A 42,186-nucleotide genomic window follows, 5' to 3' on the forward strand; every position below is an offset into this window, starting at 1 on the left:
CCCCCGGAGCGTCCACACCCCCCGAAGCGCCGCCTCCTCAGGCCCCCGGCCCCCCAGCGGACGCCGCCGCGTCCGAGCCCGCAGATCCGTCCAGGCCCACGCCGGCCACGATTCCACCGTCTGCCGCCCGGGTGCGCCGTAGGCTCGCCAGGTTGGGCGCCCAGCGCGGCCCCGCTATGAACCCGGTACTCGAACCACTGATCAAGACGGTCCGCAACACCCACCCGAAGGCGGACCTGCGGCTCATCGAGCGCGCCTACGACGTGGCCGCGCACTACCATCGCAACCAGAAGCGCAAGAGCGGCGACCCGTACATCACGCATCCGCTCGCCGTCGCGACCATCCTCGCCGAGCTCGGCATGAACACCGAGACGCTCTGCGCGGCGCTGCTGCACGACACCGTCGAGGACACCCCGTACACCCTGGAGCAGCTCACCGCCGACTTCGGCGACGAGATCGGCGCGCTGGTCGACGGCGTCACCAAGCTCGACAAGGTCAAGTACGGGGAGGCCGCCGAGGCCGAGACCGTCCGCAAGATGGTCGTGGCGATGTCCCGCGACATCCGCGTCCTGGTGATCAAGCTCGGCGACCGGCTGCACAACATGCGGACGCTGCGCTACATGCCGCGGCACAAGCAGGAGAAGAAGGCCCGCGAGACCCTCGAGGTGTTCGCGCCGCTCGCGCACCGCCTCGGCATGAACACGCTGAAGTGGGAGCTGGAGGACCTCGCGTTCGCCACGATGTACCCGAAGCGGTTCGACGAGATCGCCCGGCTGGTGTCCGAGCGCGCCCCGCGCCGCGACGTCTACCTGCAGGAAGTGATCGAGAACGTCTCCACCGACCTGCGCGAGGCCCGGATCAAGGCCACCGTGACCGGACGGCCCAAGCACTACTACTCGATCTACCAGAAGATGATCGCGCGGGACGTCTCCTTCGATGACATCTACGACCTGGTCGGCATCCGGGTCCTCGTCGACAGCGTCCGCGACTGCTACGCCGCGCTCGGCTCGATCCACGCGCGATGGAACCCGGTCCCCGGCCGGTTCAAGGACTACATCGCGATGCCGAAGTTCAACATGTACCAGTCGCTGCACACGACGGTGATCGGCCCGGAGGGCAAGCCCGTCGAGCTGCAGATCCGGACGTGGGGCATGCACCGCCGCGCCGAGTACGGCGTCGCCGCGCACTGGAAGTACAAGGAGGAGACGGTCGGCGGCCGCAAGGCCGGTGACATGCAGTGGCTCCGCCAGCTCCTCGACTGGCAGAAGGAGACCGCCGACCCGGCCGAGTTCCTGGAGTCGCTGCGATTCGACCTGTCGGTCTCCGAGGTGTTCGTGTTCACCCCGAAGGGCGACGTGATCGCGCTGCCGCAGGGCGCGACGCCGGTCGACTTCGCGTACGCGATCCACACCGAGGTCGGGCACCGATGTATCGGCGCCCGCGTCAACGGCCGTCTCGTGCCCCTCGAGTCGACCCTCGACAACGGCGACACCGTCGAGGTGTTCACCTCCAAGTCGCAGGACGCCGGCCCGAGCCGCGACTGGCTCGGCTTCGTCAAGAGCGCCCGCGCCCGCAACAAGATCAAGCACTGGTTCTCCAAGGAGCGCCGCGACACCGCGATCGAGTCCGGCAAGGACGCCATCGCCCGCGCGATGCGCAAGCAGAACATGCCGCTGCAGCGGATGATGTCCGGGGAGGCGCTGCTCGCCCTCGCCCGCGACATGCGCTACCCGGACGTGTCGTCCCTGTACGCGGCCGTCGGCGAGAGCCAGGTGTCGGCGCAGAACGTCGTCCAGAAGCTCGTGGACGCCCTCGGCGGCGTGGAGAGCGCCGACGAGGACCTCGCCGAGATCGCGCTGCCGACCCGCCGCAAGCGGGGCCGTCCCGTCGGCGACCCGGGCGTCGTCGTCGCCGACGACCCGGATGTGTGGGTCCGGCTGTCGCGCTGCTGTACCCCCGTGCCCGGCGACGACATCGTCGGGTTCGTGACGCGGGGGCACGGCGTGTCCGTGCACCGCGCCGACTGCTCCAACGTCGCGAGCCTGAAGTCGCAGCCCGACCGGCTGATCGACGTCAAATGGTCCCCGGGCGAAGACTCGGTCTTCCTCGTCGCGATCCAGGTGGAGGCGCTCGACCGGCCGCGGCTGCTGTCGGACGTGACGCGCGTCCTGTCGGACCAGCACGTCAACATCCTGTCGGCGTCGGTCACCACGACCCGCGACCGGGTCGCCGTGTCACGGTTCACGTTCGAGATGGGCGACCCGAAGCACCTCGGGCACGTGCTGAAGGCCGTCCGGTCCATCGACGGGGTCTACGACGTCTACCGGACCACCAGCGGCGCCACCCGGTAGGGGCGGCGCCGCTTCTGTCTTCGGTCGGCCCGTTTCCGCTCAGCTCTCGGCCGGTTCGTCCTCGGGGTTCACGTCGACGCCCGCCTCGGCGCGCTGCTGCGGGGTGATCGGCGTCGGCGCGGCCGTCAGCGGGTCGTAGCCGGACGCCGCCTTCGGGAACGCGATCACGTCGCGGATCGACTCCTGGCGGGCGAGGAGCATGACGACGCGGTCCCAGCCGAACGCGATCCCGCCGTGCGGCGGGGGCCCGAACTTGAACGCCTCCAGCAGGAACCCGAACTTCGACTCGGCCTCCTCCTTCGACAGGCCCAGCACGTCGAACACCCGCTGCTGCATCTCCGCGCGGTGGATACGGATCGAGCCGCCGCCGATCTCCGTGCCGTTCAGGACGAGGTCGTACGCGTCCGCGAGCGCGCTGCCGGGGTCGTCCTGGAACGTCGCGGCGTACTCGGGCTTCGGCGCGGTGAACGGGTGGTGCACGGACGTCCAGCCGATCTGCTCGCCCTTGTCGTCCTCCACCGGCTCGAAGATCGGCGCGTCGACGATCCACACGAACTTCCAGGCCGACTCGTCGATCAGGTCGCGGCGGCGGCCGATCTCCAGCCGGGCCGCGCCGAGCAGCTCCTGCGTCGCGTGCCGCTTGCCCGCGCCGAAGAAGACCGCGTCGCCGGCGTCGGCGCCGACCTTCGCGGCCAGGCCCGACTTCTCGGCGTCGGACAGGTTCTTGGCGACGGGCCCGCCGAGCGTCCCGTCCTCCTGGACGAGCACGTACGCGAGGCCGCGGGCGCCGCGGGCCTTGGCCCAGTCCTGCCAGGCGTCCAGCTCCTTGCGGGTCTGGGCCGCGCCGCCCGGCATGACGACCGCGCCGATGTAGGGGGCCTGGAACACGCGGAACGACGTCCCGGCGAAGTACTCGGTCATGTCGGTCAGCTCAAGGCCGAACCGCAGGTCGGGCTTGTCGGACCCGAACCGGGACATCGCGTCTGCATAGGTGATGTGGGGGATCGGGCGGGGGATCTCGTGCCCGGCGATCTCCTTCCACAGCCGCGCGACGAGGTCCTCGCCGACGGTGAGGACGTCGTCCTGGTCGCAGAACGACATCTCGATGTCGATCTGGGTGAACTCCGGCTGCCGGTCGGCGCGGAAGTCCTCGTCGCGGTAGCAGCGCGCGATCTGGTAGTAGCGCTCCAGCCCGCCGACCATGAGCAGCTGCTTGAACAGCTGCGGCGACTGCGGCAGCGCGTACCAGTGGCCGGGCTGCAGCCGGACGGGGACGAGGAAGTCGCGGGCGCCCTCCGGCGTCGACCGGGTCAGCGTCGGGGTCTCGACGTTGACGAAGCCGTGCTCGCGCATCACCTCGTGCGTCAGGAACGACGCCTCGGACCGGATCTTCATGGCCCGCGCGACGGCGTCGCGGCGCAGGTCGAGGTACCGGTACTTGAGGCGGATCTCCTCGTTGACGTTGACGTCGCCCTCGATGGGGAACGGCAGCGGCGCCGCGTCCGACAGCACCTCGATGTCGGCGGCGGCGACCTCCACGTCCCCGGTCGGCAGCTCGGGGTTCTCGTTGCCCTCCGGGCGGACGCGGACCACGCCGACGACCTTGACGCAGAACTCCGAGCGCAGGTCGTGCACTCCATGCATTACACCGCCCGAACCCACCTCCTCCTCCCGGAAGACGACCTGCGCGGTGCCGGACGCGTCGCGCAGGTCGATGAACGTGACGCCGCCGTGGTCGCGGCGGCGGCCGACCCAGCCGGCCAGCGTGACCTGCTGTCCGGCGTGCTCCTTGCGGAGCGTCCCCGCCTCGTGCGAGCGGATCATGGTGCGAGCCTTTCCTTCAACGTCGTGATGATGTCGGCGAGCGGGACGGCGGTCTGCTCGCCCTCGGCCAGATCCTTGACCTGGGCGACGCCGTCCGCGATATCTCGCTCCCCGAGGATCACGGCGTACCGGGCGCCGGAGCGGTCGGCGTCCTTCATGGCGCCCTTCAGCCGCTTCCCGCCGAACGCCATGTCGGCGGCGATCCCGGCCCGGCGCAGTTCGTCGACCAGCGTGAACAGCCGGCGTTCCGCGGCCTCGCCGAGCGGCACCCCGAACGCCTCGCAGCGCGGCGCGACGGCGAGCGCGGCGGCCCCGTCCTCCTGCCGTTCGGCGTCGACCGCGAGGAGGGTGCGATCCAGGCCGACGGCGAACCCGATGCCGGGCAGTGGCGGGCCGCCGATGTCCTCCGACAGGCCGTCGTAGCGCCCGCCGCCGCCGATGCCGGACTGCGCGCCCAGCAGCGGGTGGTCGAACTCGTACGTCGTGCGGGTGTAGTAGTCGAGGCCGCGGACGAGGGCCGGGGTGTCCTCCCACGCGATGCCGAGGTCGGCGAGCAGCTCCCGGACCCGGTCGTGGTGCGCCTTGCAGGCCGGGCACAGGTGGTCGGCCATCAGCGGGGCGTCCGCGAGCTGGGCCCGCACCTGGGGGCGCTTGTCGTCCAGCACCCGCAGCGGGTTGATCTCGACGCGGGCGCGGGTGTCCTCGTCAAGGTCGAGGCCGCGGAGGAAGTCCTGCAGCAGCGCCCGGTAGGCCGGACGGCACTCGCGGCAGCCGAGCGAGTTCAGCAGCAGCCGCACCCGCGTCAGGCCGAGGGAGCGGTACCAGTTCCACGCGATCGCGATCGTCTCGGCGTCGACCCGCGGGTCCTCGCTGCCGATCGCCTCCAGGTCGAGCTGGTAGAACTGCCGGTAGCGGCCCTGCTGCGGCCTCTCCGCCCGGAACGCGGGGCCGGACGTCCACACCTTCACCGGCAGCGCGCCCTTGTGCAGGTTGTTCTCCAGGACGGCCCGCAGCACCGTCGCGGTGAACTCCGGACGCAGCGTCAGCGACCGGCCGCCCCTGTCCTCGAACGTGTACATCTCCTTGGACACCACGTCCGTCGACTCTCCGACGCCGCGCTTGAACAGATTGGTGTCCTCGAAAACGGCCAGTTCCATATAGCCGTAACCGGCCAGCCGCGCCTGCTCGGCGAACGCCTCGCGGACGGCGTAGAAGAGGTCCGCGCGCGGCGGAACGTATTCACTGACCCCCTTGGGGGCCCGGAAGCTCGAACTCATGGTCTCTCTGGCTCAGAATCCCTTGTTGGGCCCGTCCGCCGGAATCAGTTCCGACAAGAACGGATTGGTCGCGCGTTCGCGGCCGATTGTGGTCTGCTCGCCGTGGCCGGGAAGGACGGCCGTCTCGTCGGGCATGGTGAGGCACACCCGCGACAGGCTCGCGAGGATCTCCTCGTACGATCCGCCCGGCAGGTCGGTGCGCCCGATGGACCCGGCGAACAGCAGGTCGCCGGTGAACATCACGTCCGGGATCTCCTGCGTCTTCGGGGTCCGGAACGTCACCGACCCGGGCGTATGGCCCGGCGCGTGGTCGACGGTGAAGCGCAGCCCGGCCAGCTCCAGCGCCGACCCGTCGCCCAGTTCCCGCACGTCGTCCGGCTCCGCCAGCTCCAGGCCGCCGAACAGCTGCTGGCCCGCGCCGAGCGAGAGGCCCTTCGCCGGATCGGTGAGCAGGTCGCGGTCGTCGGGATGGATGTAGGCGGGGACGTCCTTCGCGCCGCAGACCGGGGCCACCGACCAGACGTGGTCGATGTGGCCGTGCGTCAGCAGCACCGCGACCGGCTTCAGCCGGTGCTCGCGCAGAATGGCGTCGATCCCCGCCTCGGCGTCCTGGCCGGGATCGATGATGACGCACTCCTCACCCGCTGCGGGCGCCACGACATAGCAGTTCGCGGCGAATGATCCGGCGGGGAACCCGGCGACGAGCACGGTCGTCCTTCCTTGGAACCATCTCGGGTGGGCGTGTCCGAGGGTACCGGCGCGGCCATTGCCTCCGCGAACGAGATAGCACCGTCGCCGTGTCGCGAGTGCGCCCGGGAGACGCCCGTCCCGCGCGAAAGGCCGGGCCGCAAACCGCTCCCTGAAAGCGGAGGCGCTTTTACTCGCGGGTGCCGCTACTATGCGCTGCACGTTCAACTGATCACACCGGAGGGGCAGCACGTGGCGGGGAAGGACCGCAAGAAGGAGCTCGCGCGGCAACGCTACGAGCGCCAGCAGCAGCGACGGGCGCAGGAGGCGGCGAAGGCCCGCCGCCTCAAGATCATCAGCTCCGCCGCGGCGGTGGCGGTCATCGCCGTCGGCGGCGCGGTGTTCGTGGTCGTCAGCCGGGACGACGAGTCCACGGCCGCCGGGCCGAAGTGCGACTACAAGTCTTCGCAGGAGGCCGCGTCCAAGGACGTCGGCAAGCCGCCAGCCAAGCCCGCGAGCACGGGCACGGTGCAGGCGACGGTCAAGACCAACCAGGGCGACGTGGAGATGCAGCTGTACGGCGCGAAGGCGCCCTGCGCGGTCAACTCCTTCACCCACCTGGCGCAGAAGAATTTCTATGACAAGAGCCCGTGCCACCGGCTCACGAGCGGCGGCCTGAACGTTCTCCAATGCGGCGACCCCACCGGCAAGGGAACGGGCGGGCCGGGTTACCAGTTCGCCAACGAGAACACCGACGGCGCCATGTACACCGAAGGCACGCTCGCCATGGCGCACAGCAAGCTGCCCGACTCCAACGGCAGCCAGTTCTTCATGGTGTACAAGGACTCGCAGCTTCCGCCCGACTACACCGTGTTCGGGAAGATAACCAAGGGGCTGGACGTGCTGAAGAAGGTCGCCGCCGAGGGCTCTGACCCGAAAGGCGATGGCAAGCCCAAAAAGCAGGTAGAGATCCAGGACGTCGCGATCGCCGGGAAATAGGCGAACGGGATACTAAGGTGTGGAGGGTCCGGAGGGCGTGCGCCCGTCCGGACCCGCGATTCAGGAGGCAAGGGTGTCCAGCGCGACCGATCCCTGGGGCCGGGTGGACGAGGACGGCACCGTCTATGTCAAGACGTCCGACGGCGAGCGGGTCGTCGGCTCCTGGCAGGCCGGTGCGCCCGAAGAGGCCCTGGCCTACTTCAAGCGCAAGTACGACTCGCTCGTCACCGAGATCGGCCTGCTCGAACAGCGCGTCCGCACCACCGATCTGCAGCCCTCGCAGGCGCAGCAGAGCATCGACCGGCTCCGCGAGGCGGTGTCCGAGGCGCACGCCGTCGGCGACCTGGACGCGCTCGGCCGCCGCCTGGACGGCCTGAGCGAGCAGGTCGGGCGCCGCCGCGAGGAGGTCAAGGCCCAGCGCGAGCAGCACCGCCACGAGGCCCGCGAGGTCAAGGAGCGGATCGTCGCCGAGGCCGAGCGGATCGCGGTCGAGGAGACCCACTGGAAGAACGGCGGGGAGCGGCTGCGCCAGCTCGTCGAGGAGTGGAAGGCCGCCGACCGCATCGACCGGCCCACCGAGACCGCCCTGTGGAAGCGGCTGTCGTCGGCCCGCAACGCCTTCACCAAGCGCCGCAAGGCCTACTTCGCCACCCTGGACGACCAGCGCGAGGAGTCTCGCAGGGAGAAGGAGCGCCTGGTCGCCGAGGCCGAGGCGATGTCGGGCTCCACCGACTGGGGCGAGACGGCCGCCGCCTACCGCGACCTGATGCGCCGCTGGAAGACGGCGGGCCGCGCCTCCCGCGACGCCGAGGAAGACCTGTGGGCCCGCTTCAAGGGCGCCCAGGACACCTTCTTCCAAGCCCGCAGCGCCGCGTTCGCCGAGCGCGACGCCGAGTTCCGCGAGCACGCCGAGGAGAAGGAGAAGATCCTGGCCGAGGCCGAGCGGCTGTTGCCCGTCAGGGACGTCCGGGCGGCCCGGCAGGCGCTGCGCGCGATCCAGGAGCGCTGGGAGGCCGCCGGGATGGTGCCCCGCGACCAGCGCGACCGCCTGGAGGGCCGGCTCCGCAAGATCGAGGAGACCGTCCGGGCCGCTGAGGAGAACGAGTGGCGCCGCACCAACCCCGAGGCCCGCGCCCGCGCCGAGGCCACGGTCACCCAGCTGCGCAGCTCCATCGAGCAGCTCGAACGCCGCCTGGGCAAGGCCCGCGACGCCGGCCGCGAAAAGGACGTCAAGGAAGCCGAAGAGGCCCTCAACGCCCGCCGCGCCTGGCTCGAAGAGGCCGAACGCACCCTCGCAGAATTCTCGTAGCTAGGCCACTGCACGGCCTAGGAAGGCAAGTAGGCGGGTTTGTTCTGTGGCGCCCCTCGGGGGTGTGAGGGGCGGGGCCAGGTGGCCCTTGGCCCTGAGGGGGGCCGAGACGACCTGGGCGGTGGCGAAGGCGTGGTGGACGAGGTCAGGGTCGAGGCGTGACGGCTGGCCCGTCGCCTGTGCCAGGTCCCAGGCGTGGACGAGCGGCTCCAGGATGTAGGCCTCCAGGTAGTCGGCCAGCGGCAGGAGGCCCAGGGCGCCGAAGGGGATGAGGCCGTCCAGGGCGTCCTGGGTCAGCGCCTCGGCGCATTCCTTGCGGGCCGTCCGCCAGCTCATCAGGACGTCCTCCTGGACGAACCGGGACGGGTCGCGGCTCACGTCCGGCACAGGCTCACCGGAGGCCAGGGCCCGGACCAGGTGCTGCCCGCCGGTGACGTGGCCCGCGACGTCCCGGGCGGTCCACCCCGCGCAGGGCGACGACGCGTCCCAGCCGTCCCGGGAGACGCCGGCGACCAGGCCCTCGAACAGGTCGAGGGCCCGGTGGTAGCCGCTGAGGTTCTGAGCCATGCTGGTCAGTGACGCGCGATCCGACCGGCCTGTCAAGCGCTATCGCGAAGGTCGCCTCACTCGTCCGGCGGGGCGGGTCATGCCGTGGCGGCGTCCCGCCTCCGGAGCATGTCGTTCATCAGGGTGATCTCCGAGCGCTGGCCGTCCACCATCGTGCGGGCGAGGCGGCGGACCCGGTCGTGGTCCGTGCGGGCGAGCACGGCCTCGGCCATGGCGACGCCGCCGCGGTGGTGGGCGGTCATCAGGCGCAGGTACTGGACCTCGGCGGCGCGGCCGGACGCCTTCTCCAGATCGGCGAGCTGCTCCCGCGTCGCCATGCCCGGCATCGCCGCCGCGCCCGTTCCCCCGTGGCCGCCGTGCCCCGACATCCACCGCATGGGGCCCGCCGGGTCGGTCTTGGGGAGGCCCCACTCGTCCAGCCAGGCGGTCATCATGCCGATCTGCGCGGACTGGGTGTTGATGATGTCGTAGGCGAGCAGCCGGACGTCGCGGTCGTCCGTCCGGTCCCGGACGATGAACGACATCCGCACCGCCTGCGCGTGGTGGGCGCTCATGTCGCGGGCGAAGCCCGCCTCGGGGCCGTCCCGGCCCGGCTCGTCCGAGCGGGAGACGGTGAGCGCCACCAGCGCCGCGCCGGTGAGCAGGACGAGGGCGGCGAGGACGGCGGTGACCCGCCGTCCCCGCCCCGCGTCTGGGGTCACGGCGTGTCCTTCGCGCCGTCGCACGCCGCGCCGGGCTCGGGCGTCTGCGGGCCCTTCACGAAGGCGCGCAGGAACTCGTCGACGCGCTTGTCGGAGGCGTCCTGGAGCTTGACCTGGTTGCCCCAGGCGCTGAGCGCGATCGGGGCGTCCAGCGACGGGTACGGGCTCAGGAACGTGTAGTCCGTGCCGGTGACCTTGGCCTTGAGGGCGTCGAGCTGGGCGGCGGCCAGGCCGGGACGGTAGGTGATCCAGACGGCGCCGTGCTCCAGAGAGTGGACGGCGTTCTCGTTGCGCAGCGGCGCGTCGTACACGCGGCCGTTGCAGTTCTGCCAGGCGGCGTCGTGGTCGCCTCCCATCGGCGGGTCGGTGGCGTAGTCGACCGGGCTCGTGGTGTGGTCGCGGCCCAGATCGTCCTTGGTCACCAGTCCGGCGATGGACGCGGAGTCCGCGGACGACGGCCTGGACTGAATGAACGCGTAGCCGACGGCGACGACCGCGACCAGGCCGATCAGGGTGAAGAAGGCGATCGCGCCCCAGGGCGTCTGGCGCTGCGTGAGCACGTTCTTGGTCTTGCGGGCGTTCTTGTTGCGGGCGCTCTTGGACATGGCGAGCGGTCCTCTCGGTGCTTTGGGGTGGCTGTCGGACAGAAGGGCAGCGCCGCGTCGCGGTAGGCGTCGACACGGCGGATGCGGTGGCCTTACGGCCGGTCTGTCACAGCCGGAGCACCTGGAGAGCGGGCCGGAACGCGGGCCTGGACGTGCCCGCGGCGAGCGGGACGACCGTCCAGCCGATGCGGGCGGGCAGGCGTGCGGCGGGACGGCGCAGGGCGAGCGCCAAGCCCAGCAGGACGAGGGTGAACAGCGCCGCCAGGCACAGGCACGCGTCCATCGGCGTCTGCGCCGGCTGGTCCTTGAGCGGCGCTGTCAATGCGGTGTCAGCGAGCCTGTGAAGGCCGTGGAGCGCCGAACCCCCGGGGCCGGGGGAGTGGTGGCCGGTCGCGGCGGACGCGGCGGCCACGGGCACGCTCACGGCGTGCTCGGTGCACAGGCGGTCCACCGGGCCGTGCCGCAGCCCGTAGCTGAAGATCAGCCCGCCCACGACGAAGAGCGCCACGAGCAGCCCTGCCGGCCCGTGGCGCCGACGCCGGGTCGTACCGGACACCGTCACGCTCCTGAATGCGACTTTCGCGCCGTTCCAACGCGGGAGCCCGGCCCCAGGTTCCCGCGTCCCCGGACTTCGGGACGGGATCCGGCGCGTCCGGTGATGTCGGCGCCGCGAGATAGTGTCGGAGCGTGACCAGCAGGGCGGAATCGGGCGAGCCGGAGGGCCTTTTCGACGCACCGGTCCAGGAGCGCGGGCCGGCCGGAGCGGCGGCGTCCGCACCCGGCCCGGCGGCCGGACCGGCGGCCGGGGGAGACGTGCGGCAGCCGCTCGCCGTCCGGATGCGTCCCCGCGCCCTGAACGAGGTCGTCGGCCAGGCCCATCTGCTCGGCCCCGGCACCCCGATCCGCCAGCTCGTCGACCGGGACGTGCCGATGTCGCTCGTCCTGTGGGGCCCGCCCGGCACCGGCAAGACGACCCTCGCCACGGTCGTCAGCCACGTCACGTCCCGCCGGTTCGTGGAGATCTCCGCGGTCAGCGACGGCGTCAAGCGCGTCCGCGCCGAAATCGACCTGGCGCGGCGCGAGCTCGGCATGGCCGGGCGGCAGACGGTCCTGTTCGTCGACGAGGTCCACCGGTTCAACAAGGCCCAGCAGGACGCGCTGCTCCCCGCCGTCGAGAACCGCTGGGTGTCGTTCATCGGCGCCACCACCGAGAACCCGTTCTTCTCCGTCATCAGCCCGCTGCTGTCGCGGTCGCTGCTGCTGACCCTGGAGCCGCTCGGCGATGACGAACTGCGCGAGGTGATCCACCGGGCGCTCGCCGACGAGCGGGGCCTGGACGGCGCCGTCACCCTGGACGCCGCCGCCGAGGACCACCTCGTCCGGCTGGCCGGCGGCGACGCCCGCCGCGCCCTCACCTACCTGGAGGCCGCGTCGCTCGTCGTCGAGGACGGCGGCGCCGTCGACGTCGAGGTGCTGGAGAAGGCCGTCGACCGGGCCGCCGTCCGCTACGACCGCGAGGGCGACCAGCACTACGACGTCATCAGCGCCTTCATCAAGAGCATCCGCGGCAGCGACCCCGACGCAGCCCTGCACTACCTGGCCCGCATGATCGAGGCCGGGGAGGACCCAAGGTTCATCGCCCGGCGGCTGATCGTCCACGCCAGCGAGGACGTCGGCATGGCCGACCCGACCGCCCTGCAGACCGCGGTCGCCGCCGCGCAGGCGGTGGAGTTCGTGGGCCTGCCGGAGGCCCGCATCAACCTCGCCCAGGCGGTGATCCACCTCGCCCTGGCCCCCAAGTCGAACGCGGTCATCACGGCCGTGGACGAGGCGCTCGGCGACGTGCGCAAGGGCCTCGTCGGGCCCGTCCCCGGGCATCTGCGCGACGCGCACTACAAGGGCGCCGCGAAGATCGGGCACGGCGAAGGCTACAAATATGCGCACAACCACCCCGGTGGGGTGGTGAAACAGCAGTACGCGCCCGATTCGGTCGACGGGCGGGAGTACTATCGGCCGACCCGGCACGGCGCCGAGGCCCGGTTCACCGAGGTCCTCGCGCGGATACGGTCCGTCCTGCGCGGCTCGCCCGGCGAGGGACGCGACCGCCGCTGATCGATCTTGTCCGGCCGGTGCTCCCGCCACCCGGCGCGGGGGACCGGTAAGGTCCGGGGGACCCTATAAAGTCAGTCGGGCCATGCCCGGCGCGGAGCCGGAATCGCACGAACGGAAAGCCCTGATGCTCACTGGTGGACAGCTCGCGGGTCTCATCGTGGCCGTGTTCTGGGCGGTGCTCGTCACGTTCATCGCGCTGACCCTGCTGAGGCTCGCCCGGCTCCTCCGCGAGGCCGGCGAGGTCGTCCGCGACATCGGCGACCAGGCGGGCCCCCTGATGGACGACATGACCCGCACGGTGCAGCGCGCCAACGAGCAGCTCGGCCGGACCGACGTCATCACCAAGCAGGTCGCAGGCGTCACCCAGAACGTGTCCGCCGTCACCACCGTCATGACCTCGGTGGTGGGCGGGCCGCTGGTGAAGGCCGCCGCGTTCTCCTACGGCGTCCGCAAGGCCCTCGCGAGCCGCGACGGCGACGACGCCGGCCGGCCCGGCGACGCCCGCTCCCGGCAGGACGGCTCAGGGCAGGACCGTTCCCGGCGGGGCCGCTCCCGCAACGGCCGGTCCCAGGGCGGCCGGTCCCGGAGCGCGCGGCCGGAGCTGCAGGCCCGGTCCTCAGGCAGGGGACGCGGATGAAGCGGCTGTTCTGGCTCGGCGTCGGCGCGGGCGCCGGCGTCTACGTCTCGCACCGCGTCAAGCGCCGCGTCGTCCGGTTCACGCGGGCCTGGTCCCCGGAGGGCGTCGCGGCGCGCGCGGTGTCGACCGGGCAGGGCGCGGGCGAACGGCTGAGGCATTTCGCCTCCGACGTCCGTACGGAGATGAGGGCCCGCGAGGAGGAGCTGCGCGAGGCCGTCCGCATGGACCAGGCCCCGCCGGACGCCGAACTCGTCCGGCCCCGCCGTGTCCTCAGGGCGCGTTACACGATCATCGACCACATCGACCGCGACACCGATCACGACATCGACCGCGACACGACCGACCACGACAAGGATGGCCACTGATCATGGAGTCGGCAGAGGTGGCTCGCCGCTTCCTCACGTTCTTCGAGGAGCGCGGGCACACGGTGGTGCCCTCGGCCAGCCTGGTCGCCGAGGACCCGACCCTCCTGCTGGTCAACGCCGGCATGGTCCCGTTCAAGCCGTACTTCCTCGGCCAGCGCACCCCTCCGTCCCCGCGGATGACCAGCGCCCAGAAGTGCGTCCGGACGCCCGACATCGAAGAGGTCGGCAAGACCACCCGGCACGCCACGTTCTTCCAGATGCTGGGCAACTTCTCCATCGGCGACTACTTCAAGGAGCAGGCGATCCCGTTCGCCTGGGAGCTGCTGACCCGGTCCCGGGACGACGGCGGCTTCGGGTTCTCCGAGGACAAGCTCTGGGTCACCGTCTTCGACGACGACGACGAGGCCGCGGGCCTGTGGCACGACAAGGTCGGCGTCCCCCTCGACCGCATCCAGCGGCGCGGCATGGAGGACAACTTCTGGTCGATGGGCGTCCCCGGCCCGTGCGGGCCCTGCTCGGAGATCTACTACGACCGCGGCCCCGAGTACGGCCGCGAGGGCGGCCCGGTCGCCGACGAGGACCGCTATCTCGAAGTGTGGAACCTCGTCTTCATGCAGTACGAGCGGGGCCCGGGGGAGAGCAAGACCGACTTCCCGATCCTCGGCGACCTGCCCGCCAAGAACATCGACACCGGCATGGGCCTGGAGCGCATGGCGGCGATCCTGCAGGGCGTCGACAACATCTACGAGACCGACACCCTGTGGCGCGTCCTCGACCGCGCCGCGGAGCTGACCGGCGCCCGGTACGGCCGCGACCACCGCGCGGACGTGTCGCTGCGCGTCATCTCCGACCACGTCCGCAGCGGGACGATGATGGTCGCGGACGGCATCCGTCCCGGCAACGAGGGCCGCGGCTACGTACTGCGCCGCATCCTGCGCCGCTCCATCCGCAACCTGCGCCTGCTCGGCGGCGAGGACGCGGGCCTCATGCACGAGCTGACCGCCGTCGCGATCGCCGCGATGGGCGAGCAGTACCCCGAGCTGGTCCGCACCGCCGCGAACATCCACACGGTCATCGACGCCGAGGAGGACTCCTTCCTCCAGACGCTCCGCACCGGCACCGCGATCTTCGACACCGCCGTCGAGGAGACCCGGCGGTCGGGCGGCGCGACGCTGGCGGGCGAGCAGGCGTTCAAGCTCCACGACACCTACGGCTTCCCGATCGACCTGACCTTGGAAATGGCGTCCGAGCAGGGCCTCCAGGTGGACGAGGACGGCTTCCGCCGCCTCATGCGCGAGCAGCGGGAGCGCGCCAAGAAGGACGCCCGCGACAAGCGGACCGGCAACCTGGACGTGTCCGTCCTCGACGAGCTGCTCACCGGCGCCGGCGGCAAGGTCGACTTCATCGGCTACCGCCACCTGCTCGGCGACGCCCGCCTGGTCGGGCTGCTGGTCAACGGCGCGAACGCGCCCGCGGCCGGGGAGGGCACGGACGTCGAGGTCGTCCTCGACCGCACCCCGTTCTACGCCGAGGGCGGCGGGCAGCTCGCCGACCACGGCGTGATCAGGCTGGGCAACGGCGCCGTCATCGAGGTCACCGACGTGCAGTCGCCTCTCGCGGGCCTCATCGTGCACCGCGGCCGCGTCGTGAGCGGCGAGGCGCAGGCCGGCGACTCCGCGCACGCCGAGGTGGACGTGGAGCGCCGCCGGGCGATCTCCCGCTCGCACACCGCGACCCACCTGGTCCACGCCGGGTTCCGCCGCGCGCTCGGCGAGTCCGCGGCGCAGGCCGGGTCGGAGAACTCGCCGGGCCGGTTCCGGTTCGACTTCACCGCGTCCGGCGCCGTCCCCGCGAGCGTGCTCCGCGACGTCGAGGACGAAGTCAACGAGGTCCTGGTCGGCGACCTGGACGTCCGCGCGTTCCACACCTCGATCGACGAGGCCCGCGCGATGGGCGCGCTCGCGCTGTTCGGCGAGAAGTACGGCGACGAGGTCCGCGTCGTCGAGGTCGGCGACTACTCCCGCGAGCTGTGCGGCGGCACGCACGTCGCGCGGTCCGGGCAGCTCGGCCTGGTCAAGGTGCTGGGCGAGTCGTCCATCGGCGCCGGGGTCCGCCGCGTCGAGGCCCTCGTCGGCATCGACGCGTTCCGGTTCCTGGCCCGCGAGAGCGTCCTCGTGGCGCAGCTCGCCGAGCAGATGAAGGCCCGCAAGGAGGAGCTGCCCGAGCGGATCTCGGGCGTCGTCTCGCGGCTCAGGGACGCGGAGAAGGAGCTGGAGAAGCTCCGCTCCCAGCAGGTCCTCGCCATCGCGGGATCGCTCGCCGACGGCGCGAAGGACGTGAACGGCACCGCGTTCGTCGGGCACCGCGCCCCGGACGGAACCGGCGCCGACGACCTGCGCAAGCTCGCCGTCGACGTCCGCGGCCGCCTCATGTCCCGGCCCGCCGTGGTGATGGTCGCGGGCGTGCCGAAGGACCGTCCCGTCGTGGTCGTCGCCGTCACCGGGGGCGCCCGCGACCGGGGGCTCAAGGCGGGCGCGCTGGTCGGGCTCGCCGCCAAGGCGCTCGGCGGGGGCGGCGGAGGCAAGGACGACCTCGCCCAGGGCGGCGGTGCCGACCCGTCCGCCATGAGCGACGCCCTCGCCGCGGTCGAACAGGCCGTAGGGGCCGCGTGAGCCCGGGATTTCGGGGCAAGGACACCGGGACCGGCCCGCCGAGCGGGGGCGAGGCGATGAGGCACGGAACCCGGCTGGGGATAGATGTAGGGAGCATCAGGATCGGGGTCGCGCGCTGCGACCCCGGCGGGATCCTCGCGTCGCCGCTGGAGACCGTGAAGAGCGGCAAGGGCGACATCGACCGGATCGTGGCGCTCGTCGCCGAGCACGAGGCGATCGAGGTGGTCGTGGGGCTGCCGACCTCGCTGTCGGGACGCGAGGGCCCGGCGGCGGAGGCGGCCCGCAGGTTCGCGGTCAGGCTGGCCGACCGGCTTCCGCCGGACGCGGTCCGGCTGCACGACGAGCGGCTCACCACCGTGACGGCGGAGAGCAGCCTGCGCGCCGGGGGCGTGCACGGCAGGGCGCGGCGGGCGGTCGTCGACCAGGCGGCCGCGACCGTCCTGCTCCAGGCGGCCCTTGACGCGGAACGGTTGACTGGGCGTCCCCCAGGCGAGATCGTCCGGGGAAGCTCATGAACGACTTGGACCTTTTCTCAGACCCGTACGGCGACGGCCGCCCGTACGACGAGCGGTACGGCAGGCGCGACCAGCGCCGCGTCCGCAAGCGGCAGAAGCGGCGCAAGCGCAACGGCCGCGCCGCCGGCCTGTTCGCCATGGCGTTCCTCGTCGCGGTGTTCGGCACCGGCGGCGTCCTCGGGTACGCGTGGCTGGACAACAAGCGCCACCCGCCGGACTACGAAGGCCAGGGCTCAGGGAAGGTCACCGTCCAGATCAAGGACGGCGCGAGCGGCTCGGTGATCGGCGCGACGCTGGAGGAGCACCGCGTGGTGAAGAGCTCCCGCGCGTTCGTGCAGGCGTACACGAAGGAGACGCGCGCCTCCAGCATCCAGCCGGGCTTCTACCAGATGCGGTTGAGGATGTCGTCGGCCGCGGCGATGGCGCTGCTGCTCGACCCGAAGTCCCGCGCCGGCAACCAGATCACGATCCCGGAGGGCCGCCGGGCGATCGAGACCTACGAGCTGCTGGCGAAGAAGACCGGCATCTCGGTCAAGGAGTTCCAGACGGCCGCGAAGAAGCCGGAGACGCTCGGGCTGCCCGCGTACGCGAAGGGCAAGGTGGAGGGGTACCTCTACCCGGGACGCTACGACCTCGACCCGAACGGCTCGGCGGAGCAGATCCTCAAGCAGATGGTCGCCCGCTTCAACGAGGAGGCCGAGAGCGTCGACCTGGTCGGGAAGGCGCGCGAGGCGGGCATGAACCCGGCGAAGGTCATCACGCTGGCCAGCCTCGTCCAGGCGGAGGGCGGCAAGCCCAGCGACCTGCCGAAGATCTCCCAGGTGATCTACAACCGGGTGGAGAAGGGCATGCCGCTCCAGTTCGACACCACGGTGCTGTACGCCCTCAACAAGCGGACGCTGACGGTCACGAACCAGGACCTGCAGGTCGACTCGCCGTACAACACCTACAAGCACAAGGGCCTGCCGCCCGGCCCGATCGCCAGCCCCGGTCCGGAGGCGATCGAGGCGGCGCTCACCCCGGAGGAGGGGACGTGGCTGTTCTTCATCGCCACCGACCCGACCAACAAGATCACCGAGTTCGCCACGACTGAGGCGGAGCGGGTGCGGCTGGAGAAGAAGTTCCGGGCCTGGCAGAAGGCGCACCCGGGCCAGTGACGGAGGAGACGCGGCGCGCCGCGGTGCTGGGGTCGCCGATCGCGCATTCGCTGTCGCCCGTGCTGCACCGCGCGGCGTACGCGGCGATGGGCCTGGACGCGTGGACCTACGACGCCGTCGAGTGCGGCGAGGACGGCCTGGCCGGGCTGCTGGACGGTCTTGGCCCCGAATGGGCCGGGCTGTCGCTGACGATGCCGCTCAAGCGGGTCGCGCTCGGGCTGGTCGACACGGTGTCGGACCTGGCGGTGAAGGTCGGCGGCGCCAACACGATCGTCCTGCGGGACGGGCGGCGGCACGGCGACAACACCGACGTCCACGGCATCGTGACCGCGCTCACCGAGGCGGGCGTGAAGGCGCCCGCGTCGGCGCTGGTGCTCGGCGGCGGGGCGACGGCGGCGTCCGCGCTCGCCGCGCTCGCCGCGCTCGGGACGGACGAGGCCGTCCTCGCCGCCCGGACGCCCGCGCGCGCCGCCGAGGCCGCGCAGGTGGGGGAGCGGTTCGGGCTCGCGGTCCGGGTCGTGCCGCTCGACACGGCGACCGCGCACCTGCCCGCCGAGCTGGTGGTGTCGACGCTGCCCGGACGGGCCGCCGACCCGTTCGCCGAGCCGGTCGCCGCGTCCGGTGCGGCCCTGTTCGACGTGGTGTACGCGCCGTGGCCGACGGCGCTCGCGGAGGCGGTCGGGCGGGCCGGCGGGACGGTCGTCGGCGGGTTCCCGATGCTCCTGCACCAGGCCGTCCGGCAGGTGGCGCTGATGACCGGCCGCGACGACGTCCCCGTTGACGCGATGCGCGCCGCCGGTGAGGCGGAGCTGACCCGCCGAGCCTGAGCGGGGCCGAGTCCGGACGGTCAGGGCGGCGGGCCGCGCTGGGTGCGGCGCCGCCGCATCGACTCGCTGAAGCCGGTGAGGATGACCGGCAGGATCACGCTCAGCCAGAAGTCCTTCCAGCCCCAGACGCCGATCGCGACGCCGAACGCGCTGCACAGGCACACCAGGACCAGCAGCGCCGCCGCCCAGTGCCGCCGGACGAGCGTCGCCGGGTCGATCAGCCGGCGGTTCGGCAGCAGCTCCGCCAGCGGGCGCTCCCGTGCGTGGGCGCGCTGCACGACGGCCGCGTCCGGCAGCCAGTGCAGGACGTCCGCGCTCCCCGCGAGCGGGAGCCGGGCGAGCGCGATCAGCGTCTCCAGCCGCCACCACAGCGTCCACAGGGACGTCCGCCCGCTGCCCGGGTAGCCGTTCCAGCGCGGGCCAGCGACCTCGCCGCGGGTCAGCGTCCGGAATGCGCGGGCGGCGGCCGGGCCGTGCGGGCCGCGCGGGTCCCGCAGCAGCGCGGCGAGCGCGATCGGCAGCCCGTAGTGCCAGAGCGCCAGCCGCCACACCGGCTTCGACCCGGCGCCGTGCGGCGAGACGTCGTAGGTCTCGATCCAGGTGTGCTCGTCGTCCGGGTCGAGGTTGTCCAGCAGCCAGTCGTAGGCGTCCAGCAGCCGCTCGGACCGCAGGTCCGGACGCGCCTCCGCCAGCGTCACCAGCGCGAAGGCCGTGTGGGTGATCGTCGGCCTGGACGCCTGCGTCGGACCCCAGCCGGGACGGTGCGCGGTCCGGTCCGCCGTCAGCCACTCCACGCCCCGGTCGACGGCCGGGTCGTACGGGTTGAGCTGGCTGAGCGCGCGGAGCGCCAGGCACGTCAGCCACACCCGGGACCGGCAGCCGAGCAGCGAGCCCCAGCCGCCGTCCGGGTTCTGGTTGTGCAACAGCCACTGGTAGGCGCGGCGCAGGTCGGGGGCGTCGTCGCGGAGGTCGCAGCGGGCGCGGGCCAGGAACCGCGCGATCCAGCCGGTCGCCTCCACCACCGGCATGCCGAGGCTGGTCTTGGTGGCCCAGCCGCCGTCCCGCAGCGCGTCGGGGGAGCTGGTCTGCCGGTCGGCGAGGAACGCCAGGCCGTCGTCGAAGTACTCGAACGGACGGCCCGCCTCCACGAACGCCAGCAGCCCGAGGGCCGTCGCGGTCGTGCCGGGTTCGGGCCGCGTCAGCTCGTGGTACCAGCCGCCGCCGGCGCCGAGGGCGGGCGCGTAGGTGTCGCGCAGGACGTCCAGCGACTCGTTCAGCCGGGTGTCGAGCACCGCCATGTCGATGACGGCCGCGTCCTCGCCCGGACGGGACGCGCCGCGCCGCAGCCGGGTCCGGGGCAGGGCGGAGGGAGGGTCGGCGCGGGGCGCCGGTGCGGGGAGCTGGGGTGTCTGGTTCACGATTCTGCCTTCTGCTCCTTTTGTTCCCGCAAAGTCAAACTCTGTACCCCGTGGGCTCTATGTCGCTATCCGCGGCCGTACACAACCCTGGCGACGAGGATCGCCCGCGCGGGCGCCGGGCAGGCTGGAGAGGCGAGCGAATCCCCGCGACCCGTGGAGCTGGAGGAGGCTTGGCCGAGCCGACGGCGCAGCCCGCGCCCGGTCACGAATGCGTCCTGTGCCCGCCCCTGCGGTTCCGCTTCAACGGCATGGCCGACCTGCCGGGGGAGTCCGGCGTCATCGCCCGCGACGCCGACTTCCTCCTGATGCCGGACGTGGCGCCGCTCGCCGAGGGGCACGTCCTGCTGGTGACCCGCGAGCACCACCAGTGCGCCGCCGCGTTCGGCCCCGCGCTGTGGGAACGCGCCCTGCGCTGGCGCGACCGTGTCGCCCGCCTCTACGGCCGCGCCTACGGGACGCGCGAACTGCTGCTCTTCGAGCACGGACCGGCGATCTCCCAAGGCGGAGGCGCGTGCATCGACCACGCCCACTGGCACTTCCTCCCCGGAACGCCCGGCGTGCGGACGGTCGTGGAGGAACGCGGCCTCCCCGGCGCGCCCGCCGACCACGCGGCACTGCGCGCGTACCTGCGCACTGGCCGCTCCTACCTGCTCGTCGAGGAGGACGGCGTCGCGACCGTCCATCCCGGCGACGGGGTCCGGAGCCAGTTCCTGCGCTGGGCGGTCACTGCCGCCGGGCAGAACGGGACATGGCGCTGGCAGGAGACGTTCGGGCTCCCGGCCAGCCGTCGCCGCTTCCTGCGCACCCTTCAGGCGCTGCGCGGAGCCGCCGCCGCGCCGGACGCGGACGACCCACCCGACAGCCACCAGTAGAGCTCCGACGCCGCCAGCCGGTCGCCGAACCCGGCGCGCTCGACGCCGTCCCCGTACCCGGTCGGGTACTCCATCAGCAGGCCGTCCCGCTGGTACGCGAGCGCATGCTCCAGCGACGTGTCGCCGAAGCGCAGCAGCCACAGCGGACGGCCCGGCACCGCCCGGTCCAGCGCCGGGAGCAGCTCCCGCACCTCGCGTCCCGCCGCCGGGGACGGGCGGCCGAGCAGCCGCGCCAGCGTCGGGGCCTCGGAGATGACGAGGTCCGCCAGCGCCAGCATCGGCAGGACGCCGTCCGCCGGGAGCCGCGCGTCCACGTCGTGCGGGACGAGGTCGAATGCCACCCTCGTCCCCGCGTCCCGGGCGATGCGCGCCGCCGTGCGCAGCGCCGCCCCCGACACGGGGGACAGCAGCGAGTACCCGTCGGTGACCAGCACGTCCGCGCCCTCGATCCCGGACGCGGCCGAGCGGACCTCGGACGCGGTGAGGCGGCGCCCCGGCGGCTCGTCCTGGACGACCAGCAGCCGCACGCCGGGCCCGCCGTCCAGCGGGCCGCCGTCGTCCGGGCGGCCGCGCAGCATCACCGAGACCCCGTTCGGAACCCCGGGCTCGACGCGCAGGTGGTCGTCGGCCCCGATCCGCCGCAGCTCCCGGCGGATCAGCGGCGTGAAGTCGTCGTCGCCGACCTTGCCCAGCACGCCCACCCGGCGGAAGCTGCGCGTCGCGCGCCGGGCCAGGTTGACCGCCGTCCCGGCGACGATCGCCCGCGCCGGCGCGTAGGTGAGGCGGTCGGCGCGCACGTCGGCGAACCGGACGTCCGGCAGCGTCGCGCGGACCTCGATCCCCACGTCACCGATGACGAACATGTCGAAGCGGCGCTCGTCGGCTCCGCCGACGCCGTCCAGCCCGGGCCACTCCGCCGGCGATCGGGACGAGACCATGCCGCGGGCGGTCAGCCGGGCGCGAGCAGGAACGCCCGCATCACCGGACGCAGGCTCGGGATCAGGTCGTAGGCGCTCACCTCGGGCAGCGGCACCCAGGCGCAGCCGTCCAGATGGTCGCCGGTCTCCTGGTTCTCCAGGGTGGCGTCCAGCGTCACCGGCCTGCACCGCCGCGCCGCCGCCACCACGCGCGTCTGCCCGCCCCCCGCCTGCCCGCCGCCGGGCGGCGGCCGGTCGGGCATGAACCACTGCCACAGATGGAACGGCGGCCCCGGGTCGACCTTGAGGCCGACCTCTTCCCAGACCTCCCGGCGGATGTGGTCGTCCAGGTCGAGGTCGTCGTCCACCTCCAGCCGCCCGCCGGGCACCTCCCAGCGGCCGGGCTGGAACGGGTCGGACGCCGACTTGCGGACGAGCAGCAGCCGCCCCCCGGAGACGATGAACGCCTTCTGGGCGAACGCCAGGCTGATCGGTGACAAGGCGGTGAGGGGGCCGGCCGTGCCGGCCTCGACCGAGGGCATCGCGGGAACAACCTCCCTTGGTGCCGGCCCCGCCGGGCCGTCGAGCGGAGCCCGTCCGTCGGACGGCGGTGGGCCGGGGGCTGGAGGACGGTCCGTCTTGGCTTCACCGTAACAAGCCGCGGACGTGATGCCGAGAGGTCCGCCGGGCCAGATGACCCTCACCTCGTCGCCGCGGCCACGGCGGGCCGGGACGGCCGGTCGCGTCCCGTCCGGCCCACCGGGCCCGGGAATGGACGGGGGAACACCGCCGTTGACGGGAGTGGCGTACTTTACGCAAGGCCCCACGAGGACGGCCCCGGCATGGCGCGCAAGCCCCCCGCAGGTGGTAGTCTTTGTGGCCGACCGGCCCTGTGCGCGTGACCAGAATGGGAGCGCGTGCCGGGCGCACAAGCGGAGGCCACCTCCCACCTGACCGGCCGGAAGGCCGGTGGGTCTCGGTCCGGCGAGCGGGCGACTTCGCCCGCGGCGCCGTCGTCCCTGAGCGGCTCGGCCGTCCAGGGAGACCGAAGGTGGCCCCGTACGTGAGTCGTGCGGGGCTTTTCTCGTGGGAGCCTCTGGGTACGACCGGTCCAACGAACGTGAGAACGGCCCCAAGGAGGTCCCATCAGCGCCGAACCGCGTATCAACGACCGCATTCGCGTGCCCGAGGTCCGTCTCGTCGGCCCGAACGGCGAACAGGTGGGCATCGTGCCCATCGCCAAGGCCCTTGAAATCGCGCGTGAGTCGGACCTCGACCTCGTCGAGGTGGCGCCCACCGCGCGTCCGCCCGTCGCACGGCTCATGGACTACGGCAAGTTCAAGTACGAGTCTGCGATGAAGGCACGGGAAGCGCGGAAGAACCAGGCGCACACGGTCATCAAGGAGATCAAGCTCCGCCCGAAGATCGACCCGCACGACTACGAGACCAAGAAGGGTCACGTGGTGCGGTTCCTGAAGGCCGGGGACAAGGTGAAGGTCACGATCATGTTCCGCGGTCGTGAGCAGTCCCGTCCCGAGCTCGGTTACCGGCTGCTGCAGCGGCTCGCCGACGACGTCGAGGAACTCGGCTTCGTCGAGTCGCGGCCCAAGCAGGACGGCCGGAACATGATCATGGTGATCGGTCCGCACAAGAAGAAGACGGCCCGCGGGCAGGAGACCGAAGCCGGCACCGCCTGAGGCCGTCCGGGACCGGAACGCGGCCCCGCGAGGAGCCGTCCCAGGCTCCGCGGCCTCGCGGCGGTCCCACTCCCGCGCCCTCGCGCAGAGCGGGGACGCGGCGCACGTACATTGAAGCCTGACCTGGCGCGTCCACGGTCCCGGAGCGGACGGACCCGTGCGATGCGCCGATCAGGTGCGCTCCCGTGCCGTCCGCACGGGGGCCGGGACAGAGGGAGACGACGGCGACCATGCCGAAGACCAAGACGCACAGCGGTGCCAAGAAGCGGTTCAAGCTGACCGGCTCCGGCAAGGTGATGCGCCGCCGCGCCAACAAGAACCACCTGCTCGAGCACAAGCCGACCAAGCGGACCAGGCGGCTCAGCGGCCCGGCCGTGGTGGCCGACGCCGACGCCAAGAACATCAAGAAGCTGCTGCGCAAGTAGCACTCGACCAGAACATCAGCGACCGGCCGAGGCCCGGACGGCCCCGGCCCCCACGAAGGAGCACAGCACGTGGCACGCGTGAAGCGGGCGGTCAACGCCGCCAAGAAGCGTCGGGTCGTCCTGGAGCGGTCGAGCGGCTACCGCGGTCAGCGTTCGCGCCTGTACCGCAAGGCCAAGGAGCAGCAGCTCCACTCGATGACCTACGCGTTCCGGGACCGCAAGGACCGCAAGGGCCAGTTCCGCCGGCTGTGGATCCAGCGGATCAACGCCGCGGCCCGCGCCAACGGCATCACCTACAACCGGTTCATCCAGGGCCTGAAGGCCGCGGACGTCGAGGTCGACCGGCGCATGCTCGCCGAGCTCGCCGTCAACGACGCGCCCGCGTTCGCCGCCCTGGTCAAGGTCGCCAAGGACGCGCTCCCGGCCGAGGGAAGCACGGAGGCCGCCTGATCCGGGTCTCCCGGACTCGGGCGGGCGGAGCGATATGGCGGGCCGCGAGCTGACGTCCCTGCGGTCACCGAGGGTGAAGGCCGCTCGCCGGCTCGCCAAACGCGCCTTCCGCCGCCGCGAGAACCGGTTCCTCGCCGAGGGGCCGCAGGCGGTGCGGGAGGCGCTGGAGATCCCCGGCGGCCTCGCCGAGCTGTTCACCACGGCCGAGGCGGAGGCCCGCCACCCCGACCTGGTCCTCGCCGCCGAGCGGGCCGGCGCGCCGGTGCTGCGCGTCAGCGGCGAGATCATGGCCGAGCTCGCGCAGACCGTCACCCCGCAGGGGCTGCTGGCGGTCTGCGGGTTCGTGGACGTGCCGCTGGCCAAGGCGCTGGAGGCGGGCCCGCGGCTGGTGACCGTCCTCGCGCACGTCCGCGACCCCGGCAACGCCGGCACGGTGCTGCGCACCGCCGACGCCGCCGGGTCGGAGACCGTCGTGTTCACCGACGCGTCGGTCGACCCCTACAACGGCAAGTGCGTGCGCGCCTCCGCGGGCAGCCTGTTCCACCTGCCGGTCGTCGTCGGCCCGCGGTTCGACGAGCTGATTCCGGAGCTGCGCGGCGCGGGCCTCGCCGTCCTGGCCGCGGACGGCGCCGGCGACCGCACCCTGGACGACGCGATCGACGACGGCCTCCTCGCGCGCCCCACGGCCTGGGTGTTCGGGAACGAGGCGTGGGGCCTGCCCGACGAGATCCTCCGGCACGTGGACGAGGTCGTGCGCGTGCCGATCCACGGGCGCGCCGAGAGCCTGAACCTGGCGACGGCCGCGGCCGTATGCCTCTATGCCTCGGCCCGCGCCCAGCGAGGCACGTGACGGAAAGCGCGGCACGTGACGGAGAGCGCGGTTCGCGGCGGACGGCGCGTGGACGTGACGGACGGCACGTGCCGCCGGTCCCGGCGGTTCTGTGCGATCCGTGATCGGATGGCCGCAATCGGTCGCCTATAGGTCCGCCTTCCGGCCGGTGAGCTGCGAAGATGGGCTGCGCGCGGACGGCGGGCCGGGGGGCCGGCCACCGCGCCGGACTCGTCCGCAGGTAGGAGCCGGATACAGGCCGGGCGACGGATCCGCCCAGGCAGTCCCGGTGCTTACGGTGTTGATCAGTGCGTTGACCAGGCTCGGCGACGATGCCGTGCAGAGTGGGGGCGAAGTGATGAGCGAGGACATCAGGCCGGCCAGGAGGGCGGGCCGGCGCGGGCCGGAGGTGAGGTGCCGGACGCCCCGTGCCCCGGGCCCGCCGCCCGAGGTCCTGCGGCTCCCCGCCGTCCCGGACCCGGGCGCCGCGGGCGAGCTGGGGGTCGAGGTCACGATGGTGCGCGGCGAGTCCGCCGTCGTCGTGGTGACCGGCGAGATCGACCTGCGCACGGCCGACACGCTGTGCGCGCGGCTCGTCGAGGCGCGCGGCGAGGGCCCGCGCCGGCTGGTGGTCGACTTCTCCGCCGTCGCGTTCTGCGACGCGGCCGGGCTCGGCGCGCTGGTCGGCGCGCGCAACAGGATCGCGGTGTCCGGCGGCGAGATCTCGCTCGCCGGGGTCCGTCCGGCCCAGCTGCGGCTCCTGCGCATCACCGGGCTCGACCGCCTGTTCGCCGTCCACCCGGACGCGGCCTCCGCGCTCGCCGAGCACGACTCGTCCACCACGTCCAGGTGAGGTCCGCCGCCCCCGCCGACCCGGCCCCTGGTGAGAGGGCGTTCCGGGCCCGCCCGAACCCTGCCCGGGGGCTACAGATGCCTTGCCGCGGGGCGCTTTGCGGGTCCCGCAAGGCACCCGACTGCGGCTAGAGTCTCTTCTCGACAGGCCGCGTTCTCTTCGGTGCTCTGGAGGCCGCTGTGGGCGGAGAGGAACCCCCTCGCGTGGCCGCGCGCGCGCCCGCAGAGGGTTCCGCGGACGCGCCGGTTCCCGGCGGCGTGTCGCCGGACGACCTGCCCGACGGCCTGATCGTCGCCGGCCGCGACGCCCGCGTGCTGGTGTTCAACGCCGCCGCCGCCCGGATGACCGGGGTCGCCGCCGCGTCCGCGATGGGCCGCGACTTCCGCGACGTCCTGCCGCTGCACGACGCCGAGGGCCGCGACTGGTGGAAGTGCCTGGCCCCCTACCACGGCCTGTCCACCCGCACCCGCCACCCCGAGCGCGTGCTGTTCCTGCCGGGCGGCGCCGAGGTGCTGGTGACCGCCGCGTACCGGCGCGACGGCGACGGCCGGGTGGAGCGCTTCACGGTGTGCCTGCGCGACGCCCTGCAGCGCGCCCGCCGCGAACGCGACCGCGCCGACCTCGTCTCCACCGTCGCCCACGAGCTGCGGTCCCCGCTGACCAGCGTCAAGGGGTTCACCGCGACGCTGCTGGCCAAGTGGCACCGCTTCAACGACGACCAGAAGCGCGTGATGCTGGAGACCGTCAACGCCGACGCCGACCGCGTCACCCGGCTGATCACCGAGCTGCTGGACGTGTCGCGCATCGAGGCCGGGCGGCTGGAGATGCACCGCCAGGTCGTCGACCTCCCCGAGGAGGTCCGCAAGGTCATCGCGGGCCGGGTCGCGGCCGGCGACCCGGAGGACCGGTTCAGGTTCGAGTCCCGCGGCGAGCTGCCCGAGATGTGGCTCGACCCCGACAAGATGGACCAGATCCTCGGTAACCTGGTCGAGAACGCGGTGCGCCACGGTGCGGGGACCGTCACCATCGTGGTCGAGCCGGACGCGCACAAGGAGGGAGCCGCCGTGTCGGTGCGCGACGAGGGCGAGGGCATACCGCCCGAGGCCGTCCCGCGCGTCTTCCGGCAGTTCTGGCGCGGCCCCGGCGGCAACCGCCGCGGCGGCACCGGCCTCGGGCTCTACATCGTCAAGGGGCTCGTGGAGGCGCACGGCGGCGTGATCACCGTGCGGCGGGCGCCCGGCGGCGGCGCCGAGTTCCGATTTACCGTGCCCGCAGGGGCCCCCGACTACGCCACCTGAGCCCGGCGCGTCCCGCCGGGCGACCGGCCGCAGGGGTTCCCGACAGGGCCAGCGCGTTTCGCGCACGCTTTCCGGATCTTCACCGCCCGCGCACTAGACTGCGGGCGTCCCACGCCGACCGGAGTCGATCACACAGCCATGTCTGCACCCAACAAGTCCTACGATCCCGTCGAGGTGTCCGCGTTGCAGCCGGAAGAGCTCGAACGGGCCCGCGACGCGGCGCTCGCCGCCGTCGCCGCGGCGGCCGACCTCGACGACCTCAAGCAGGTCCGCCTGGCGCACGCCGGCGACCGCTCGCCGCTGGCCCTCGCCAACCGCGAGATCGGCGCGCTGCCGCCCGCGGCCCGCGCCGACGCCGGCAAGCGCATCGGCGCCGCCCGCGGCGCCGTCGCCCAGGCGATCAAGAAGCGCCAGGGCGAGCTGGAGGACGAGCGCGACCAGCGCGTCCTCGTCGAGGAGACCGTCGACGTCACCCTGCCGTGGGACCGCGCCCCGCGCGGCGCCCGGCACCCGCTGACCACCATGCAGGAGCGCATGGCGGACGTCTTCGTCTCGCTCGGCTTCGAGGTCTCCGAAGGCCCCGAGGTCGAGGCGGAGTGGTTCAACTTCGACGCGCTCAACTTCCTGCCCGACCACCCCGCCCGCACGATGCAGGACACCTTCTTCGTCGAGTCGGAGGAGTCCGGCCTGGTGATGCGCACGCACACCTCGCCGATGCAGATCCGGTCGCTGCTGTCGCGCGAGCTGCCGGTGTACGTGGTCGCGCCGGGGCGCACGTTCCGCACCGACGAGCTGGACGCCACGCACAGCCCCGTCTTCCACCAGCTGGAGGGGCTCGCCGTCGACGAGGGCCTGACGATGGCCGACCTGCGCGGCGGCATCGACGCGTTCGTGTCCGGCATGTTCGGCGAGGGGCTGAAGACGCGGTTCCGGCCGTACTACTTCCCGTTCACCGAGCCGTCCGGTGAGGTCGACATGCAGTGCTTCGTGTGCCGCGGCGCGTCCGCGGAGCCGGGCGGCGCCCCGTGCCGGACGTGCGGCTCGGAGGGCTGGATCGAGCTCGGCGGCTGCGGCATGGTCAACCCGCGCGTGCTGGTCGCGTGCGGCGTCGACCCCGACCGCTACAGCGGCTGGGCGTTCGGGCTCGGCGTCGAGCGGGCGCTGATGTTCCGGCACGGCGTGGAGGACATGTACGACATGGTGGAGGGCGACGTCCGGTTCACCCTCCCGTTCGGGATGGAGATCTGATGCGGGCCCCGCTTTCCTGGGTGCGCGAGTACGCCGAGCTCCCCGCCGGCGTCACGGGCCGCGCGCTGGCCGCCGAGCTGATCGCGGCGGGCCTGGAGGTCGAGACCGTCGAGCAGGCCGGCGCCGACATCACCGGCCCGCTCGTCGTCGGCGAGGTCCTCGCGATCGAGGAGCTGACCGAGTTCAAGAAGCCGATCCGCTACTGCCAGGTGGACGTCGGCAGGGCCAATGGCACCGGCGAGCCGCAGAACATCATCTGCGGCGCGACGAACTTCGCGGCCGGCGACCACGTGGTCGTGATCCTGCCCGGCGGTGTGCTGCCCGGCGGGTTCGAGATCGGCGCGCGCAAGACCTACGGCCGGGTGTCGGAGGGCATGATCTGCTCGGTCACCGAGCTGGGCATCGGCGACGACCACAGCGGCATCCTCGTCCTGCCGCCGGACACGCCGGTCGGCGCGGACGCGGTCGAGCTGCTCGGGCTGCGCGACGACGTCCTCGACATCGCCGTCACGCCCGACCGCGGCTACGCCCTGTCGATCCGCGGCATCGCCCGCGAGGCCGCCACCGCCTACGGCGTCCCGTTCAAGGACCCGGCCCGCGTGGATCTTCCGCCGAAGAACGGGGAGGCGTACCCGGCGAGCATCGCGGACGCGACCGCGTGCGACCGGTTCGTGCTGCGCGAGGTGCGCGGCTTCGACCCGGACGCGCAGACCCCGCCGTGGATGCGGGTCCGCCTGCACCGCGCCGGGATGCGCCCGGTGTCGCTGGCCGTCGACATCACCAACTACCTGATGCTGGAGCTCGGGCAGCCGCTGCACGCGTTCGACCGGGGCAAGCTCACCGGCCCGATCGTGGTGCGCCGCGCCGCCCCGGGCGAGCAGCTGGAGACGCTCGACCACGTCAAGCGGGCCCTCGACCCCGAGGACATCCTCATCACCGACGAGTCGGGCCCGATCTCCATGGCGGGCACGATGGGCGGTCTCGCCACCGAGATCGACGAGCGGTCGTCCGACATGGTCATCGAGGCCGCGCACTTCGACGACATCGGCACCGCGCGGATGAGCCGCCGCCACCGGCTGCACAGCGAGGCGTCCTACCGGTTCGAGCGCGGCGTCGACCGCGAGCTGCCGCTGTACGCCTCGTACCGGGCGGTGCGGATGCTCGCCGAGCTCGGCGGCGCGGAGGTCATGCCCGGCGTCACGCACGCCGAGGCGCCGGTCGAGCCGGTCACGGTCACGATTCCCGCCGGGCACCCCGACAAGGTCGCGGGCGTGACCTACGGGCGCGACACGGTCGTGCGCCGGCTGGAGCAGGTCGGCTGCACGGTCGAGGGTGATGACGTGCTGACGGTGACGCCGCCGTCGTGGCGTCCCGACCTCACCGACCCGAACGACCTCGCCGAGGAGGTCATCAGGCTGGAGGGGTACGAGGACATCCCGGCCAGGGCGCCGCGCCCGGTCAAGGGGAAGGGGCTGACCGTCCGGCAGCGGCTGCGCCGCCGCGTCGGCCGCGCGCTCGCCGGCTCGGGGTACGTCGAGGTGCTGGCGTTCCCGTTCGTCGCCGAGAAGGACTGGGACGCCCTGCACCTTCCCGCGGGCGACGTCCGGCGCCGGACGCTGCGGCTGGCGAACCCGATGTCGGAGGAGGAGCCGCTGCTGCGGACCACGCTGCTGCCCGGCCTGCTCAAGGTGCTGGCGCTGAACGTGGGACGCGGCTTCGGCGACGCCGCCCTGTACGAGATGGGCGTGGTGTTCCGCCCGCACGCGGACGCGCCGGGCCGGGCGCCGCGCCTCGCGGTCGACCGGGGCCCGACGGCCGACGAGCTGGCCGCGCTCCAGGCGGCGCTGCCCGACCAGCCGCACCGGGTCGCGGTGGTGCTGTCCGGTGACCGGGAGCCCTCCGGCTGGTGGGGCGGGGGCCGTCCGGCGCTCTGGGCGGACGCGATCGAGGCGGCCCGCACGGTGGCCCGCGAGGTCGGCGTCGAGCTGACGGTGAAGGCCGACCAGCACGCGCCGTGGCACCCGGGCCGCTGCGCCGCCCTCTACGCGGGCGACACGCTCGTCGGGCACGCGGGCGAGCTGCACCCGCGCGTCACGAAGGCGTACGGGATCCCGGCGCGGTCGTGCGCGATGGAGCTGGAACTGCGCCGCCTGGGCGACCCGGTGACGGTCCGCGCGCCGCACGTGTCGAGCTACCCGGTCGCCACGCAGGACGTCGCGCTGATCGTGGACGACGCGGTGCCCGCCGCCGAGGTGGAGGACGCGCTGCGCGAAGGCGCCGGGGAGCTGCTCGAGGCGATCCGGCTGTTCGACGTCTACACCGGCGAGCAGGTGGGGGAGGGCCGCAAGTCGCTGGCGTACGCGCTGCGGTTCCGCGCCCCGGACCGGACGCTCACCGCCGAGGAGATGTCGCGGGCCCGTGCCGAGGCCGTCGCGGCGGCGTCCGAGCGGACCGGCGCCGTCCTGCGCGGCGCCTGACGGGCGGAACGGACGCGCGTCCCGGGGCTCTCGTCCCGGGGCGCGCGTTCGCGTCTCATCCGGCGTAGTCGAGGCTTCCGTCGCGGCGGCCGACGGAGACCAGCCGCTCCATCGACAGCGCCGCGACCGCGTACCAGCCCGCCCCGACCAGCGCCTCCAGCCCGATCAGGCCCATGATGTGCCCGAGGGGCGCGCCGTCCAGGATCGCTCGGATCGCCTCAAGGCCGTGCACCACGGGCAGCGCATGCACCGCGATCCGCAGCGGGTCGGGCCACACGCCGATCGGGACGTTCACGCCGCCGAACGTCATGACGATCCCGTACGCGAAGTTCAGGACGAGCCATTCGACGCCGCGCAGCCGCAGCGCCAGGCCCGCCAGCGCGCACCCGTAGCCGTAGCTGCCGACGATGATGAGCACGATCACCGGGATCGCGTACGCGGCGCGCGGCCACGGCAGCGGGACGCCCAGCAGCGGCGGCAGGACGAACCACGCCACGAGCGAGCTGGTCAGCCCCGTCGCCGTCCACTGCAGCCCGCGACCCAGATACACCGGCAGGTGCCCGGACGGCGCGATGGCGAGCAGCGGCAGCGTCCCCATCGCCCGTTCCCCGGCCAGCGAGATCACGACGATGGTGGACTCCATGCACGCCAGCACCACGATGTTGCCGACGAGCACGTACCGCATGGTCCGCTCGTCGCCGACGTGGCCGCCCAGCAGGGCGTAGAACGTCGCCTGGCACAGCAGGCGGACGAGCCACCCGAACGTCCACGTCCGCCACGTGTAGACGGCGCCCAGCTCGGCGAACCCCAGGACGAGCGACTCCCGGACGATCCGCAGCACCGGCCTCATGCGAACTCCACCGTCCCCTTGCGGCGGGCCTGGTCGACGTACCGGCGCGTCAGCCACAGACCGGCCGCCATCGCCGCCGCGCCCAGCCCGAGGATCGCCGCGACCGACCACCCCCAGCCGCGTGCGTCGCCGCGGACGGCGTCGCGCAGCAGTTCCGCGCTCCACGACAGGAACACCACGCGGCTGAACGGGTCCAGCCATCCGGGCAGCGCGGCCACCGGGACGACGATCCCGCCGAGGATGTAGAACGGGTAGCCGAGCGAGTTCTGGAGCACCTCGCGGGCCCGCGACATCACGAACACCGCCGAGATGAGGGTCGCCGTCCCGACGGTCGCCAGGCAGGTCGCCGCGACCGCGGCCGCGAACGGCACGGGGTCGGCGACCGTCACGACCTTCCCGAACCCGAGGGCCGCGACCAGCCACGACTCCGCGAACGCCGCCGCGCCGACCAGGACCACGGTCGCGACCCGTCCGGCCACCACCAGGCCCAGCGGAACGGGCGAGGCGATCATCGGGGAGAACCGCCCGGCCCAGCGGTCCTCGGTGACGACGCGTCCGGCGTAGTCGAGAGCGGCCACCCACAGCCCGATCAGCCCCGGCGCGAGGACGGCGTTCGCGACGACGTCCGGACGGTCCGCCGTCACCGCCAGCGCGAGCATCGTCGTCGTCTGCATGGGCGCGATCAGCAGGATGAGGGCGTGCTCCGGGCGCCGCCGCGACAGCGCGACCTGCAGCAGCACCGCCCGCCACAGCACGCGCAGCATCGCCCGCGCGCCGCTCATACCTTCATCCCCCGGTCGCCCACCGCGCGCAGGTAGACCTCTTCGAGGGTCGGACGGCCGCGCGAGGCGGTGAGCACGTCGCGGTCCAGCAGCCAGGCGAGGACGCGGCGGGTGCCGTCCCGGTCGGCGGTGTGGACGCGCCACCGCCCGGGGGCGCCGTCGCGGCGCTCGACGTCGGTCACGCCGGGCAGCACGGCCACGGCATCGGCGAGCGCCGGGTCCGGGTCGGTGTAGTCGACGCACTCGCGGTCGCCGAGGAACCGCCCGGCCTGCGCGGGCTCGCCGGTCAGCAGCATCCGGCCGCGGTCGATCAGCGTGACCCGGTCGCAGAGCGCGGCCGCCTCGTCCATGTCGTGGGTGGCGAGCAGGAACGTCCGTCCCTCGTCGCGCAGTTCGAGGACGAGCCGCCGGAAGGAGGCGGCCGCGACCGGGTCGAGCCCGGAGGTCGGCTCGTCGAGGAACAGCAGTTGCGGCTCGTGCAGGAGCCCGCGCGCCAGGTGGAGCCGCTGCCGCATCCCGCGCGAGAACCGTTCGACGGGGTCGTCGGCCCGGTCGGCGAGGCCCACCCGCTCCAGCAGCGCGTCGGCGCGGTCCCGGGTCGTCCTGGTGTCGAGCTTGTAGAGGGCTCCCCAGAACAGCAGGTTGCGGCGCGCGGTCAGCCGGTCGTAGAGGCCCCGGTCGCCGCCGAGGACGAGCCCGACCAGCGACCGGACGTCCCGCGCGGCGGTCACGACGTCATGGCCGAGCACCCGCGCCGACCCGCCGGACGGCAGCAGCACGGTGGAGAGGATCTTGACGAGGGTGGTCTTGCCCGCGCCGTTCGGCCCGAGCAGCCCGTGGATCTCGTTCTGGTCGACGGTCAGGGACAGGTCGTCCAGCGCGACGACGTCGTCCCGGCGCCTGCGCGTGTAGACGCGGCGCAGTCCGGAGGTGCGGACGGCGGCTTCCATGCCATCACCGTCCGGGTAAGGCACGCCGTGCGGCCATAAGGCGGCGGCTTAATGAGGGCGGCCGGAGGGCTAAGCCAGCCCGCGGTCACGCGCCGCCGCGACGGCCTCGCCGCGCGAGGAGACGCCGAGCTTGGCGATGATACGCGAGACGTGGACGCTCGCGGTCTTCGGCGAGATGAACAGCTCGTCGGCGATCTCCCGGTTGGAGCGGCCGCGCGCCAGCAGCCGCAGCACTTCGGACTCGCGGGCGGTCAGCGGCCCGCCGGACGGACCGGACAGCCCCGCGCGGCGGGCGCGCTCGGAGATCCGCCGGGCGAGCGGCGCGGCGCCGAGGCGGCCGGCGATCCCGGCGGCCCGGTCGAGGCGCGAGGCGGCGGCGGCGCGATCTCCGGCCGCCAGGTCGGCGCAGGCGGCGTGGAACAGCGCCCGCGCGAGCGGATAGGGCTGCTCCATCCGCTCCCAGGCGGTGATCACGGCGTCCCATGCCGCGGGGCCGCCGGTCAGCGCGGTCACGGCCGCCGCGTGCGCCTCCGCCACGGGTGTCGCGGCGGGCAGCCGCGAGGCCACCGCCGCGATCTCGGGAAGGCGCGGGCCGCCCGCGTGCGCCGCGGTCTCCAGCAGCGGCCACAGGTGGCAGGGCTGCACGGTCAGCCGCGGATGGCGCAGGACGGCGTCCACCGCCGCACGCGCGCCCGGACGGTCGTCCTCCGCCAGCCGCCACTCGGCGATCATCTGGGCGAGGGGCAGCGCCGTCTGCGGGAACCCGGCGTCCAGCGGGACGGCGAGCGCCTCCGGATCGGGCGCGGGCCCGGTTCCCCAGGCGGCGAGCAGCGCGATCCGCCAGATCATCATATGCACGCGGAACGCGGGTGCGTGGTGCCGGTCCAGGCGCTTCTGGAGTGTGCCGGCGGCCTCGTCCCAGCGGCCGAGCCGGTACAGCGCCTCGACCTGGTTGACGGCCGGCGCGAGTCCCGCGCTGTGCGTCAGCCCGGAGTCCTCCGCGACGGCGAGCCCTTCGGCCGTCAGCGCCAGCGCGTCCGCCGGACGGCCCGTGTTCAGACGGCAGTGCGCCAGCGTGTTCAGCACCCGGAGGCGTTCCCACGGGCCGAGGGGGCGATGGCGGAGCCGTTCCAGCGCCGCCGGGTCGCCGTCGCCGTCTCGCGCGGCGGCTTCCGCGACGGTGATCTCCAAGTGGGCGACGGCCCGGCGCGCCCCGGACGCGCGGGCCAGCGCCAGACCCTCCCGGCCGAGCCGTTCCCCTTCGTCCATCTCCCCGTAGACGAGGAGGCGGGAGCTCAGCCGGGTGAGGACCTCGACGCGGACCGGTCCGGTGGCGAGCCGTTCGGCCTGCCGCAGATCGTCCAGCTCGTCCTCGTCGCCCTGGTAGCCGCGCATCTGCGCGCGGAGCGTCAGCCGCCTGGCGGCGTGGGCGGGTTCGCGGCGGCGGTCCGTCTCGTCCAGGGCCCGCTGGATGAGCGGCAGCCCGCGTCCGGGTTCGCCGATGGCGCCCGCCGCCGCCGTCGCGGCCTCCAGTACGGCGTGGCGGGTGCAGCCGGTGAGGGGTTCGGCATCGGGCACCCGGTCCCACAGGTCGAGGACGCGTTCCAGCAGCGACAGCTGCTCGGCGTAGGCGGCGGCCGCCTGCCGCTCCCAGGCGGCCTCCCAGGCGGCGGCCAGGGCCTGGGCGTGGTCGCCGCATCCCTGCCAATGGACGGCCAGCGCGCTCTCCGGCGCGTCGCTGAGTTCCGGCGACCGCCCGATGGTCTCGGCGAACCGGCGGTGGAGGGCGGAGCGTTCGCCGGGCAGCAGATCCTCGTGGACGGCCTCGCGGATGAGCGCGTGCCAGAACGCGTAGCCGTCGCCGTCCGGGACCAGCAGCCCGTGGTCGGCGGCCGGGCGCAGCGCCTCGCTCAGACCGGGATCGGACAGGCCGGTGACGGCCGCGAGCAGGCCGTGCCCGACCCGGTCGCCGGCGGCGCTCGCCGCGTGCAGCGCCGCACGGGCCGGCTCGGGGAGCCGCCGGACGCGGGCGAGCAGCAGCTCGCGCAGAGACCCGGGCACCGCCGCGCCCGCGCTCCCGACGAGCGCCTCGACGAACAGCGGGTTGCCGCCGCCGCGCGCGTGCACGTCCCGCACCATGGCCGGGTCGGCGGCCCCGAGGATGCCGCGGACCTGGTCGGCGACCTCGGCGCGGGTGAGCGGCGGCAGGTCCAGCCGGGTCGCGTGGGGGAGCCGGGCGAGATCGGCGAACAGCGGGCGGGTGCCCGGCTCCTCGGGACGGAAGGTCACCACCAGCAGCACGCCCGCGCGCGGCGGGTTCCGGAACAGGAACGACAGCAGGTCCCGGGTGGAGCGGTCGGCCCAGTGCGCGTCCTCCACCACCAGCGTCACCGGGTCCTGCGCGCCGAGACGTTCGGCCAGCGCCAGGACGTGCTCGAACAGCCGCATCTGGCCGGTGCCGTCGTCCGGCGGGGGCTCGGCCGCGGTGAGGCCCGGCATCAGCCGCGCCAGCTCCGGGAGCGCCGCCGCGGGCATGAGCGAGACGACGGCGTCCCGGCCGAGACGCCGCAGGATCGCGGTGAACGGCGCGTACGGCAGGCTCGCGGCGCCGAGATCGAGGCAGGGCCCGGTGAGCGTGCGGACGTCCCGCGCGAACTCGGTGACCAGGCGCGTCTTCCCGCCGCCCGCCTCACCGCCCACCAGGACGGCGGCGGCCTCGCCCGCGCATGCCCGCGCGTGCGCGGCGCGTAACTCGGCCAGTTCGGCGGCGCGCCCGGCGAACACGGGGCTGACAGGTTCCATCCGGCCTAGCATGCCGCCTCTTATCGCTACTTGTGTTGCGATAAGGGATCGGGTATTCTCGGTGCCGTCACATCGCCGCCCGGCAGGGGAGTCCATTGAGGATCTGAGGTCCGACACCGCGCACCGGCCGTCCATCGGCCCGCGCACGTGACCTCAGTACGGACTCCCGTCTCGCCGGGCTTTTCCATGCCCGCCGGCGCGTCGCGCGACCCGCGGTGTCTCCATGCGTCCCGCACCTGCTCATCACCATGGAGGCCGCCTCATGTCATTCGCCATCGTGTGCTCGGACCTGTCGTTCGCCTGGGCGGACGGCACCACCGTCCTGGACGGCCTGGACGTCACGTTCGGCACCGGCCGGACGGGCCTGATCGGCGTCAACGGCTCCGGCAAGTCCACCCTGCTGAAGATCATCGCCGGTGAGCTGCGGCCCGCCTCGGGCACCGTGAGCGTCGACGGGGAGATCGGCTACCTGCCGCAGAACCTCGCCCTGGACGGCGCCGCCACGGTCGCCGACCTGCTCGGCATCGCCGCCACGCGCACGGCGCTGCGCGCCATCGAGCGCGGCGAGGCCACCGAGGAGAACTTCACCGCCGTGGGCGACGGCTGGGACGTCGAGGAGCGCGCCCGCGCCGAACTCGACCGGCTCGGGCTCGACCACCTGGAGCTGGACCGGACCGTCCCGACCCTGTCCGGCGGGGAGGCCGTGATGGTCGGCCTCGCCGCCCGGTTCCTCGCCCGCCCCGCCGTCCTGCTGCTGGACGAGCCGACCAACAACCTCGACCTGGACGCGCGCCGCCGCCTGTACGACGCGGTCGCGTCCTGGACGGGCGTGCTCGTCGTCGTCAGCCACGACCGGGAGCTGCTCGACCGGGTCGACGAGATCGCCGACCTGCGCGACGGCGCCGTCCGGACGTTCGGCGGGAACCTGTCCGCCTACGAGCAGCTGCTCGCGGTCGAGCGGGAGGCCGCCGAGCGGACGGTCCGCGCCGCCGAGACCGACCTGCGGCGCCAGAAACGCGACCTGCGGGAGGCGCACGTCAAGCTGGCCCGCCGCAAGCGCTACGGCGCCAAGATGGAGGAGAGCAAGCGCGAACCGAAGATCGTGATGGGGGAGCGCAAGCGGCAGGCGCAGGTCTCGGCGGGCAAGCACCGCATCATGCACGAGGAGCGCCTCGCCGGCGCCCGCGACCGGCTCAGCGAGGCGGAGGGCGCGATCCGCGAGGACGCCGAGATCCGGGTCAAGCTGCCCGCCACCCGCGTCCCGGCCGGGCGGACGGTCGCGACCGTGACGGGCCTCGCCGCGCCCGAGCCGGAGATCGGCACCCTGGCCGAGCTGATCCTCCAGGGCCCGGAGCGGATCGCGCTGACCGGCCCGAACGGCTCGGGCAAGACCACGTTCCTGCGGGCGCTGACCGGCGAACGCGTCCCCGACGGAGTGACCGTCAGGATCGGCGTGGACGGCGTCCGGTACCTGCCGCAGCGGCTCGACGTCCTCGACGAGGAGCTCAGCGTCGTCGACAACGTCCGCCTGCGGGCCCCGTCGGCGAAGCCGGCCGAGATCAGGGCCGGGCTGGCGCGGTTCCTGTTCCGCGGCGCGCGCGCCGAGCAGCCCGCCGGGACGCTCTCGGGAGGCGAGCGGTTCCGGGCCGTCCTGGCGTCGCTGCTGCTCGCCGAGCCCGCCCCGCAGCTGCTCCTGCTGGACGAGCCGACGAACAACCTCGACATGGCGAGCGCCGCCCAGCTCGGCCAGGCCCTCGCCGCCTACCAGGGCGCGCTGATCGTGGTGAGCCACGACGTCCCGTTCCTGCGGACCCTCGGCATCACCCGCTGGCTCCGCATGGACCGCGCCTCGGGCCTGGCCGAGATCGAGCCGATGTAGACCGGCGGATCAGGTCAGCACGCGCTTGGTGAACGTGCGGGTCGCGGCCCAGGTCAGCAGGATCGTCCCGCCCATGACGGCCAGGAGGAACGCCCAGGCCGGCATGTGCGGGACGTCCGGCGTCAGCGCGCTGCGCAGGCCCTCGCTGACGTACACCAGCGGGTTGAACAGGCTGACGATCTGCAGCCAGCGGATGTCGTCCAGCGCCGACCACGGGTAGTACACGCAGCCGAGCATGGTCATCGGCAGCAGCACCATCGCGAACAGCACCTGGACCTTCTGCGGGTTCATCAGCGTGCCCAGCAGCAGCCCGCCCGCGGCCGACAGCAGCGACCCGGCCACCATCACCAGGATCAGCACGGGCCAGTTGTCCACGTGCACCTCGGGCGCCTGGCCCTCGGCGTGGATGAGCAGCACCGCCGGGAACACCAGCAGCCCGCCGATGAGGCCCTGCGCCGCCGCGGCGATGATCTTCTGGGCGGCCAGCATCGGGATCGGCACCGGGGCCAGCGCCCGGTCGGTGATCGACTTCTGCCAGTTCAGCTCCATCATCAGCGGGAAGATCACCGCCATCATCGCCTGCATGATGATGGACGAGCCGACCAGCCCGGGCACGAGGATCGTGGCGAACGTCGGCCCGCCGGGCCCGCCCGCCATCGCGCCGCCGCCGAGCTTCGGCAGGACGTAGGCGAACACGAACACGAACATCACCGGCTGCACCAGCACCCGCGTGAACGTGGACACGAAGTTCTTGCGCATGACGCGTCCCTCGCGCGCCATCATCGCGGCGAACGTGCGGGGAAGCGTCGCCCGCGCGGGCGGCGGCGGCGCCAGAACGGCGGGCGCGGCCGGTGCGGCGGGCGCCGAGGCGGCTGACGCGCTCATTCGCGGTATTCCCTTCCGGTGAGGGTGAGGAAGACGGTCTCCAGGCTGGGACGGAGCTGGGTGGCGTCGGTGACGCCGACGCCGGCACGGGAGCCGATCGTGACCAGCTCGCCGAGCAGGCCGTCGGATTCGGCGGCGAAGACGCGGACCTGGCCGTCGTTGACTTCGACCTTGCTGACGCCGGTCCGGTCGGCGAGGGCGTGGATCCCGTCCGGCGCCGCGGCGTCGTAGGTGACGGTGATGACGGTGTCGGCGCCCGCGCTGGACTTCAGCTCGTCCACCGTGCCGCTGGCGAGGATCCTGCCGTGGTCGACGACGGCGACCCGGTCGCAGAGCGCCTCCGCCTCCTCCATGTAGTGCGTGGTGAGCAGGATGGTCTGCCCGGCCGCCTGGAGTCCGCGCAGCACCTCCCACAGGTTGGTGCGGGTCTGCGGGTCGAGGCCGGCGGTCGGCTCGTCCAGGAACAGCACCTCGGGCCCGTGCATGAGGGCCCGGCAGATCATGACCCGCTTGGCCTGCCCGCCGGAGATCTCGAACGGGTTGCCGCCGCGCTGCTCGGTCAGCCCGAACAGCTCCAGCAGCTCGCCCGACCGCCGCCGGGCGTCGCGGGCGCCGAGGCCGAAGTAGCGGCCCCGGAACTCCAGGTTCTCGGCGACGGTCAGGTCGCTGTCGAGGGTGTTGTTCTGCGACACCACGCCGATGCGGCGCTTGATCTCGACGGCGTCGCGCACCACGTCCAGGCCGCAGACCCGGGCGCTGCCGCCGGTCGGCACGACGAGGGTGGTGAGCATGCCGATGGTGGTCGACTTCCCCAGCACGTTAATCCGACACTTCTTTTGGGGATAATTGCAGGTAGAAGGGCAGGCAGGGCGACAGGAGGCGACGGGATGAACGCGACGGAGACGACCGCGACGAGGACCGCCGAGACGGCCGAAGCGGAGAAGGCCGAGCGGATCAGGGTAGGGCAGGTTCGGGAAGCGATGACCAGCGCCGCCGCGATGGAGATCAACGGGGTTGCGGGACGCTGGAGCGAGAGCGGGCAGGAGTGGACCGCGACCGGGACGGCCGAGACGGACACGGTCGCGCTTGTGCGCATCAGCGACGCCGAGCCCGGTGACGTGGACGGAGTGGCGCGGCAAGTCGTGGCCGCCGTCGATCACGCGGCAGCCAAGCGCCAGCGGATCGGGCTCGTCCTGGTGGAGAACGACACCAGCGCCTTTAAGCGCCGCAAGATCACCCTGCCTAACGGGGAACGCCAGCTCAGGACGGTACGGCCGCAGTTCCGTAAGACGCTGCGCCTGTTGGAGTCCGGCCGGTGGCGCACGTTCTTGTCCGTGCACCTGGATCGGACCGTCCGTGATCCGCGCGACCTTGAGGACCTGATCGATGTGGTCGAGCAGTCGCGCCCGCGCATCGTGGTCGATTCGGTGACCGGAAGTCTCAGGTTGGCGTGCGATTCCGATATCACGATGGCGCGCGTGATGTGCGCGATAGCCAACCAGGCGAGCCGGGACACTGCCCGCCGGGTGAGCGACAAGCGGCGCACGCTGGCCGAAGAGGGCCGGTTTGGTGGTGGCGCAGTCCGCTACGGGTTCAACCCGGACGGGACCGTGCGCGAGGACGAAGCCCGATGGATTCGCGCCGCCGCAGACCAGGGCCTTGCCGATGTTCCGCTGGGGGAACTCACCCGAGACTTGAACGGCCAGGGATGGCGCAACCGGGACGGGGAACCGTGGGAATCGCGCAACGTGCGCACGCTGCTGCTGCGCCCCTGCAACGCCGGATTGCTGGTCCACCGCAAGGTCACCGACGATGAGCGCCGCCCGTACACCCGTGACGAGGTCGTTGGGACGCTGCCAGGCGAACCGATCATCGAGCCCGACCGGTATTGGAGCCTGGTCGCCAAGTTGACCGATCCGGATCGGGTTACCACCCCCGGCAGTGCGCCCAAGTGGTACGGGTCGGGCATCTATCAGTGCCCGTGCGGTCAGGGGTTGCGTGTTCAGAACAAGCAGTACAAAAAGACCAACCGCCGTACCAAGGAGGTCACGATCGTTGAGCGAGAGGTCTACCGGTGCCAGCGCACCAACGCCGGACACGTCACGGTCGCACGCGCCGAGCTGGACGCGCTTGTCATCGAGACGTTGAAGGAGTGGATACGCACCTCCGACCCCGCCGACATCATCGGTGTCCGTACCGCAGCCGAAGACGTGGCCGCATTGCGCGCCGAGGTCAAGCGGCACAAGGACCGCCTGATCGAGATTGCCGACGACTACGACGAGGACCGCATCACGCGCCAGCAGCGCGACCGCAGCACCGCCAAGCGCCGCCGCAAGCTTGACGCCGCCCAGGCCCGCCTAGCCGCCATCGCCCAGGACGAGGACCCCGCCGCCAAGCTGGTCGAGGCCCCCGACATCGACGCCGCATGGAAGGATCTGACGCTCGGAGAGCAGCGGCAGATCACGCGCCGTCTGCTGACCATCGAGGTTCAGCCGATCGGGCGAGGCAAGCGCACCCCGGTGCGCGACCGGGTGGAGATCACCCGCCGCAGGCGCCCGACCCCCACCGCACCGACCCCGATCACCCCGACCACGACCGCGCAGCCGCTCACCGAAGCTGCCTAGCGGCACATGCCGGACATGGCGATGCCCCGCCCCAGGTTCCCCCAGGGCGGGGCGACGCCGTTTCCCGGTCAGACGCGCCGATGGAACATGTAGGCCAGGTATTCCCGCTCGTCAGAGGTCAGCGCCCCCAGCTCAGCCACCGTCCGCCGTACCCACGCCCGATCGGCCGCGCTCAGCCCGCCGGTTGCGCTCTCGTCCCCGCTCGTCTGCTCGTCCCCGTCCCGTCCGGTCACCGCGTCCCCGTCGCTTGCCGCCATCACCCCGCCCCAGCTCAGATGATCATGGTTCCGGCCTGTTGCCCGTGCCGTCCCACAAACCCCCACCC

The 42,186-nt window shown here is 72.9% G+C and carries 38 protein-coding genes; 21 read left to right on the forward strand and 17 right to left on the reverse strand.

Annotation, left to right across the window (positions count from 1 at the left end):
• Positions 1 to 176: 176 nt before the first annotated feature.
• Positions 177 to 2,351 (forward strand): bifunctional (p)ppGpp synthetase/guanosine-3',5'-bis(diphosphate) 3'-pyrophosphohydrolase, encoded by a 2,175-nt coding sequence (locus E1287_RS22965; protein ID WP_131967145.1) that lies wholly within the window; start codon positions 177 to 179, stop codon positions 2,349 to 2,351.
• Between the two features lie 39 nt (positions 2,352 to 2,390).
• Here E1287_RS22965 and aspS read toward each other — a convergent pair whose 3' ends face one another.
• Genes aspS through E1287_RS22980 form a run of 3 tightly spaced genes read right to left on the reverse strand, consistent with a single transcriptional unit; the run spans position 2,391 to position 6,160 of the window.
• Positions 2,391 to 4,175 carry an aspartate--tRNA ligase gene (aspS, locus tag E1287_RS22970; RefSeq protein WP_131967113.1) on the reverse strand — a complete coding sequence of 595 codons (1,785 nt, stop codon included), beginning with the start codon at positions 4,173 to 4,175 and terminating at the stop codon, positions 2,391 to 2,393.
• On the reverse strand, positions 4,172 to 5,452 hold the full coding sequence (hisS, locus tag E1287_RS22975) for a histidine--tRNA ligase (RefSeq protein WP_131967114.1): 1,281 nt from the start codon (positions 5,450 to 5,452) through the stop codon (positions 4,172 to 4,174). Before hisS ends, aspS begins: the two co-directional genes overlap by 4 nt.
• Before the next feature lie 12 nt (positions 5,453 to 5,464).
• On the reverse strand, positions 5,465 to 6,160 hold the full coding sequence (locus E1287_RS22980; protein WP_131967115.1) for an MBL fold metallo-hydrolase: 696 nt from the start codon (positions 6,158 to 6,160) through the stop codon (positions 5,465 to 5,467).
• 231 nt (positions 6,161 to 6,391) lie between these two features.
• On the opposite strand from E1287_RS22980, the gene E1287_RS22985 reads away from it, so the two are divergent.
• Both E1287_RS22985 and E1287_RS22990 read left to right on the forward strand, forming a co-directional pair.
• Positions 6,392 to 7,138 carry a peptidylprolyl isomerase gene (locus tag E1287_RS22985; RefSeq protein WP_131967116.1) on the forward strand — a complete coding sequence of 249 codons (747 nt, stop codon included), beginning with the start codon at positions 6,392 to 6,394 and terminating at the stop codon, positions 7,136 to 7,138.
• 73 nt (positions 7,139 to 7,211) lie between these two features.
• Complete coding sequence (locus E1287_RS22990) at positions 7,212 to 8,447, forward strand: DUF349 domain-containing protein (RefSeq protein WP_131967117.1); 1,236 nt, start codon at positions 7,212 to 7,214, stop codon at positions 8,445 to 8,447.
• Here E1287_RS22990 and E1287_RS22995 read toward each other — a convergent pair whose 3' ends face one another.
• The 4 genes from E1287_RS22995 to E1287_RS23010 form a co-directional block, all read right to left on the reverse strand.
• Complete coding sequence (locus E1287_RS22995; protein ID WP_131967118.1) at positions 8,448 to 9,014, reverse strand: TIGR03086 family metal-binding protein; 567 nt, start codon at positions 9,012 to 9,014, stop codon at positions 8,448 to 8,450.
• Positions 9,015 to 9,091: 77 nt separating this feature from the next.
• Positions 9,092 to 9,715: a DUF305 domain-containing protein gene (locus E1287_RS23000; RefSeq protein WP_243719344.1), complete on the reverse strand. Its 624-nt coding sequence runs from the start codon at positions 9,713 to 9,715 to the stop codon at positions 9,092 to 9,094.
• Positions 9,712 to 10,320, reverse strand: coding sequence for a DUF3105 domain-containing protein (locus E1287_RS23005; RefSeq protein ID WP_131967120.1), 609 nt, complete (start codon positions 10,318 to 10,320; stop codon positions 9,712 to 9,714). Before E1287_RS23005 ends, E1287_RS23000 begins: the two co-directional genes overlap by 4 nt.
• Before the next feature lie 106 nt (positions 10,321 to 10,426).
• A complete protein-coding gene (locus tag E1287_RS23010) occupies positions 10,427 to 10,876 on the reverse strand; it encodes a hypothetical protein (RefSeq protein ID WP_131967121.1) in 450 nt (149 codons plus the stop codon).
• A gap of 281 nt (positions 10,877 to 11,157) precedes the next feature.
• On the opposite strand from E1287_RS23010, the gene E1287_RS23015 reads away from it, so the two are divergent.
• From E1287_RS23015 to E1287_RS23045, 7 genes are all read left to right on the forward strand, one after another.
• Positions 11,158 to 12,432, forward strand: a complete 1,275-nt coding sequence (locus E1287_RS23015) for a replication-associated recombination protein A (RefSeq protein WP_243719350.1) — start codon at positions 11,158 to 11,160, stop codon at positions 12,430 to 12,432.
• Between the two features lie 124 nt (positions 12,433 to 12,556).
• The gene (locus E1287_RS23020) at positions 12,557 to 13,069 is read left to right on the forward strand and encodes a DUF948 domain-containing protein (protein WP_131967122.1); all 513 of its coding nucleotides are present in this window, start codon (positions 12,557 to 12,559) and stop codon (positions 13,067 to 13,069) included.
• Positions 13,066 to 13,434 (forward strand): hypothetical protein, encoded by a 369-nt coding sequence (locus tag E1287_RS23025; protein ID WP_243719346.1) that lies wholly within the window; start codon positions 13,066 to 13,068, stop codon positions 13,432 to 13,434. Before E1287_RS23020 ends, E1287_RS23025 begins: the two co-directional genes overlap by 4 nt.
• Positions 13,435 to 13,436: 2 nt before the next feature.
• Positions 13,437 to 16,106: an alanine--tRNA ligase gene (gene alaS / locus E1287_RS23030; protein WP_131967123.1), complete on the forward strand. Its 2,670-nt coding sequence runs from the start codon at positions 13,437 to 13,439 to the stop codon at positions 16,104 to 16,106.
• 56 nt (positions 16,107 to 16,162) lie between these two features.
• Positions 16,163 to 16,621 (forward strand): Holliday junction resolvase RuvX, encoded by a 459-nt coding sequence (gene ruvX / locus E1287_RS23035; protein WP_131967124.1) that lies wholly within the window; start codon positions 16,163 to 16,165, stop codon positions 16,619 to 16,621.
• Positions 16,618 to 17,778: an endolytic transglycosylase MltG gene (gene mltG / locus E1287_RS23040; protein WP_131967125.1), complete on the forward strand. Its 1,161-nt coding sequence runs from the start codon at positions 16,618 to 16,620 to the stop codon at positions 17,776 to 17,778. The genes ruvX and mltG overlap by 4 nt, the downstream gene beginning before the upstream one ends.
• Positions 17,775 to 18,605 (forward strand): shikimate dehydrogenase, encoded by an 831-nt coding sequence (locus E1287_RS23045; RefSeq protein ID WP_131967126.1) that lies wholly within the window; start codon positions 17,775 to 17,777, stop codon positions 18,603 to 18,605. Before mltG ends, E1287_RS23045 begins: the two co-directional genes overlap by 4 nt.
• Positions 18,606 to 18,625: 20 nt before the next feature.
• Here the strand turns inward: E1287_RS23045 and E1287_RS23050 are convergent, their stop codons facing one another.
• Entirely contained in the window at positions 18,626 to 20,023 is a 1,398-nt protein-coding gene (locus tag E1287_RS23050) for a prenyltransferase/squalene oxidase repeat-containing protein (protein ID WP_131967127.1), read from the reverse strand.
• A 170-nt stretch (positions 20,024 to 20,193) separates the two neighbouring features.
• Here E1287_RS23050 and E1287_RS23055 point away from each other — a divergent pair, with 170 nt between their 5' ends.
• Positions 20,194 to 20,895 (forward strand): HIT domain-containing protein, encoded by a 702-nt coding sequence (locus E1287_RS23055; RefSeq protein ID WP_131967128.1) that lies wholly within the window; start codon positions 20,194 to 20,196, stop codon positions 20,893 to 20,895.
• On the opposite strand, the gene E1287_RS23060 is transcribed toward E1287_RS23055, so the two are convergent.
• Positions 20,832 to 21,833, reverse strand: coding sequence for a PfkB family carbohydrate kinase (locus E1287_RS23060; RefSeq protein ID WP_131967129.1), 1,002 nt, complete (start codon positions 21,831 to 21,833; stop codon positions 20,832 to 20,834). The genes E1287_RS23055 and E1287_RS23060 overlap by 64 nt on opposite strands.
• 11 nt (positions 21,834 to 21,844) lie before the next feature.
• Positions 21,845 to 22,354 (reverse strand): NUDIX hydrolase, encoded by a 510-nt coding sequence (locus E1287_RS23065; protein WP_131967130.1) that lies wholly within the window; start codon positions 22,352 to 22,354, stop codon positions 21,845 to 21,847.
• Between the two features lie 603 nt (positions 22,355 to 22,957).
• Here E1287_RS23065 and infC point away from each other — a divergent pair.
• From infC to pheT, 8 genes are all read left to right on the forward strand, one after another.
• Entirely contained in the window at positions 22,958 to 23,509 is a 552-nt protein-coding gene (gene infC, locus E1287_RS23070) for a translation initiation factor IF-3 (protein ID WP_205717825.1), read from the forward strand.
• Between the two features lie 230 nt (positions 23,510 to 23,739).
• The gene (rpmI, locus tag E1287_RS23075) at positions 23,740 to 23,934 is read left to right on the forward strand and encodes a 50S ribosomal protein L35 (protein ID WP_067468638.1); all 195 of its coding nucleotides are present in this window, start codon (positions 23,740 to 23,742) and stop codon (positions 23,932 to 23,934) included.
• A gap of 69 nt (positions 23,935 to 24,003) precedes the next feature.
• The gene (rplT, locus tag E1287_RS23080; RefSeq protein ID WP_131967131.1) at positions 24,004 to 24,384 is read left to right on the forward strand and encodes a 50S ribosomal protein L20; all 381 of its coding nucleotides are present in this window, start codon (positions 24,004 to 24,006) and stop codon (positions 24,382 to 24,384) included.
• Positions 24,385 to 24,418: 34 nt separating this feature from the next.
• On the forward strand, positions 24,419 to 25,234 hold the full coding sequence (locus E1287_RS23085; protein WP_131967132.1) for an RNA methyltransferase: 816 nt from the start codon (positions 24,419 to 24,421) through the stop codon (positions 25,232 to 25,234).
• 337 nt (positions 25,235 to 25,571) lie between these two features.
• Positions 25,572 to 26,066, forward strand: a complete 495-nt coding sequence (locus tag E1287_RS23090) for an STAS domain-containing protein (protein ID WP_131967133.1) — start codon at positions 25,572 to 25,574, stop codon at positions 26,064 to 26,066.
• A 257-nt stretch (positions 26,067 to 26,323) separates the two neighbouring features.
• Complete coding sequence (locus E1287_RS23095; RefSeq protein ID WP_243719352.1) at positions 26,324 to 27,364, forward strand: ATP-binding protein; 1,041 nt, start codon at positions 26,324 to 26,326, stop codon at positions 27,362 to 27,364.
• Between the two features lie 138 nt (positions 27,365 to 27,502).
• Positions 27,503 to 28,612, forward strand: coding sequence for a phenylalanine--tRNA ligase subunit alpha (pheS, locus tag E1287_RS23100; RefSeq protein ID WP_131967135.1), 1,110 nt, complete (start codon positions 27,503 to 27,505; stop codon positions 28,610 to 28,612).
• Positions 28,612 to 31,089 (forward strand): phenylalanine--tRNA ligase subunit beta, encoded by a 2,478-nt coding sequence (gene pheT / locus E1287_RS23105; RefSeq protein WP_131967136.1) that lies wholly within the window; start codon positions 28,612 to 28,614, stop codon positions 31,087 to 31,089. Before pheS ends, pheT begins: the two co-directional genes overlap by 1 nt.
• Before the next feature lie 55 nt (positions 31,090 to 31,144).
• On the opposite strand, the gene E1287_RS23110 is transcribed toward pheT, so the two are convergent.
• From E1287_RS23110 to E1287_RS23125, 4 genes are all read right to left on the reverse strand, one after another.
• Positions 31,145 to 31,939 carry an ABC transporter permease gene (locus E1287_RS23110; protein ID WP_131967137.1) on the reverse strand — a complete coding sequence of 265 codons (795 nt, stop codon included), beginning with the start codon at positions 31,937 to 31,939 and terminating at the stop codon, positions 31,145 to 31,147.
• Positions 31,936 to 32,721 (reverse strand): ABC transporter permease, encoded by a 786-nt coding sequence (locus E1287_RS23115; RefSeq protein ID WP_131967138.1) that lies wholly within the window; start codon positions 32,719 to 32,721, stop codon positions 31,936 to 31,938. The genes E1287_RS23110 and E1287_RS23115 overlap by 4 nt, the downstream gene beginning before the upstream one ends.
• Positions 32,718 to 33,671, reverse strand: a complete 954-nt coding sequence (locus tag E1287_RS23120; protein WP_131967139.1) for an ABC transporter ATP-binding protein — start codon at positions 33,669 to 33,671, stop codon at positions 32,718 to 32,720. The genes E1287_RS23115 and E1287_RS23120 overlap by 4 nt, the downstream gene beginning before the upstream one ends.
• Before the next feature lie 69 nt (positions 33,672 to 33,740).
• Complete coding sequence (locus E1287_RS23125) at positions 33,741 to 36,473, reverse strand: AAA family ATPase (protein WP_165969148.1); 2,733 nt, start codon at positions 36,471 to 36,473, stop codon at positions 33,741 to 33,743.
• Positions 36,474 to 36,735: 262 nt separating this feature from the next.
• Between E1287_RS23125 and E1287_RS23130 the strand changes: the two genes are divergently transcribed.
• Entirely contained in the window at positions 36,736 to 38,352 is a 1,617-nt protein-coding gene (locus tag E1287_RS23130) for an ABC-F family ATP-binding cassette domain-containing protein (protein WP_131967141.1), read from the forward strand.
• Between the two features lie 9 nt (positions 38,353 to 38,361).
• Here E1287_RS23130 and E1287_RS23135 read toward each other — a convergent pair whose 3' ends face one another.
• Together E1287_RS23135 and E1287_RS23140 are read right to left on the reverse strand one after the other, a co-directional pair.
• Complete coding sequence (locus E1287_RS23135; RefSeq protein WP_131967142.1) at positions 38,362 to 39,237, reverse strand: ABC transporter permease; 876 nt, start codon at positions 39,235 to 39,237, stop codon at positions 38,362 to 38,364.
• Positions 39,234 to 40,055, reverse strand: coding sequence for an ATP-binding cassette domain-containing protein (locus E1287_RS23140; RefSeq protein ID WP_243719348.1), 822 nt, complete (start codon positions 40,053 to 40,055; stop codon positions 39,234 to 39,236). The genes E1287_RS23135 and E1287_RS23140 overlap by 4 nt, the downstream gene beginning before the upstream one ends.
• Positions 40,056 to 40,124: 69 nt before the next feature.
• Between E1287_RS23140 and E1287_RS23145 the strand changes: the two genes are divergently transcribed.
• On the forward strand, positions 40,125 to 41,861 hold the full coding sequence (locus E1287_RS23145) for a recombinase family protein (protein ID WP_131967143.1): 1,737 nt from the start codon (positions 40,125 to 40,127) through the stop codon (positions 41,859 to 41,861).
• A gap of 68 nt (positions 41,862 to 41,929) precedes the next feature.
• Here E1287_RS23145 and E1287_RS23150 read toward each other — a convergent pair.
• Positions 41,930 to 42,186, reverse strand: a 257-nt coding sequence (locus E1287_RS23150) for a hypothetical protein (RefSeq protein WP_207934397.1), incomplete at its 5' end; no start/stop codon positions are given.

Origin of the sequence: Actinomadura sp. KC06 (assembly GCF_004348735.1) — a bacterium.
Lineage (GTDB): Bacteria > Actinomycetota > Actinomycetes > Streptosporangiales > Streptosporangiaceae > Spirillospora.

Bases quoted from the DNA above. Each gene is read 5' to 3' on its own strand.
- E1287_RS22965 (WP_131967145.1), top strand. From the start codon at position 177: ATGAACCCGGTACTCGAACCACTGATCAAGACGGTCCGCAACACCCAC.
- aspS (WP_131967113.1), bottom strand. From the start codon at position 4,175: ATGATCCGCTCGCACGAGGCGGGGACGCTCCGCAAGGAGCACGCCGGA.
- hisS (WP_131967114.1), bottom strand. From the start codon at position 5,452: ATGAGTTCGAGCTTCCGGGCCCCCAAGGGGGTCAGTGAATACGTTCCG.
- E1287_RS22995 (WP_131967118.1), bottom strand. From the start codon at position 9,014: ATGGCTCAGAACCTCAGCGGCTACCACCGGGCCCTCGACCTGTTCGAG.
- E1287_RS23005 (WP_131967120.1), bottom strand. From the start codon at position 10,320: ATGTCCAAGAGCGCCCGCAACAAGAACGCCCGCAAGACCAAGAACGTG.
- E1287_RS23015 (WP_243719350.1), top strand. From the start codon at position 11,158: ATGCGTCCCCGCGCCCTGAACGAGGTCGTCGGCCAGGCCCATCTGCTC.
- E1287_RS23020 (WP_131967122.1), top strand. From the start codon at position 12,557: ATGCTCACTGGTGGACAGCTCGCGGGTCTCATCGTGGCCGTGTTCTGG.
- E1287_RS23025 (WP_243719346.1), top strand. From the start codon at position 13,066: ATGAAGCGGCTGTTCTGGCTCGGCGTCGGCGCGGGCGCCGGCGTCTAC.
- alaS (WP_131967123.1), top strand. From the start codon at position 13,437: ATGGAGTCGGCAGAGGTGGCTCGCCGCTTCCTCACGTTCTTCGAGGAG.
- ruvX (WP_131967124.1), top strand. From the start codon at position 16,163: ATGAGGCACGGAACCCGGCTGGGGATAGATGTAGGGAGCATCAGGATC.
- mltG (WP_131967125.1), top strand. From the start codon at position 16,618: ATGAACGACTTGGACCTTTTCTCAGACCCGTACGGCGACGGCCGCCCG.
- E1287_RS23060 (WP_131967129.1), bottom strand. From the start codon at position 21,833: ATGGTCTCGTCCCGATCGCCGGCGGAGTGGCCCGGGCTGGACGGCGTC.
- E1287_RS23065 (WP_131967130.1), bottom strand. From the start codon at position 22,354: ATGCCCTCGGTCGAGGCCGGCACGGCCGGCCCCCTCACCGCCTTGTCA.
- rpmI (WP_067468638.1), top strand. From the start codon at position 23,740: ATGCCGAAGACCAAGACGCACAGCGGTGCCAAGAAGCGGTTCAAGCTG.
- E1287_RS23085 (WP_131967132.1), top strand. From the start codon at position 24,419: ATGGCGGGCCGCGAGCTGACGTCCCTGCGGTCACCGAGGGTGAAGGCC.
- E1287_RS23090 (WP_131967133.1), top strand. From the start codon at position 25,572: ATGAGCGAGGACATCAGGCCGGCCAGGAGGGCGGGCCGGCGCGGGCCG.
- pheS (WP_131967135.1), top strand. From the start codon at position 27,503: ATGTCTGCACCCAACAAGTCCTACGATCCCGTCGAGGTGTCCGCGTTG.
- pheT (WP_131967136.1), top strand. From the start codon at position 28,612: ATGCGGGCCCCGCTTTCCTGGGTGCGCGAGTACGCCGAGCTCCCCGCC.
- E1287_RS23110 (WP_131967137.1), bottom strand. From the start codon at position 31,939: ATGAGGCCGGTGCTGCGGATCGTCCGGGAGTCGCTCGTCCTGGGGTTC.
- E1287_RS23115 (WP_131967138.1), bottom strand. From the start codon at position 32,721: ATGAGCGGCGCGCGGGCGATGCTGCGCGTGCTGTGGCGGGCGGTGCTG.
- E1287_RS23120 (WP_131967139.1), bottom strand. From the start codon at position 33,671: ATGGAAGCCGCCGTCCGCACCTCCGGACTGCGCCGCGTCTACACGCGC.
- E1287_RS23125 (WP_165969148.1), bottom strand. From the start codon at position 36,473: ATGGAACCTGTCAGCCCCGTGTTCGCCGGGCGCGCCGCCGAACTGGCC.
- E1287_RS23130 (WP_131967141.1), top strand. From the start codon at position 36,736: ATGTCATTCGCCATCGTGTGCTCGGACCTGTCGTTCGCCTGGGCGGAC.
- E1287_RS23135 (WP_131967142.1), bottom strand. From the start codon at position 39,237: ATGAGCGCGTCAGCCGCCTCGGCGCCCGCCGCACCGGCCGCGCCCGCC.
- E1287_RS23145 (WP_131967143.1), top strand. From the start codon at position 40,125: ATGAACGCGACGGAGACGACCGCGACGAGGACCGCCGAGACGGCCGAA.